The organism is Phaeovulum veldkampii DSM 11550, assembly GCF_003034995.1.
Classification (GTDB): Bacteria; Pseudomonadota; Alphaproteobacteria; order Rhodobacterales; family Rhodobacteraceae; genus Phaeovulum; species Phaeovulum veldkampii.
The window spans coordinates 54,809-110,787 of the sequence record NZ_PZKF01000005.1 but is presented as its reverse complement, the minus strand read 5'-3'; the positions used below and the strand labels follow the sequence as shown (position 1 = coordinate 110,787).

At 64.8% G+C, this 55,979-nt stretch carries 52 protein-coding genes and 2 tRNA genes (2 of these 54 running past the window's edge); 29 read left to right on the top strand and 25 right to left on the bottom strand.

Annotation, left to right across the window (positions count from 1 at the left end):
• On the bottom strand, positions 1-266 hold the 5' portion of the coding sequence (locus C5F46_RS03605) for an ROK family transcriptional regulator (protein ID WP_235820072.1). 1,012 nt of this gene lie to the left of the window's left edge; 266 of the gene's 1,278 nt are visible here — the first part of the coding sequence; its start codon is at positions 264-266; the stop codon falls past the left edge of the window.
• Positions 267-475: 209 nt separating this feature from the next.
• On the opposite strand from C5F46_RS03605, the gene xylF reads away from it, so the two are divergent.
• From xylF to xylA, 5 genes are read left to right on the top strand one after another with little or no spacing between them, the layout of a single operon-like run.
• Positions 476-1,498, top strand: a complete 1,023-nt coding sequence (gene xylF / locus C5F46_RS03600) for a D-xylose ABC transporter substrate-binding protein (RefSeq protein WP_107323989.1) — start codon at positions 476-478, stop codon at positions 1,496-1,498.
• Positions 1,499-1,558: 60 nt separating this feature from the next.
• On the top strand, positions 1,559-2,857 hold the full coding sequence (locus tag C5F46_RS03595; RefSeq protein WP_107323988.1) for a sugar ABC transporter permease: 1,299 nt from the start codon (positions 1,559-1,561) through the stop codon (positions 2,855-2,857).
• A complete protein-coding gene (locus tag C5F46_RS03590; protein WP_107323987.1) occupies positions 2,854-3,603 on the top strand; it encodes an ATP-binding cassette domain-containing protein in 750 nt (249 codons plus the stop codon). The genes C5F46_RS03595 and C5F46_RS03590 overlap by 4 nt, the downstream gene beginning before the upstream one ends.
• Complete coding sequence (gene xylB, locus C5F46_RS03585) at positions 3,603-5,039, top strand: xylulokinase (RefSeq protein WP_107323986.1); 1,437 nt, start codon at positions 3,603-3,605, stop codon at positions 5,037-5,039. Before C5F46_RS03590 ends, xylB begins: the two co-directional genes overlap by 1 nt.
• Positions 5,036-6,337 carry a xylose isomerase gene (gene xylA, locus C5F46_RS03580; protein ID WP_107323985.1) on the top strand — a complete coding sequence of 434 codons (1,302 nt, stop codon included), beginning with the start codon at positions 5,036-5,038 and terminating at the stop codon, positions 6,335-6,337. The genes xylB and xylA overlap by 4 nt, the downstream gene beginning before the upstream one ends.
• A gap of 3 nt (positions 6,338-6,340) precedes the next feature.
• On the opposite strand, the gene mtgA is transcribed toward xylA, so the two are convergent.
• The 6 genes from mtgA to C5F46_RS03550 form a co-directional block, all read right to left on the bottom strand.
• Positions 6,341-7,087 (bottom strand): monofunctional biosynthetic peptidoglycan transglycosylase, encoded by a 747-nt coding sequence (mtgA, locus tag C5F46_RS03575; protein ID WP_107324020.1) that lies wholly within the window; start codon positions 7,085-7,087, stop codon positions 6,341-6,343.
• Between the two features lie 81 nt (positions 7,088-7,168).
• Entirely contained in the window at positions 7,169-11,707 is a 4,539-nt protein-coding gene (gltB, locus tag C5F46_RS03570) for a glutamate synthase large subunit (RefSeq protein ID WP_107323984.1), read from the bottom strand.
• A gap of 12 nt (positions 11,708-11,719) precedes the next feature.
• Positions 11,720-12,436: a hypothetical protein gene (locus tag C5F46_RS03565; RefSeq protein ID WP_107323983.1), complete on the bottom strand. Its 717-nt coding sequence runs from the start codon at positions 12,434-12,436 to the stop codon at positions 11,720-11,722.
• On the bottom strand, positions 12,436-13,869 hold the full coding sequence (locus C5F46_RS03560) for an NAD(P)-dependent oxidoreductase (RefSeq protein ID WP_107323982.1): 1,434 nt from the start codon (positions 13,867-13,869) through the stop codon (positions 12,436-12,438). Before C5F46_RS03560 ends, C5F46_RS03565 begins: the two co-directional genes overlap by 1 nt.
• 157 nt (positions 13,870-14,026) lie before the next feature.
• Positions 14,027-14,830, bottom strand: a complete 804-nt coding sequence (locus C5F46_RS03555; protein WP_107323981.1) for an undecaprenyl-diphosphate phosphatase — start codon at positions 14,828-14,830, stop codon at positions 14,027-14,029.
• Positions 14,830-15,816: a complex I NDUFA9 subunit family protein gene (locus C5F46_RS03550; RefSeq protein ID WP_107323980.1), complete on the bottom strand. Its 987-nt coding sequence runs from the start codon at positions 15,814-15,816 to the stop codon at positions 14,830-14,832. The genes C5F46_RS03555 and C5F46_RS03550 overlap by 1 nt, the downstream gene beginning before the upstream one ends.
• A gap of 172 nt (positions 15,817-15,988) precedes the next feature.
• On the opposite strand from C5F46_RS03550, the gene C5F46_RS03545 reads away from it, so the two are divergent.
• Positions 15,989-16,073: transfer RNA gene (locus tag C5F46_RS03545), tRNA-Leu, on the top strand.
• 347 nt (positions 16,074-16,420) lie between these two features.
• Here C5F46_RS03545 and C5F46_RS03540 read toward each other — a convergent pair.
• Positions 16,421-17,449: a polysaccharide biosynthesis/export family protein gene (locus tag C5F46_RS03540; RefSeq protein WP_235820071.1), complete on the bottom strand. Its 1,029-nt coding sequence runs from the start codon at positions 17,447-17,449 to the stop codon at positions 16,421-16,423.
• A 292-nt stretch (positions 17,450-17,741) separates the two neighbouring features.
• Between C5F46_RS03540 and C5F46_RS03535 the strand changes: the two genes are divergently transcribed.
• Complete coding sequence (locus C5F46_RS03535; protein WP_107323978.1) at positions 17,742-18,725, top strand: glycosyltransferase; 984 nt, start codon at positions 17,742-17,744, stop codon at positions 18,723-18,725.
• Here the strand turns inward: C5F46_RS03535 and C5F46_RS03530 are convergent.
• On the bottom strand, positions 18,722-19,543 hold the full coding sequence (locus C5F46_RS03530) for an ABC transporter permease (protein WP_168796850.1): 822 nt from the start codon (positions 19,541-19,543) through the stop codon (positions 18,722-18,724). The two genes, C5F46_RS03535 and C5F46_RS03530, sit on opposite strands and share 4 nt — an antisense overlap.
• Positions 19,544-19,666: 123 nt before the next feature.
• On the opposite strand from C5F46_RS03530, the gene C5F46_RS03525 reads away from it, so the two are divergent.
• From C5F46_RS03525 to C5F46_RS03510, 4 genes are read left to right on the top strand one after another with little or no spacing between them, the layout of a single operon-like run.
• A complete protein-coding gene (locus C5F46_RS03525) occupies positions 19,667-20,905 on the top strand; it encodes a sugar transporter (RefSeq protein WP_146160212.1) in 1,239 nt (412 codons plus the stop codon).
• A 16-nt stretch (positions 20,906-20,921) separates the two neighbouring features.
• Complete coding sequence (locus tag C5F46_RS03520) at positions 20,922-21,575, top strand: ABC transporter ATP-binding protein (protein WP_107323975.1); 654 nt, start codon at positions 20,922-20,924, stop codon at positions 21,573-21,575.
• Between the two features lie 54 nt (positions 21,576-21,629).
• On the top strand, positions 21,630-22,673 hold the full coding sequence (locus C5F46_RS03515) for a lactonase family protein (RefSeq protein WP_107323974.1): 1,044 nt from the start codon (positions 21,630-21,632) through the stop codon (positions 22,671-22,673).
• A gap of 17 nt (positions 22,674-22,690) precedes the next feature.
• Positions 22,691-24,199, top strand: a complete 1,509-nt coding sequence (locus tag C5F46_RS03510; protein ID WP_133618435.1) for a calcium-binding protein — start codon at positions 22,691-22,693, stop codon at positions 24,197-24,199.
• A gap of 12 nt (positions 24,200-24,211) precedes the next feature.
• Here C5F46_RS03510 and C5F46_RS03505 read toward each other — a convergent pair whose 3' ends face one another.
• Entirely contained in the window at positions 24,212-25,651 is a 1,440-nt protein-coding gene (locus C5F46_RS03505) for an aldehyde dehydrogenase family protein (RefSeq protein ID WP_107323972.1), read from the bottom strand.
• 182 nt (positions 25,652-25,833) lie between these two features.
• Between C5F46_RS03505 and C5F46_RS03500 the strand changes: the two genes are divergently transcribed.
• From C5F46_RS03500 to C5F46_RS03475, 6 genes are all read left to right on the top strand, one after another.
• Positions 25,834-26,856 (top strand): hypothetical protein, encoded by a 1,023-nt coding sequence (locus tag C5F46_RS03500; RefSeq protein ID WP_107323971.1) that lies wholly within the window; start codon positions 25,834-25,836, stop codon positions 26,854-26,856.
• Positions 26,853-28,685, top strand: a complete 1,833-nt coding sequence (locus C5F46_RS03495) for a glycosyltransferase family 2 protein (RefSeq protein WP_107323970.1) — start codon at positions 26,853-26,855, stop codon at positions 28,683-28,685. The genes C5F46_RS03500 and C5F46_RS03495 overlap by 4 nt, the downstream gene beginning before the upstream one ends.
• Positions 28,686-28,764: 79 nt before the next feature.
• The gene (gene fzlA, locus C5F46_RS03490) at positions 28,765-29,430 is read left to right on the top strand and encodes an FtsZ-binding protein FzlA (RefSeq protein WP_107323969.1); all 666 of its coding nucleotides are present in this window, start codon (positions 28,765-28,767) and stop codon (positions 29,428-29,430) included.
• An 87-nt stretch (positions 29,431-29,517) separates the two neighbouring features.
• A complete protein-coding gene (queG, locus tag C5F46_RS03485; protein ID WP_181317730.1) occupies positions 29,518-30,552 on the top strand; it encodes a tRNA epoxyqueuosine(34) reductase QueG in 1,035 nt (344 codons plus the stop codon).
• 9 nt (positions 30,553-30,561) lie between these two features.
• Positions 30,562-31,479: a DMT family transporter gene (locus tag C5F46_RS03480; RefSeq protein ID WP_107323967.1), complete on the top strand. Its 918-nt coding sequence runs from the start codon at positions 30,562-30,564 to the stop codon at positions 31,477-31,479.
• A 57-nt stretch (positions 31,480-31,536) separates the two neighbouring features.
• Positions 31,537-31,728 (top strand): hypothetical protein, encoded by a 192-nt coding sequence (locus C5F46_RS03475; protein ID WP_133618434.1) that lies wholly within the window; start codon positions 31,537-31,539, stop codon positions 31,726-31,728.
• A gap of 33 nt (positions 31,729-31,761) precedes the next feature.
• Here C5F46_RS03475 and C5F46_RS03470 read toward each other — a convergent pair whose 3' ends face one another.
• Positions 31,762-32,631: a branched-chain amino acid aminotransferase gene (locus C5F46_RS03470; RefSeq protein WP_107324019.1), complete on the bottom strand. Its 870-nt coding sequence runs from the start codon at positions 32,629-32,631 to the stop codon at positions 31,762-31,764.
• Positions 32,632-32,783: 152 nt separating this feature from the next.
• Here C5F46_RS03470 and C5F46_RS03465 point away from each other — a divergent pair, with 152 nt between their 5' ends.
• From C5F46_RS03465 to C5F46_RS03445, 5 genes are all read left to right on the top strand, one after another.
• Positions 32,784-33,284, top strand: a complete 501-nt coding sequence (locus C5F46_RS03465) for a MarR family winged helix-turn-helix transcriptional regulator (RefSeq protein WP_107323965.1) — start codon at positions 32,784-32,786, stop codon at positions 33,282-33,284.
• Entirely contained in the window at positions 33,284-33,994 is a 711-nt protein-coding gene (locus tag C5F46_RS03460) for a response regulator (protein WP_181317729.1), read from the top strand. The genes C5F46_RS03465 and C5F46_RS03460 overlap by 1 nt, the downstream gene beginning before the upstream one ends.
• A gap of 141 nt (positions 33,995-34,135) precedes the next feature.
• Positions 34,136-34,699: a ubiquinol-cytochrome c reductase iron-sulfur subunit gene (gene petA / locus C5F46_RS03455; protein WP_107323963.1), complete on the top strand. Its 564-nt coding sequence runs from the start codon at positions 34,136-34,138 to the stop codon at positions 34,697-34,699.
• A gap of 12 nt (positions 34,700-34,711) precedes the next feature.
• The gene (gene petB / locus C5F46_RS03450) at positions 34,712-36,034 is read left to right on the top strand and encodes a cytochrome b (protein WP_107323962.1); all 1,323 of its coding nucleotides are present in this window, start codon (positions 34,712-34,714) and stop codon (positions 36,032-36,034) included.
• Between the two features lie 17 nt (positions 36,035-36,051).
• Positions 36,052-36,843 carry a cytochrome c1 gene (locus C5F46_RS03445; RefSeq protein ID WP_107323961.1) on the top strand — a complete coding sequence of 264 codons (792 nt, stop codon included), beginning with the start codon at positions 36,052-36,054 and terminating at the stop codon, positions 36,841-36,843.
• A gap of 64 nt (positions 36,844-36,907) precedes the next feature.
• Here the strand turns inward: C5F46_RS03445 and C5F46_RS03440 are convergent, their stop codons facing one another.
• Both C5F46_RS03440 and C5F46_RS03435 read right to left on the bottom strand, forming a co-directional pair.
• Positions 36,908-39,082: a thiamine pyrophosphate-dependent enzyme gene (locus C5F46_RS03440; protein WP_107323960.1), complete on the bottom strand. Its 2,175-nt coding sequence runs from the start codon at positions 39,080-39,082 to the stop codon at positions 36,908-36,910.
• Entirely contained in the window at positions 39,082-40,302 is a 1,221-nt protein-coding gene (locus tag C5F46_RS03435) for an acyl-CoA dehydrogenase (RefSeq protein WP_107324018.1), read from the bottom strand. The genes C5F46_RS03440 and C5F46_RS03435 overlap by 1 nt, the downstream gene beginning before the upstream one ends.
• 82 nt (positions 40,303-40,384) lie before the next feature.
• On the opposite strand from C5F46_RS03435, the gene C5F46_RS03430 reads away from it, so the two are divergent.
• Complete coding sequence (locus tag C5F46_RS03430) at positions 40,385-41,293, top strand: LysR family transcriptional regulator (protein ID WP_168796849.1); 909 nt, start codon at positions 40,385-40,387, stop codon at positions 41,291-41,293.
• Here C5F46_RS03430 and glf read toward each other — a convergent pair.
• Positions 41,290-42,435 carry a UDP-galactopyranose mutase gene (gene glf / locus C5F46_RS03425; RefSeq protein WP_107323958.1) on the bottom strand — a complete coding sequence of 382 codons (1,146 nt, stop codon included), beginning with the start codon at positions 42,433-42,435 and terminating at the stop codon, positions 41,290-41,292. The two genes, C5F46_RS03430 and glf, sit on opposite strands and share 4 nt — an antisense overlap.
• Positions 42,436-42,582: 147 nt before the next feature.
• On the opposite strand from glf, the gene C5F46_RS03420 reads away from it, so the two are divergent.
• Positions 42,583-43,317, top strand: coding sequence for an NYN domain-containing protein (locus C5F46_RS03420; protein WP_107324017.1), 735 nt, complete (start codon positions 42,583-42,585; stop codon positions 43,315-43,317).
• A gap of 51 nt (positions 43,318-43,368) precedes the next feature.
• Complete coding sequence (locus C5F46_RS03415; protein ID WP_107323957.1) at positions 43,369-44,040, top strand: NYN domain-containing protein; 672 nt, start codon at positions 43,369-43,371, stop codon at positions 44,038-44,040.
• On the opposite strand, the gene C5F46_RS03410 is transcribed toward C5F46_RS03415, so the two are convergent.
• Positions 44,022-44,636 carry a TetR/AcrR family transcriptional regulator gene (locus C5F46_RS03410; RefSeq protein ID WP_107323956.1) on the bottom strand — a complete coding sequence of 205 codons (615 nt, stop codon included), beginning with the start codon at positions 44,634-44,636 and terminating at the stop codon, positions 44,022-44,024. The two genes, C5F46_RS03415 and C5F46_RS03410, sit on opposite strands and share 19 nt — an antisense overlap.
• 135 nt (positions 44,637-44,771) lie before the next feature.
• Here C5F46_RS03410 and C5F46_RS03405 point away from each other — a divergent pair, with 135 nt between their 5' ends.
• Positions 44,772-45,299 (top strand): flavin reductase family protein, encoded by a 528-nt coding sequence (locus C5F46_RS03405; RefSeq protein ID WP_107323955.1) that lies wholly within the window; start codon positions 44,772-44,774, stop codon positions 45,297-45,299.
• A 7-nt stretch (positions 45,300-45,306) separates the two neighbouring features.
• On the opposite strand, the gene dxs is transcribed toward C5F46_RS03405, so the two are convergent.
• From dxs to dapF, 7 genes are all read right to left on the bottom strand, one after another.
• A complete protein-coding gene (gene dxs, locus C5F46_RS03400) occupies positions 45,307-47,217 on the bottom strand; it encodes a 1-deoxy-D-xylulose-5-phosphate synthase (protein WP_107324016.1) in 1,911 nt (636 codons plus the stop codon).
• 23 nt (positions 47,218-47,240) lie between these two features.
• Positions 47,241-48,107: a polyprenyl synthetase family protein gene (locus C5F46_RS03395; protein ID WP_107323954.1), complete on the bottom strand. Its 867-nt coding sequence runs from the start codon at positions 48,105-48,107 to the stop codon at positions 47,241-47,243.
• Positions 48,107-48,343, bottom strand: a complete 237-nt coding sequence (locus C5F46_RS03390; protein WP_107323953.1) for an exodeoxyribonuclease VII small subunit — start codon at positions 48,341-48,343, stop codon at positions 48,107-48,109. The genes C5F46_RS03395 and C5F46_RS03390 overlap by 1 nt, the downstream gene beginning before the upstream one ends.
• Positions 48,340-49,272, bottom strand: coding sequence for a histone deacetylase family protein (locus tag C5F46_RS03385; RefSeq protein ID WP_107323952.1), 933 nt, complete (start codon positions 49,270-49,272; stop codon positions 48,340-48,342). Before C5F46_RS03385 ends, C5F46_RS03390 begins: the two co-directional genes overlap by 4 nt.
• A gap of 41 nt (positions 49,273-49,313) precedes the next feature.
• Positions 49,314-49,709, bottom strand: a complete 396-nt coding sequence (locus C5F46_RS03380) for a c-type cytochrome (protein WP_107323951.1) — start codon at positions 49,707-49,709, stop codon at positions 49,314-49,316.
• 87 nt (positions 49,710-49,796) lie between these two features.
• Positions 49,797-51,050: a tRNA (N(6)-L-threonylcarbamoyladenosine(37)-C(2))-methylthiotransferase MtaB gene (gene mtaB / locus C5F46_RS03375; RefSeq protein ID WP_107323950.1), complete on the bottom strand. Its 1,254-nt coding sequence runs from the start codon at positions 51,048-51,050 to the stop codon at positions 49,797-49,799.
• Entirely contained in the window at positions 51,047-51,847 is an 801-nt protein-coding gene (dapF, locus tag C5F46_RS03370; RefSeq protein ID WP_168796848.1) for a diaminopimelate epimerase, read from the bottom strand. Before dapF ends, mtaB begins: the two co-directional genes overlap by 4 nt.
• Positions 51,848-51,985: 138 nt before the next feature.
• Here dapF and C5F46_RS03365 point away from each other — a divergent pair.
• The 3 genes from C5F46_RS03365 to C5F46_RS03355 all read left to right on the top strand — a co-directional run bounded on the left by C5F46_RS03365 (position 51,986) and on the right by C5F46_RS03355 (position 54,456).
• Positions 51,986-52,061 (top strand) — tRNA-Lys (locus C5F46_RS03365).
• 425 nt (positions 52,062-52,486) lie between these two features.
• A complete protein-coding gene (locus tag C5F46_RS03360; RefSeq protein WP_107323948.1) occupies positions 52,487-52,795 on the top strand; it encodes a DUF485 domain-containing protein in 309 nt (102 codons plus the stop codon).
• Positions 52,792-54,456: a cation acetate symporter gene (locus C5F46_RS03355; RefSeq protein WP_107323947.1), complete on the top strand. Its 1,665-nt coding sequence runs from the start codon at positions 52,792-52,794 to the stop codon at positions 54,454-54,456. Before C5F46_RS03360 ends, C5F46_RS03355 begins: the two co-directional genes overlap by 4 nt.
• A 72-nt stretch (positions 54,457-54,528) precedes the next feature.
• On the opposite strand, the gene C5F46_RS03350 is transcribed toward C5F46_RS03355, so the two are convergent.
• The 3 genes in view from C5F46_RS03350 to C5F46_RS03340 are tightly spaced (each overlapping or abutting the next) and all read right to left on the bottom strand, a layout consistent with a single transcriptional unit that may run on beyond the window.
• A complete protein-coding gene (locus tag C5F46_RS03350; RefSeq protein WP_107323946.1) occupies positions 54,529-55,215 on the bottom strand; it encodes an ABC transporter ATP-binding protein in 687 nt (228 codons plus the stop codon).
• The gene (locus C5F46_RS03345) at positions 55,212-55,961 is read right to left on the bottom strand and encodes an ABC transporter ATP-binding protein (RefSeq protein WP_107323945.1); all 750 of its coding nucleotides are present in this window, start codon (positions 55,959-55,961) and stop codon (positions 55,212-55,214) included. Before C5F46_RS03345 ends, C5F46_RS03350 begins: the two co-directional genes overlap by 4 nt.
• Positions 55,954-55,979: the end of a branched-chain amino acid ABC transporter permease gene (locus C5F46_RS03340; RefSeq protein WP_107323944.1), read on the bottom strand. The gene runs 952 nt beyond the window's last position; 26 of the gene's 978 nt are visible here — the last part of the coding sequence; its start codon lies beyond the right edge, outside the window; it ends in the stop codon at positions 55,954-55,956. Before C5F46_RS03340 ends, C5F46_RS03345 begins: the two co-directional genes overlap by 8 nt.

Sequence of the window (55,979 nt, the reverse complement as noted above, 5' to 3'; positions counted from 1 at the left end):
CGGCCTCCCTCGGCGCCGCGCGGCGCCTGCACCTCCTCCAGAAAGCCGGCCTCGATCAGTTCCGAGGTCAGCGTGGTCACCGATGCCGGGCTGACCGACAACTCGCGCGCAAGCTGGACCCGCGGGATCAGTCCGGCGGCGCGAACGCGTTCAAAGATTTGCTGGCGCAAGGGGCGCGCGGTTTCCGACAGTGGCGGGATCAGCGGGCCGCAGCCCGGCGTGCCCTCGCCCATTCGGTGGCGTCGTCCCGCTGCTGCCGCTGTCATTTATTTGGCCCTCAAAATTAAAAATTCTGTTGCAGCACGATTTTGCCCGAAATAACGCCGCAATGCAGCATTCTCGACCGGATCGGCGGCGACAACGTAGTTTGCGCACGGTTTTTTATTTTGACAACCGAATTTAATGGGCGCAATTTTGCCGCATCCTGGCGAGTCTGCCGGGCATGGCCCGTTGGGCCTGATCACGGGAGGATGACATGCACAAGACCCTTCTTGCCGCCGTTGTGCTGGCAGCAGGCGTTTCGACCTCGGCCTATGCCGAAATGACCGTGGGCGTTTCCTGGTCGAATTTCCAGGAAGAACGCTGGAAAACCGACGAAGCGGCGATCAAGGCGGCGCTGGAGGCGGCGGGGGCGAAATATGTCTCTGCCGATGCGCAATCGTCCTCGGCCAAGCAGTTGTCGGATATCGAAAGCCTGATGGCGCAGGGCGTGAACGCGCTGATCATTCTGGCGCAGGATACGCAGGCCATCGTGCCTGCCGTCTCGGCGGCTGCCGACGAGGGTATTCCGGTGATCGCCTATGACCGGCTGATCGAAGACCCGCGCGCGTTTTATCTGACCTTCGACAACGTCGAAGTGGGCCGGATGCAGGCGCGCGCCGTGTTCGAACAGGTGCCCGAGGGCAATTATGTGATGATCAAAGGCTCGCCCACCGACCCCAACGCCGATTTCCTGCGCGGCGGCCAGCAAGAAGTGCTGCAAGCCGCGATTGACGCCGGCAAGGTCAAGATCGTGGGCGAGGCCTATACCGACGGCTGGTTGCCCGCCAATGCGCAGCGCAACATGGAACAGATCCTGACCGCGAACGATAACAAGGTCGATGCGGTGGTGGCCTCGAATGATGGCACCGCGGGCGGTGCCGTTGCGGCGCTGAGTGCGCAGGGCATGGCCGGCATTCCGGTTTCGGGGCAGGACGGCGACCACGCCGCGCTGAACCGCATTGCACTGGGCACGCAGACCGTGTCGGTCTGGAAAGATTCGCGCGATCTGGGCCGGTCGGCGGCGGAAATCGCGGTGGCGCTGGCAGGTGGCGCCGCGATGGAGGCGGTGGATGGCGCGGTGACCTGGACCTCGCCCGCAGGCACCGCGATGACGGCCAAGTTCCTCGCGCCGATGCCGATCACCAAAGACAACCTGAGCGCGGTGGTGGATGCGGGCTGGATCACCAAGGAAACGCTTTGCCAAGGCGTGACCGCCGGCCCCGCCCCCTGCAACTGACCCTGACCCGGCCGCCCCGGCCCAGAGCCGGGGTGGCCCCTTGCGGGACATCTTTTCATCATGACCGACGCGGCTTCTGCCAGCCCAAAGGCACCCCGACGCAGCCTTCTGCAATCGCTTGAAATCGACACCCGCCTTTTGGGCATGATCGGTGCCTTTGTCGCGCTGTGTCTGGTGTTCAACATGTTCACCGACGGCCGGTTTCTGACGCCGCGCAACATCTTCAACCTGTCGATCCAGACGGTTTCGGTGGCGATCATGGCCACTGGCATGGTGTTCGTGATCGTCACCCGCCACATCGACCTGTCGGTGGGGGCGCTTTTGGCGACCTGCTCGGCGGTGATGGGGGTGATGCAGGTCTGGATCTTGCCGCAGACCCTAGGCCTTGGCATCGGTCACCCGCTGATCGCGCCGGCCACCATGATTGCGGGCATGGCCACCGGTGCGCTGATCGGCGCCTTCAACGGCTGGCTGATCGGCTATCAACGCATTCCAGCCTTTATCGTCACCCTGGGCGGGCTGCTGGTCTGGCGCAACGTCGGCTGGTATCTGACAGACGGGCAGACGGTGGGGCCGCTTGACTCCACCTTCATGCTGTTCGGCGGGATCGAGGGCACATTGGGCGAGCCGTTGTCCTGGGCGTTGGGCGCGGCGGCCTCGATCGCGGCGATCTGGGCGCTTTGGCGCGCGCGAGCCGACAAGGTGCGCCACGGCTTTCCGGTCAAGCCGGTCTGGGCCGAGGCGGTGATGGCCAGCCTTGCCGCAGCGGCCATCCTGGGCTTTGTGGCGGTGCTGAACGCCTATCAGGTGCCCGCCGCCCGCCTGCGGCGCGATTTCGCCGCCCGCGGCGAGGTGATGCCCGAAGGTTATACCGAGGCATTCGGGCTGCCGATCTCGGTGTTGATCCTTGTCGTTGTGGCGGTGGCGATGACGGTGTTGGCCCGCCGCACCCGGCTGGGCCGCTACATCTTTGCCGCGGGGGGCAACCCCGACGCTGCCGAACTGTCGGGCATCAACACCCGGATGCTGACGGTCAAGGTCTTTGCGCTGATGGGCTTTCTGTGTGGGCTTTCCGCGATCATCGCGCAGGCGCGGCTGCAAAACCACACCAACGACATCGGCACGCTGGACGAATTGCGCGTGATCGCCGCGGCGGTGATCGGCGGCACCGCGCTGTCGGGTGGGGTCGGCACGATCTATGGCGCCATTCTGGGTGCGATCATCATGCAAAGCCTGCAATCGGGCATGGCGATGGTGGGGGTGGATGCGCCCTTCCAGAACATCGTCGTGGGCCTTGTTCTTGTTCTCGCGGTCTGGATCGACATTCAGTATCGCAAGCGGACCGGAGAAAAATCATGACGCCGCTGGTTGAGTTGCGCAACATTTCCATCGCCTTCGGCGGCATCAAGGCGGTGGATCGTGTTACCGTCGATCTCTTTCCCGGCGAGGTGGTGGGCCTGCTGGGCCATAACGGCGCAGGCAAATCGACGCTGATCAAATGCCTGTCGGGCGCCTATCAAAAGGATACGGGCGATATTTTCATCGATGGTGAAAGGGTCGAAATCCGTAACCCGCGTGATGCCCGCGCGCTGAATATCGAGACGATCTATCAGACGCTGGCGCTGGCCGACAATCTGGATGCCGCCTCGAACCTGTTTCTGGGGCGCGAGTTGACCACGCGCTTTGGCTTTGTCGATGACGCCGCGATGGAGGCCGAAACCCGCCGCATCATGGGCCGGCTGAATCCGAACTTTGCCAAGTTCAAGACGCCGGTCAAGGCCCTGTCGGGTGGGCAGCGGCAGTCGGTGGCCATCGCCCGCGCGGTCTATTTCAACGCGCGCATCCTGATCATGGATGAACCCACCGCGGCACTTGGCCCGCAGGAAACGCAGATGGTGGCGGAACTGATTCAGGAACTGAAGGCGCAGGGTCTGGGCATCTTTCTGATCGAGCATGACATCCACAACGTGATGAAGCTGTGCGACCGCGCCAGCGTGATGAAGAACGGCCAGCTTGTGGGAACTGTGAACGTGGCCGAGGTCACCGACGAGGACATTCTGGGCATGATCATTCTGGGCAAGATGCCCGAGCGGCGGGGCGCGTGATGTATCTGGGGCTCGATCTGGGCACCTCGGGGCTGAAGGCGGTGCTGATCGACGAGGCGCAACATGTGATCGCCGAGGCGTCGGCGCCGCTGGCGGTGTCGCGCCCCGCCGAGGGTTGGGCCGAACAATCGCCCGCCGACTGGATCGGCGCGGCCGAGTCGGTGCTGGGCCAGCTTGCCGCGCGCGGCCTGGGGGCGGTCAAGGGGATCGGGCTGTCGGGGCAGATGCATGGTGCGGTGCTGCTGTCGGCGTCGGATGATGTGCTGCGGCCCTGCATCTTGTGGAACGATACCCGCGCCCACCGCGAGGCGGCCGAACTGGACGCCGACCCCCGCTTTCGTGCGATCAGCGGAAACATCGTGTTTCCGGGCTTTACCGCGCCCAAGCTGGTCTGGGTGGCGCGGCATGAACCGGCGGTCTTTGCCCGCGTGGCGCGGGTGCTGTTGCCCAAGGATTACCTGCGCCTGTGGCTGACCGGCGAGGCGGTGGCCGACATGTCGGATGCGGCGGGCACAAGCTGGCTGGATACCGGGGCGCGCGACTGGTCGGATGATCTGCTGGCCGCCACCGGCATGACCCGTGCCCAGATGCCCCGGCTGGTCGAAGGCGCCGCTGTGTCGGGCCATCTGCGCCCGGAACTGGCCGACCGCTTTGGCCTGCCGCGGGGGGTGCCGGTGGCGGGCGGTGGCGGCGACAATGCGGCCTCTGGCGTGGGGGTGGGCGTGGTCCATGCCGGGCAGGCCTTTGTCAGCCTCGGCACCTCGGGCGTGTTGTTCGCCGCCAATGACGGCTACCGCCCCGATGCTGCCAGCGCGGTGCATACCTTTTGCCATGCGCTGCCGGGGCGTTGGCATCAGATGGGGGTGATCCTTGCCGCCACCGATGCGCTGAACTGGTTTGCCCGGCTGGCCAGAGCCGATGCCGCCGCGCTGACCGGGGCGCTGGGCCCGTTGCTGCCGCCGGGCAAGACCCGCTTTCTGCCCTATCTGGGTGGCGAGCGCACGCCGCTGAACGATGCCGCCATCCGCGGTGCCTTCATCGGGCTGGACCATGCCACCGATCGCGCCGCTGCCACCCGCGCCGTGCTGGAGGGTGTGGCCTTTGCGCTGCGCGATTGCCGCGATGCGCTGGCCGCCACCGGCACAAGGATCGACAGCCTGCTGGCCGTGGGCGGTGGCGCGCGGTCGGACTATTGGCTTGGGGCTATAGCCACCGCGCTGGGCACGCCGGTTGTGGTGCCCGTCGCGGGCGATTTCGGCGCGGCGTTCGGCGCGGCCCGGTTGGGGCTGATGGCCGCCACCGGCGCCGGGGTCGAGGTCGTTACCCCCCCCGCCACCGCCCGCATGATCGAACCCGACCGCGCGCTGAGCGCGGCCTTCGACGCGGGCCATGCCCGCCATCGCGCCGCACAGGCGGCCATCAGAGGACTGACATGACCGACTTTTTCAAGGGCATCGCACCCATCCGCTATGAAGGGCCAGACAGCCAAAACGACTTCGCCTTTCGCCACTACAACCCCGATGAGGTGGTGCAGGGCAAGCGGATGGAGGACCATCTGCGCTTTGCCGTGGCCTGGTGGCACAGCTTTGCCTGGCCCGGCGGCGACCCGTTCGGGGGGCAGACATTTCAGCGCCCGTGGTTTGGCGACACGATGGCACTGGCCCGGATGAAGGCTGATGTGGCGTTTGAAATGTTTGCCATTCTGGGCCAGCCCTTCTTCTGTTTCCATGATGCCGATGTGCGCCCCGAAGGCGCAAGCTTTGCTGAAAGCGCCCGCAATCTGGAAGAGATCGTCGATTATATCGGCACCCGGATGCAGGGCGCCCGGACCCGGCTGTTGTGGGGCACGGCCAACCTGTTCTCGCACCGCCGGTTCATGGCGGGGGCGGCCACCAACCCCGACCCCGAGGTGTTCGCCTATGCCGGGGCCACGGTGAAAACCTGCATGGATGCGACCCACCGTCTGGGCGGGGAAAACTATGTTCTGTGGGGCGGGCGCGAGGGCTACGAGACGCTGTTGAACACCGATCTGGCCCGCGAGGCAGAGCAGATGGGGCGGTTCTTGTCGATGGTCGTCGAGTACAAGCACAAGATCGGCTTCAAGGGCGCGATCCTGATCGAGCCGAAGCCGCAGGAACCGTCAAAACATCAGTATGACTATGACGTGGCCACCGTTTACGGCTTTCTGCGCCGGTTCGGGCTGGAGGCCGAGGTCAAGGTCAACATCGAGCAGGGTCATGCCATTCTGGCCGGGCACAGCTTTGAACACGAGATCGCAACGGCGGCGAGCCTGGGCATCTTTGGTTCGATCGACATGAACCGGAACGATTATCAATCCGGCTGGGATACCGATCAGTTCCCCGACAGCGTGCCGGAAATGGCGCGCGCCTATTACGAAATCCTGCGTGCGGGCGGTTTTGCCACTGGCGGCACCAATTTCGACGCCAAGCTGCGCCGCCAAAGCCTTGACCCCGAAGACCTGATCCTGGCCCATGTGGGCGCGATGGATGTGTGTGCGCGGGCGCTGAAGGCGGCGGCGGCCTTGCTGGCCGATGGCGGGCTGGAGGCGGCGCGGGCGGCGCGCTATGCGGGCTGGGACAAGCCCGGGAATGCCGCGATGCTGCACACAGATCTGGACAGCCTTCACGCCCGCGTTCTGTCAGAGGGGCTGAACCCCGAGCCGCGATCAGGGCGGCAGGAACGGCTGGAAAACCTCTGGAACCGCTATGTCTGATGCCTAGGGCGCAAAGCAGCGCGCGCGGCCGTCACGGCGGATGGTTTCGGCGCCATCCTGAATCGCATTGGCGCGTTTGTCGGTGAATTTCGAGGGGCGCACCGCGTTGCGGCCCTTGGGATCGGGCAGGACGGCGGCCAGAAGGGCGGCCTGCCGAGGTGTCAGCTTGTCGGGCGTCACGCCGAAATGATGCTCGGCCGCGGCATGGATGCCGAACACCCCGGTATCGAATTCAGCGATGTTGAGATAGACCTCAAGAATGCGCCGCTTGGTCCAGACCGTCTCGACAAGGGGGGTGATCGTGGCCTCTAGCGCCTTGCGGGCCCAACTGCGGCCCTGCCAGAGAAACACGTTTTTCACCACCTGCTGCGACAGGGTCGAGGCGCCGCGGTTTGATCCAGTGTCAATCGCCCTGCGGATTTCGGCCATGTCAAAGCCCCAGTGCAGGCAGAAGTTCGCGTCTTCGGCAGCCACCACCGACCGGGCCATGACCGGCGCAATCTTTTCGATCGGCACCCATTTACGCTGCACCCCGCCCAACCGCTGAGATTCCGACAGGATCGTCAGCGTGGTCGGCGGGTTGATTACGCTGAACAGCAGCACCAGCGCCAGCAGCGCCCCCAGCACGCCCAGAACCCCGCGCAGCACCCACCGACGGGCACGCGCGACAATCGCGCGGGGCGGGGTTGGCGCGGGCGGGCTGGGCACCTTTTTGCGGGCGCCTGCGGGGGTGGATTTCTTGCGGGCCATGATCGCCATAAGTCATGCCGCCCCCGCCCCGGTCAAGGGCGGAGGCGGCAGGTTGCCTGCCACATGGCGGGGATGCGCGCCTTATTCGGCGGGCACCTGCAGCGCGGCTTCGGTCAGCGGATGGGGCAGATGCACCAGCATCTCCTTGGGGCAGACCTGCAGGAAACGGGCGCGCTCCACCTCCCAGTTTTGGAGGATCGCAGCGGCCTTGCGGCTGCCGGTTTCCTTCACATGCCGCTCGATCAGGCCTTTCAACTGGGCCTCCCAATGCGGATGCGACACGGCGCAGGTCACAAGGCTTTCGGGGTTGATATAGGCGGTTGCCGCCCCTTCGGGGTCATACAGGTAGGCCATGCCCCCGGTCATGCCCGCGCCAAAGTTGGCGCCGATCCGGCCAAGGATCACCGCGACGCCGCCGGTCATGTATTCGCAGCCGTTGGTGCCGCAGCCTTCCACCACCACCGACGCACCCGAGTTGCGCACGGCAAAGCGTTCGCCCGCGCGGCCCGCGGCGAACAGGTAGCCCGCCGTGGCGCCGTACAGCACCGTGTTGCCGATGATCGTGTTTTCCGACGCCTCCAACGGGCTGACCATCGGCGGGCGCACGGTGATGGTGCCGCCCGACAGGCCCTTGCCGACATAGTCGTTGGCATCGCCCATCACCTCGAGCTTCAGGCCCGGCGCGGCAAAGGCGCCCAGCGACTGCCCGCAAGAGCCGGTCAGCTTGACCGTCAGATGGTCGGGTTGCAGCGCGTTCTTCATGCCGAAGTTCCGCACGATCAGGCTGGAGGCGCGGGTGCCGATGGTGCGGTGGGTGTTGCGCACCGCATAAGACAACTGCATCTTCTCGCCGTCTTCAAAGAAGCGCGCGCCGTCGCGGATGATTTCGGCATCCAGCGTGTCGGGCACATGGTTGCGGGGCTTGGACCGGTCGTAGACGATCTTGTCCCAGCCATCGACGGTAATCAGCAGCGGGTTCAGGTCGAGGTCGTCAAGATGCGCCGAGCCGCGCGAAACCTGCGTCAGCAGGTCGGCCCGGCCGATCACCTCATCCATCGAGCGCGCGCCGATGCTGGCAAGGATTTCCCGCACCTCTTGCGCATAGAAGGTGATCAGGTTGACCACCTTGTCGGCGGTGCCGTTGAACTTGGCGCGCAGGGCGGGGTCTTGCGTGCACACGCCCACCGGGCAGGTGTTCGACTGGCACTGGCGCACCATGATGCAGCCCATGGAAATCAGCGCGGCGGTGCCGATGCCATATTCCTCGGCGCCCATCATGGCGGCCATCACGATGTCGCGCCCGGTGCGCAGGCCGCCATCGGTGCGCAGCGTGACCCGTTCGCGCAGCTTGTTCATCGCCAGAACCTGATGCGCCTCGGTCAGGCCCATTTCCCACGGCAGGCCCGCATATTTGATCGACGTGGCGGGGCTGGCCCCGGTGCCGCCGTTGTGGCCCGATATCAGGATCACGTCGGCCTTGGCTTTGGCCACGCCCGCCGCAATGGTGCCCACGCCCGACGAGGCCACCAGCTTGACCGTCACCTTGGCGCGCGGGTTGATCTGCTTGAGGTCATAGATCAGCTGCGCAAGGTCTTCGATGCTGTAGATGTCGTGGTGCGGTGGCGGTGAAATCAGCGTGACGCCCGGCGTCGAATGGCGCAGCCGCGCGATCAGCGCCGTGACCTTCATGCCCGGCAACTGGCCGCCCTCGCCGGGTTTGGCCCCCTGCGCCACCTTGATTTCCAACTCCTCGCAGGCGTTCAGATATTCGGCGGTGACGCCGAACCGGCCCGAGGCCACCTGCTTGATCTTGGCACTGGGGTTGTCGCCGTTGGGTTCGGGCACGAAATGCGCTGGGTCTTCGCCACCCTCGCCGCTGTCGGATTTTGCACCGATGCGGTTCATGGCGACGTTCAGCAACTTGTGCGCCTCGGGCGACAGCGCGCCAAGGCTCATGCCCGGCGTCACGAAGCGCTTGCGGATCGAGGTGATCGATTCCACCTCTTCGATCGGCACGGGCTTGCCCAGTTGTTTGATGTCCAGCAGGTCGCGGATGTGAATCGGCGGGTTCGCCCGCATCATTGCGGAATACTGTTTCCACAGGTCGAACGAGGCCTTTTCGCAGGCCGATTGCAGCACATGCATCGTCTGCGCTTCCCAAGCGTGTTTCTCGCCTGATTTGCGCGCCTTGTAAAAGCCGCCAATCGGCAGAATGTCTTGCCCCGCGGTCCAGCCCTTGGCATGCACCTCTTCCAGCTTGCGCTGGATGCCATGCAGGCCAATGCCCGAAATGCGCGACTGCATTCCGGGGAAGTATTCGGCCACCATGGCGCGCGACAGCCCCACCGCCTCAAAGTTCAGCCCGCCGCGATAGGATGAGATGACGGAGATCCCCATCTTCGACATGATCTTCAGCAGGCCCGCGTCGATCGCGTCGCGGTAGCGGCGCATCGCGTCTTCAAGGCTGCCTTCCAGCAGGCCGCGGGCGATCCGGTCGGCGATGCTGTCTTGCGCCAGATAGGCGTTGACCGTGGTCGCGCCGCAGCCGATCAGCACCGCGAAATAATGCGGGTCGATGCATTCGGCCGACCGCACGTTGAGCGAGGTGAAGGTGCGCAGGCCCTTGCGGGTCAGCCACGAATGCACCGCCGAAGTGGCCAGAATCATCGGCATGGCCACGCGGCCCACGCCCTGATGTTCGTCAGTCAGCACCAGATGGTTGGCGCCCGAACGCACGGCATCTTCGGCCTCGGCGCGGATGCGCGCCAGCCCTTCGCGCAGCGCCTCCTGACCGGCGCCTGCCGGGAAGGTGCAGTCGATGACCGCCACATGGCTGCCGAACTGCGTCATCATCACTTCGAATTCGGCGTTGCAGACGAACGGGCTTTCAAGGATCAGGATTTCGGTCTGGCTGCCGTCTTCGTCCAGCACGTTCTTGAGGTTGCCAAAGCGCGTCTTGAGGCTCATCACCCGGCTTTCGCGCAGGCTGTCGATGGGTGGGTTGGTGACCTGGCTGAAGTTCTGCCGGAAGAAATGGCTTAGCGGGCGATAGATCGACGACAGCACCGCGGGCGGCGTGTCATCCCCCATCGAGGCGATCATTTCCTTGCCGTCTTCGGCCATCGGCGCCAGAACCTGCTCCAGTTCTTCGACGGTGTAGCCCGCGGCGACCTGGCGGCGGCGCAGATCGGCGCCCGCGAACAGCGCCTTTTCCGGCACGTCGCGCAGCATCGCGTTCAGGTCGACCACCTTCTCGATCCAGTCGCCAAAGGGCTGGCTGCCCGCCAGACGGTCCTTGATCGCGCGGTCGCGGTAAAGTTTGCCGTCTTTCATGTCGACCGCAATCATCTGCCCCGGACCCAGCGCGCCCTTTTCGACAACGCTCGCCTCGTCCACCGGCACCATGCCCACCTCGGAGCCCGCGATCAGCAGGCCGTCGCCGGTCACGACATAGCGCATCGGACGCAGGCCGTTGCGGTCCAGCCCGCCACAGACCCAACGGCCATCGGTCATCGCCAGCGCGGCGGGGCCGTCCCACGGCTCCATCACGGCGTTGCAATAGGCATACATGTCTTGCCACGCCTTAGGCATGTCGGTGGTGGCCTTCGACCACGCTTCGGGCACCAGCATCGTCTTGGTCATCGGCGCCGAGCGGCCCGAACGCACCATCACCTCGAACACCGCATCCAGTGCGCCCGAGTCTGACGTGCCTGCCGGAATGATCGGCTTGATGTCTTCGGCGGCATCGCCGAACGCGGTCGAGGCCATGCGGATCTCATGGCTGCGCATCCAGTTGACGTTGCCCTTCAGCGTGTTGATCTCGCCGTTATGGGCCAGCATGCGGAACGGCTGCGCCAGCCACCATTGCGGGAATGTGTTGGTGGAATAGCGCTGGTGATAGATCGCAAAGGCCGATTCAAAGCGTTCGTCCATCAGGTCGGGGTAGAACACCGCCACCTGTTCGGCCAGCATCATGCCCTTGTAGATGATCGACCGGCACGACAGGCTGCACAGGTAAAGCCCGGCGATCTGCGCGGCGGCGGCGGCCTTCTCGATCCGGCGGCGGATGATGTACAGTTCGCGCTCAAAGGTTTCCTGGTCGACGTCCTTTTCGCAGCGGATCAGGATCTGTTCGATCTCGGGGCGGGTGGCATTGGCCTTTTCGCCCAGAACCTCGGTGTTCACCGGAACGTGGCGCCAGCCATAGATATAATGGCCCATCCGCAGCACTTCGGTTTCCACGATCGTGCGGCAGCGTTCCTGCGCGCCGAAATCGGTGCGCGGCAGAAAGACCTGACCGACGGCGACCAGCTTGTCCATGTCGGGTTCATGGCCGGTGCGGCGGATCACGTCGTAGAAGAAGCGCACCGGGATCTGAACGTGAATCCCCGCCCCGTCGCCTGTCTTGCCGTCGGCATCCACCGCGCCACGGTGCCACACGGCCTTGAGCGCGTCGATGCCGTTTTCCACCACCTGACGCGAAGGCTTGCCGTCGATCGACACCACCAGCCCGACCCCGCAGGAGGAATGTTCATCCTCAGCCTTGTAAAGGCTGTTTTCATCCATCCACGCGCGCTTGGCTTCCTCGGCGGCAACCCAATTGGTATCAAACTCGGTCATGTCAGTGCCTCCTCAGAGAGTGGGTCGGATGGTGGGGGTGGGCGTGCCGGTCATCAGCACGTCGCAATCAAAGATCGGTTCTGCGGCGCCAAAGCCATCTTCGCCGGGCAGGGCAAAGCTGGCGGGCGGCTGGGCCGTGGCCACACGCTCGCCCACGGCGTTTTCAAAGGTCTCGGTATCGGCAAAGAACAGGCGCCAGTCGCGGTGGATCAACTGCATTCCCTCACGCCGGGAAATGACCGCGCCGGTTTCGTCGAAGGCGGCGATTTCAAAGGCCACGCGCTCCAGCCGGACCCCGTCGATCACCACGGTTTCGCCAGTCATCGCATCAAAGCCGCGATAGCGGCGCAACTCACCGGTGCCAGAGCGGGTGACAAAATCATAATCGTCCCGACCGGTTGCAATCAGCGCACTGAACGAGGCGTGATCTGCCGCGCGCGGTTCCAGCCGGTCGGTTTCGCCGGTTTCCAGATCAATGCTTTCCATCCAGCGCGTTTCAGCGTCGATCCGGCTGAGGTAGAACGGGCCCTTGCCGTCGGAAAATGCCGTCCAGCGGTCGCCCGGTGCATCGCCCGTGCAGGTATAGACGTTGGCCACCTGACACTGACGCAGTTGCGAAGTCAGTTGCAGGGTGCAGCCCGGCGGCGGGGCAAAGCTGGCGGCATGGCCGGGCAGGGGGGCCAAGGCCCCCGCCAGCAGCGCCAAGGCAAGGCCCGCCCGCGCCACCATTATTCGGCCGCAGCCTGCGCGGGTTGGGTCAGCCAGGTCAGGATCGAGGTGCCCGCCTCGCGGCCGTCGCGGATCGCCCAGACCACAAGGCTTGCGCCCCGCACGATGTCGCCCACCGCAAAGACGCCCGGCAGGCTGGTGGCATGGGTGCCGAAATCGGCCTTGACCGTGCCCCAGCGGGTGGTTTCCAGCGCTGGGGTGGCCCATTGGCCGGGCAGATCCTCGGGCTCGAAGCCCAGCGCCTTGATCACCAGATCTGCGGGCTCGTCGTAATCGGCGCCTTCGATCAGCTCGGGGCTTTGGCGGCCCGTCTTGTCGGGGGCGCCCAGACGCATCTTCTGCACGCGGACAGATTGCACCGGCTCGCCCGCAAAGCCGCAGGGCGCTGCCAGCCAAACGAATTCCACACCCTCTTCCTCGGCATTCTGCACTTCGCGCTGGCTGCCGGGCATGTTGGCCCGGTCGCGCCGATAGAGGCATTTCACGCTGGTTGCGCCTTGCCGGATCGCGGTGCGCACGCAGTCCATCGCGGTATCGCCGCCGCCGATTACCACCACGCGCTTGCCCGCGGCGTTCAGCGCACCGCTGTCGAATTCGGGCACCTCGTCGCCAAAGCTTTTGCGGTTCGAGGCGGTCAGATAATCCAGCGCGGCGACGATGCCGGAGGCATTCGCGCCGGGGCCGTCAAGATCGCGGGTTTTGTAGACGCCGGTAGCGATCAGCACCGCGTCATGCTTGCCGCGGATCGCGTCAAACGAGATGTCGGTGCCCACGTTGCAGTTCAGCACGAATTGCACGCCGCCCTGTTCCAGTTGGGCGATGCGGCTCATCACCACGTCTTTTTCCAGCTTGAAGCCGGGGATGCCATAGGTCAGCAGGCCGCCCGCGCGGTCGTTGCGGTCATAGACCGTGACCTGCACGCCCGCCCGGCGCAGCACATCGGCCGCAGCCAGACCGCCGGGGCCTGCGCCGATGATGCCCACCGTCTCGACACGTTCGACCGCCGGCTGGATCGGCTTGACCCAGCCCATGTCCCACGCCGTGTCGGTGATGTATTTTTCCACCGCGCCGATCGTCACCGTGCCGTGCCCCGATTGTTCGATCACGCAATTGCCTTCGCACAGCCGATCCTGCGGGCAGATGCGGCCGCAGATTTCGGGGAAGGTGTTGGTGGCTTGGCTGATCTCATAGGCTTCTTGCAACCGGCCCTCGGCGGTCAGGCGCAGCCAGTCGGGGATGTTGTTGCCCAGCGGGCAGTGTGCCTGGCAATAGGGCACACCGCACTGGCTGCACCGGCTGGCCTGTTCGGCAGCCTTGCTGGCGGCAAACTCGCGGTAGATTTCGTTGAAATCATGGGCGCGCGCAGTCGCGTCACGCTTTTCGGGCGTTTCCTTGCCCACAGTGACGAACTTGAGCATGCGTTGCAAAGCCATGGCTGCGCCTCCCACCGGGTTTCAGGTGCGCATTGCTACATCGGCGCCGATTCAAATAAAAGTCAGCATTGATTACCTAAAGGGGGGATTTTTGCGACCAATTGGCACCGCAAGGCCGGTTTTTGTTAAAAAATAGGTCGCAAATCGGACCTAATGCTTAAATGCCTGCCAAAAGTGCCGCCAAAGCAACGCTGCCAACGATGATTCGCCACCAGCCGAACAGCGCGTAACCATGTTTGCTGACATAGGCCAACAGTCCCCGCACCACCACGATGGCCGCCACGAACGCACAGGCAAAGCCCACCGCGATCTCGCTCATCGCGCTGGCATCCAGCAGGGCGCGGTTCTTCCACAGGTCATAGGCAAAGGCCCCGGCCATCGTCGGCATCGACAGGAAGAACGAAAATTCGGCGGCGGCGCGTTTGCTGACGCCCATGGTCAGTGCACCCACGATGGTGGCGCCCGACCTTGATACGCCAGGGATCATGGCGAGGCATTGAAACAGCCCGATCTTCAGCGCCACGCCCAGTGGCAGCGCCATCGCTTCGTCATGGCGCGGGCGCAGTGCCATCCTGTCCACCGCCAGAAGGATCACGCCGCCAATGATCAGCATCACCGCGATCAGTATCGGAGTTTCAAAAAGCACGGTCTTGATGATGTCATGCGCCAGAACGCCCACCACAACCGCAGGCAGAAACGCAATCAGCACCGAGACGATGAAACGCCGCGCCGACGGGTCGTGCGGGGCCGCGGCGAACACAGCCAGCAGACGCGCGGCATAAACCCCCACGATCGCCAGAATGGCACCCAGTTGGATGACCACCTCAAAGGTGCGCCCGGCGCTGTCAAAGCCCAGAAAATGGCCCGCCAGCAAAATATGCCCGGTAGAAGATACGGGGATGAACTCGGTCAGCCCCTCCAGCACGCCCAGGGCCGCGGCAACCAGCGTGGTGTCGGGCATTACGGCTCCTTGCGCATGTTTCGGGCCGAGGCCTTGATCGCCTCATACTGGCCGCCGGGGCGGAAGCGCCACAGATATTCGGGCAGCACCACCTCCATTGCGGTGGGGGTCAGCCCCAGGTCGGCAAAGCCGCGGGCGCCTGCCGCCACCACATTGTCACGCCGCAGGTTCTTGATCTGATCCAGCGTCACCACGCGGTTCACGAAAAAGCCCCCGGTCAGATCTTGCAACAGATCAAAAGCGCCCCCCATTACTTGCGCCACCGGAAACGGGATGCTGACCACCGGCTTGGGCCGGCTGATGACGCGCAGCATCAGCCGCATCAGATCGGCAAAGCTCATCACCTCGGGGCCGCCAAGGTCAAAAGTGCCACTCTGGCCCTTCAGGATACAGGCCGCCGCCGCCGCGGCCACATCATCCACATAAACCGGCTGGAATTTCGTGCGGCCACCGACCACGCCCAGAACCGGCGCAAACCGCGCCATGCTGGCGAAGCGGTTGAAGAACTGATCCTCGGGCCCGAAGATCACCGACGGTCGCAGGATCGCCGCCGTGGGAAATGCGGCGCGCACGGCATCTTCGCCCACGCCCTTGGTGCGGGAATAAAGGCTGTTTGAGGCCGGATCGGCCCCGATAGCCGAGATGTGCACCATCTGGCCCACCCCGGTTTCCGCCGCGATCCGCGCGATCCGCGCGGCGCCTTCGGCCTGCACGCTGTCAAAGCGGTTCTTCCCCTCGGGCACCAGAATGCCCACGCAGTTCACTACCGCATCGGCCCCCGCCATCGCCGCGCGGACCGAGGCTTCGTCGCGGATGTTGCACAAGACCGGCTCGACCTGTCCGGGGGTGCCGTAGGGGCGCACAAAAATCGCGTCATTCGGGCGGCGCACGGCAACGCGCACCCGCCAGCCCTCGCGCGCCATGCGCTGAGCGATATAGCGCCCCACAAAGCCCGAACCGCCATAGATGGTGACTAGTTTCGACATCGGCCTCTCCCTGCCTTGATCTGTCTCGCCCCCCGGAAAACAAGGAAAAGGCTTAGCGCCCTGCCCCCCGTCGGACAAGCTTAATCCGGTTGATGACGGGGATATGAAAATTCTCTCGAAACCCCGTTGACACTCCCTGCCGCCGCCTTTAATCAACCGCCTCACGACACCGGCCCAGGTGGCGGAATTGGTAGACGCGCACGGTTCAGGTCCGTGTGCCGCAAGGCGTGGAGGTTCGAGTCCTCTCCTGGGCACCAAATCATAAAAGCCGCCTAAGTCAAAGACTTAGGCGGCTTTTGATTTTAAATTTTCAGCCTTAGATTTTCAGCCAGAAATCGACCCTTTGTTGCACGCCACGCAGCGAATTTCTGCGCACGCGGCGGGCCTTTCGGGGCAAGGCGGGTCGGGCCTGCCGTGCCGCCCGATATCTCCGAAGTCCGGGCTATAGCCCTGGCGGCAAGGAGTGCGCCGTGGCCAAGGGGCCCCGGCAGGACTGGAACCCACTATCCGCCGGGTAGAGCCGGTTGCGTGCTCCGGTCGAGCGTCGGATCCACAGCGCCAGCGTGAAAGCACGCGGCTGGGCAACGCTGAAACGATCAGCGTTTCAGCCCTCCAGCCGGTCGGCCAGCCCCGCAGCCGAGCCCAAAAGCCCTAGCAGCGTGCGCACCGATGTCACCTCGCTTTCGGTGGCCAGAACCGTGTCCTTCGGGTTGATACGGAATTTCCGTGCGGCAAAAAGCCCCTCGGCGGTGGTCAGGTCGAAGGTGAAGACGACCTGCTGCATCGTGGGGCCCGACCCGTCGGTGCGCACCGTCTTGGCGGGATATTCGCGCAGCACGACAACGCCTTTGGGGTTGGCGCGCGTATCCGACAGCCCGCCGATGATCGACAGCGATTCCAGCGCGGTGATGTCGTCTTTCTGGAAATAGATCAGATCCTCGGCGCCGGTGGCGCCCAGCGCGGTGAAATAGCGCCGGTCCTCCTCGACTAGAACCTTGTCGCCGCCGTGCAGGGTGGTGTTCGTTGACGCGTCGGCAAACAGCCGGTCGGCACGAATTTCATAGGTATGACCGTCGCGGATCAGGCGCACCAGCGGGTTGCGCAGGCTTGCGGCAATGCCGCCACCTTCGGCGATCAGGCTGAGGATCGAGTGGTTGCGATCAGGCAGCGGATAGCGACCGGGGCGGGCCACACCGCTGACCAGATCGACCGAGTTCTGCTTGCCCGGCGCCAGCGTCAGTTGCACCTGCGCCGAAGGCATCACCGGCGCCAGCGCCGATTGCACCGCCACCCGCGCGTCTGCCGGGGTCTTGCCGCGCACGGCCACCTCGTTCAGATATGGCACAAAGATCGTGCCCTGGGGCGTTACCTCCAGCCCGGCCATCTGTGTTGCCCGCGCCTCGTTCGGGACCAGAAGCGCATTGTCCTGACTGTCCCAGATCGTCAGATCCAGCCGGTCGCCGGTGCGGATCACCGGGCTGTCAGGCCCCGCCGCGGCCCCGATCCAGCGATAGCCCCCCGACCAGCCGGTGGCGGGCCAGCGCTCAATCTGCGCCGCGTTGGCGCGGGTGACGGGCACCAGCGCAAAGCCGGGGTTTCTGGCGTCCATCGAGGCCAGAAGCTCTGACGACAACGCGCCTCCGCGCGGTAAGGTGCAGCCCCCCAGCAGCGCTATGCCAATCAGGACTACAGTCGGTCGGATGATATGCCGCAAATTGACGCCCTCACAGGTCTGCGCGCTTGGGTTGTAAATTCTTTATCGGCGGTTGCAGCGGCATTCCAATCGTCAGCAGAGGGTGTGGCGATGTTGCGCAGGCTGTGTGGCGAGAAGGGCGCACCTTTATCGCCTGATTGCACGGGCGGGGATTGATCTTGGATTACAGCTTTGCAATCTTTGGTTGTATTTTCGGGGTGAGGATGCCAGTATGAACAACACCGGGCACCCGCAAGAGCGGGGCAGACGACTGGTGGCTGTGGTTGTTACACACAACCGGCTTTGCCAGCTTCGGCTGACCCTCGCGCGGTTGCTGGAGACGCCTCATGATCTTTTGTCCTCTGTCGTGGTGATCGACTCCGCCTCATCCGACGGCACGGCGCCGTGGCTTGGAACGCTGCGCGACCCCCGCCTGATCATCGAGCGGAGCGAGACCAATCTGGGTGGTGCGGGCGGGTTCGAACGCGGGATGCGGCTTGCGGTTGCGCAGTGCGATCCGGATTGGATCGTTGTGATGGATGACGATGCCCGGCCCGCACCCGGCGCGCTGGCGGCGTTTCATGCGCAGGAACCCTCGGGCTGGGATGCTATCGCCGCAGCGGTGCATTATCCCGCTGGCGGCATCTGCGAGATGAACCGCCCCTCGCGCAACCCGTTCTGGCACAGCGCGGTGTTCTTGCGCACGCTTGCCGCGGGGCGCGGCGGCTTTCATCTGCCGCCCGCGGCCTACCAAGGGCCGCCGCAACAGGTTGATATCGCGTCATTCGTGGGCCTTTTCGTCTCGCGCGGCGCGATTTCCCGGGTGGGCTATCCTGACGGGCGGCTGTTTGTCTATGGCGACGACGGGCTGTACACGCTGGGTCTCAGCCAGGCCGGAGGCCGCATCGGGTTCGTGCCCGCAGTCAGGTTCGAGCACGATTGCTCCACCCTGTCCGGCGGCGCCTCGGGGCGATTCCGGCCATTGTGGAAGGTCTATTATTATCACCGTAATCTGCTGCTCCTCTACCGGATGGCTGCGGGTTGGATGTTCTGGCCGTCGCTGATCATCGTCTTGCCGAAATGGTTGGCAAAGGTGCGCCATCATGATGGCCAGCGGCGCGCTTTCCTGGGGCTGATGGTTAGCGCAATCCGCGACGGACTGGCGGGCCAATTTGACCGCGACCACGAGACAATTCTGGCTGCAGCGCGGCGTTAGATGGTGAGAATATCCTTGTGGTATCGGTGCAGCAGCACAAGCCCCAGCGCAAGCGTGGAAAGTGCAAAAACAACCACATAGATGACCGAGACATAGCCGGGGTGATACATCGGATAGAATCCGGCGCGCATGATTCCCGCGATATGGAGCAGCGGGTTGAACCATAACACCGCCTGCACCGCGCGCGGCACGCTCTCGAATAAAAACAGGGCGCCCGAGGCCAGAAACAGTGGCCGTGTCAGGATCGACCAGATCACCTCCCACGCGGGGAAAAGGCCGGTCAGCAGGCAGTTCAGGGTGCCCATTCCAAGCCCGACGCCGGCCGCCAGCGCAAAGGCGGTCAGTATCGGGCCGATCTCAAGCACGCTACGCGTGTCTGACAGGGCCAGGATCGCAGCCAGAATCAGGCAGGCCACCATCACCCCCGTCAACGCGTTCAACACGAAGCGGGCGATCAACGCATCGGCCCAGGTGACCGCGGGGTAGAGCAGCAGCGGACGCGAGAATGTCAACGCGCGCGCCACCGTCAATGCGACCCCCTGATAGAGGGCAAAGGGCAGGTATCCGGTGGCGTAGAACAGCAGGAAACTGTGTCCCAGTGCCGGAGCGCGGACCAGCATCGAAAAGCCTGCGGCCAGAATCAGGATCGTGCCCATCGGTTCCAGGATGGCCCAGATATAGCCGCCGGGCGTGCGGCCATAGCGCGTCGACATTTCGCGCAGAATCAACGCGATGATCGTTCGCGCTGCGGCCAGCCCCCACCCCGTGGCGGGTGGGGGGCATGGTCGGGCCGAAGCGGCAAGGTCGGTGCAAGTCATCGGAACCCTTCCTGTCAGTTCCTTGGTCATACAAGCGATTCCTTAACGAATGCCCCCATAGGTTCGGGACATCAGGGGTAAAAACCCCGGCTATCCGACTCGGCTCATGCTTTGGACCCTGACATGACACATTCCGCCCCACCCGGCCCGAAATCAGGGGGCAGATCTGGCCCCGTGCCGGTCGGCCCGGTGCGACCCGCTCAGCCCGCGCCTGTCGTCGCGATCAGGCCGATGGCGGGGCTGGCGCAGGTGAAGCGGCGGCACCGCGGTTTGTTGGTCAGTTTTCTGGTGCTGGTGGCACTGCCGCTGGCCGCGATGATCCTGTATCTTTGGCTGGTCGCCACCGACCAATACGCCTCGACCGTTGGTTTTACCGTCCGCAAGCAGGAGGGTGTCGGTGCGACCGATCTGATGGGGGGGCTGGCGCAATTCACCGGCGCCTCTGCCTCGTCCGAGGCGGATATTCTTTATGAGTTCATCCAGAGCCAGGAGATCGTGCAGGCGATCGACGCGCGTGTTGATCTTGCGCGGCTTTACGCCGGCCCTTGGCCGAAAGACCCGGTGTTTTCCTTTCGGTCCGGCGCCAGCATCGAGGATCTTGTGCGGCACTGGCAGCGCATGGTCAAGATTTCCTATGATCAGGCGACCGGCCTGATCGAGGTGCAGGCCTTGGCCTTTTCCGCCCCGGCGGCACAGTTGGTTGCCACCGAAATAATCCGAGAAAGTCAAAATAAAATCAATGATATGAACGCCAGTGCCCGCGCGGATGTGATGCGCCATGCGGAGGCTGATCTGGTGGCCTCGGTCGCCCGTTTGAAAGCCGCGCGCGAGGCGTTGACCCGGTTTCGCACCCGCACGCAGATCGTTGATCCGGCAGCCGATATTCAAGGCCGGATGGGGGTGCTGAACAATCTGCAGCAACAGTTGGCGCAGGCGCTGATCGAATATGACATCTTGCAGGAAAGCGCGGCGCCCGGCGATCCGCGACTGGCGCAGGGGCAGCGACGGATTGAGGTGATCCGGGCGCGCATCATGGATGAACGGCAGACCTTCACCGGCCCGTCGGACGCGCCGGGCAGCCTCGCGGGTGACTATCCCACGCTGATCGCGGATTACGAGGGGCTGACGGTAGATCGGGAATTTGCCGAGGAGACCTATCGCGCGGCACTGGCGGCGGTCGAACTGGCCCGGTCAGATGCTGCGCGCCAAAGCCTGTATCTGGCGGCCTACATCCGCCCGACCCTGCCGGAAACGTCGGAATTTCCGCGCCGCTTCGTGCTGACCGGGGTCGCGGCGCTGATCCTGTCGATGATCTGGGCGATCGGGGCGCTGGTCTACTACAGTCTGCGCGACCGGCAGTAAGGCGGGGGCTGCGGCAATGATCCGCTTTGAGAACCTTAGTAAAAGCTTCCGGGTTGGCGATGGCCGCAAGATTGTGCTCGACAATGTCAGCATGAGCCTGCCGGGCGGGGTGGCGCTGGCGCTTCTGGGGCGGAACGGCGCGGGCAAATCGACATTGTTGCAGATGATCGCAGGCACGATGCGCGCCGATGCCGGGCAGATCGTCAGCGATGGCAGAATCTCGTGGCCGGTGGGGTTTGGCGGCAGCTTCCACCCCGATCTGAGCGGAGCGCAAAACACCCGCTTTATCGCGCGGATCTATGGCGTGGACACCGACGATCTCTTGGCTTTCGTTGAGGATTTTGCCGAACTTGGCAAGCATTTCCGGATGCCGTTGCGCAGCTATTCTGCAGGGATGCGGGCACGGCTGGCATTTGGCGCCTCGATGGGGATCGGCTTTGATACCTATCTGGTCGATGAGGTGACGGCGGTGGGCGACGCCACCTTCCGCCGCAAGAGTCAGGCCGTGTTCCGCGAGCGGATGACGCGGGCAGGGGCGATTCTGGTCAGCCACGAGATGGCACAGGTGCGGCAGTTCTGCACCGCAGGTCTGGTGCTGGAGGCAGGCCGATTGCGGTATTTCGACGATCTGGACGAGGCGATTGCCTGCCATCAGGCGCTGATGGCCTGAAATGCAGCGCCCGCTTGTGATTTGTTCCTTGCCGCCGAAGAAGGGGGGCATCGCATGGTCGCGTTGATCGTTCGCGCAGTGGTTGAGACCGGGCAGGATGGGCTTGATACGGGCATCAGTGACCTTGCCCTGCTGCATCTGCCGGGTGGGGTGTTCGCCTATGCGGTCACCCGACAGGGTCTTGCGGCCTACAGCCTTGATGCGGGTGCTCAGGCGAGGCTGGTTGATACGAGCTACTTTCTGGGGGCGGTTCCGGGGGCGGTCAGCGGCACCCTGATACCGCATCAGGTCAACGGACAGACGCGGCTCTGGCTCGGTGGCGACGGGCGTGACCTCGGCGCGGGCTATGCGCCCGCCGACGGCGGCGGGATCGGGCCGACGATCTGGTGGGGGTTGTCGCAGCCTGATGGCGTGGCCTCGGCCTATGCCGCGCTGAACGATGCCGCTGGCCAGAGGATGTTTGCGGCGGACGCTGACACCGGCGCGATCACGGCCTATCACTGGCAGGATGACGGCTTTGTGCCCGGCGCGACTGTTGCGGGGGTGGACGCCGGGGTGACGGCGATGGTGCCGCTGCTGCGCGATGGCCAGGGCTGGCTGTTCACCGCGGCGACCGGAACTGATGCCATCGCCTCATGGCAGATCGACCCACAGGGCGAGACGCTGCACCAAGCTGATACCTTGGGGGCGGCTGACGGATTGGGCATCCGGGCGCCCAGCGCGCTGAACGTGGTGGAGGCCTATGGTGAAACCCATTTGGTCGTGGCGGCCGCGGGCAGTTCCACGCTTAGCGTGATGCGGGTCGGGGCTGGGGGCGAGTTGACGCCCACCGATCATGTGCTGGATAGCTTGCACAGCCGGTTTGCCGACGTTCAGGCGCTGGAGACGGTTACAGTGGACGGGCGCGCCTATGTTCTGGCAGGGGGCAGTGATGACGGGGTCAGCCTGTTTGTGCTGCTGCCGGGCGGGCGGCTGTTGCACCTGACAAGCCTGGCCGACAGCCTGGAAACCGGTCTTGAGAACATCACCGCAATCGGCGCCTCACAGGTGGGTGCCGAGGTTCAGGTTCTGGTGGCGGCGAGGGCGCGGCGGGGCTGACACAACTGGTGTTTTCGGTGGCCGATCAAGGCGCCGTTCTGCTGGGGGGCGGCGGGGCCGATGCGCTGACTGGCACCGCCAAGGGTGATATTCTGATCGGTGGCGCGGCCGATGACGTCTTGGCGGGGGGCGCGGGCGCCGACATCCTGGAGGACGGCGCCGGGCAGGACAGGCTGACCGGCGGCACCGGGGCTGACATCTTTGCGCTGCGCGCCGATGCGATGCCAGACAAGATCACCGATTTTGTGCCAGGGGTCGATCAGATCGATCTGTCAGATTACCCGATGCTGTATGATGCGCGGGAATTGGGATATCTGGCCACAGCCCTTGGCGCCGTGGTGGCCTGGCGCGATGAGATTCTGGAAATCGAGCGTGCCGATGGCCAGACGCTGAGCTGGGCCGAACTGATGGCGGCGATCCGACTGGGGCCGGATCGGCCGCCGATGGGGCTGGGGTCGGAACTGACCGGGACCGAGGCCGCCGATGCGCTGACCGGAGGCTGGATGGCCGATCTGATCCGCGGGCTGGGAGGAGATGATACCCTGCGCGGCAATGCGGGCGATGACACGATTCTGGGCGGGGTGGGTAACGATCTGATCATCGGCGGCGCCGACAATGACCAGATGGAGGGCGGACTGGGCAATGACCGGCTTTATGGCGGCGACGGTCGCGATAGGCTGTTGGGGGGGGACGGCGACGATCAGATCTATGGCGAGGCGGGCGATGATCTGGCCTATGGCGGTCTTGGCACTGACCAGATGTTCGGCGGCCCCGGAAACGACGTTCTGTATGGCGAGGCGGGCGACGACCAGATTGAGGGCGGCACGGGCGATGACATGCTGTATGGCGGGCCGGGGGCCGATGTGTTGCAGGGGCTTGACGGCGCCGACACGCTTTATGGTGTGGATGGCAACGACCGGCTGCTGGGCGGCGCCGGACCAGACCGGCTGTATGGCGGTGTGGGGGACGATACGGTCTTTGGTGGGCCGGGCAACGACTATATCGAAGGCGGGCCGGGAAATGACGTGCTGCATGGCGAGGATGGGGAAGATACCATCTTTGGCGGATCTGGCACCGATATCATCTATGGCGGCGCCAATGCTGACCTGATTGATGGCGGTGACGACGACGATCAGGTTTGGGGCGGGCTGGGCCGCGATACTGTCTACCTGGGCGCCGGGAACGATGTGTTTTTTGACCACGCGCAAAATGATCTGAACGGCGGCGACCGGATCTATGGCGGCGCGGGGATGGACACGATCCATCTGTGGGGCGGCGACGATATCGCCACCGGCGGGCCGGATGCGGATCGTTTCGTCATCCTCGCCGATAGCGCTGCCGACCATATCACCGATTTCACACCGGGCGAGGATGTGCTTGCATTCGATCTGCCCGATTTCAGCTACCTCGATCTGGAGATTTCGGCGCTGGAGGGCGATACCCTGCTGCGCTGGGACAGCGGACAGTTGACGCTGGATGCGGTCGAGCCGGAACGGCTGTCACTGTCGGATTTCGTCTTTCTATAGGGTCGCTGCCGCTCAGACCCCGTCCCAGCCCGAGATTGACTTGGTATCAAGAAATTCCTCGATACCCCAATGCCCGCCCTCGCGCGCCCGGCCCGATGCCCTGACCCCGCCAAAGAACGCACCCGCCCCGCGAGGCTGGCCGTTCATCTCGACCATGCCTGATTTCAGCTGTCGCGCCAGCCGGTTGCGGCGCGCGCCGTCCTGGCTCTGGACATAGTTGGTCAGCCCATAGGGGGTGTCATTGGCAATCGCCAGCGCCTCGGCCTCGGTCTCGAAGGGGATGATCGACAGCACCGGGCCAAAGATTTCTTCGCGCGCGATGGTCATGTCGGGGGTGACATCGGCAAAGACCGTAGGGCGCACGAAATAGCCGCGGTTCAGCCCTTCGGGGCGGCCGGGGCCACCCGCCACCAGTCGCGCCCCCTCGCGCAGGCCGGTCTCGATCAGCGTCTGGATGCGATCATATTGCACCTGGCTGACGACCGGCCCGATGTGCTTGCCCGGCTCATGCGCCGAGGCAACGCGGGTCGCCTGGGCCAGATCGCGGGCGATTTCAACAGCCTGGTCATAGATCGGGCGCTGCACCAGCATCCGCGTGGGGGCGTTGCAGGACTGCCCCGAGTTGTTGAAGCAGTGCCGCACCCCACGCTTGACCGCATCGGCGTCGGCATCGGCAAAGATCAGGTTGGCGCCCTTGCCTCCCAGTTCGAGGCAGACCTTTTTCAGCGTATCCGCCGCGGCCTTGGTGATGGCGACGCCTGCGCGGGTCGATCCGGTGAACGAGATCATGTCCACATCGGGATGGGTGGACAATTGCGTGCCCACGCCCGCCCCGTCGCCGTTCACAAGGTTGAAGACCCCCGGCGGCACCCCTGCTGCATCGACGATCTCGGCCCACAGCAGCGAAGAGAGCGGCGCCACCTCGGAGGGTTTCAGCACCATGGTGCAGCCCGCCAGCAAGGCGGGCACCACCTTCAGCGTGACCTGATTCATCGGCCAGTTCCACGGCGTGATCAGGCCTGCCACCCCCACCGCTTCCTGCGCGATCATCGCGCCGGGGGCATGGGGGCCGAGCGGGCGCAGAAAGCTGAAATCGCGAAAGGCGGTGATGAAGTTGGTGATATGCCATGTGCCCGCAGCGACCTGATCGTTCAGTGCCATGTCGATCGGCGCACCCATCTCAAGGCTTATGGCGCGGGCCATTTCTGCTGCGCGGTCGGTATAGACGGCCAGGATACGTTCCACGCAGGCCAGCCGTTCGGCAGCGGGCGTGGCCACCCAGTGCGGCAGCGCGGCCTTGGCGGCGGCCACCGCGGCGTCGGTATCGGCCTTATCGCCGAGGCTGATCACCGCGCAGGGCTCTTCGCTCGAGGGGTCGATCACGGCCAGATCCCGCGGGTGCGCCGGGGCGACCCAGCGCCCATTGATGTAAAAGTCGCGCTTCTCGATCATGGCGTGGTCCTTTCGTGACATCGGGCTTGCCTGCCCCGTCCGCGCGGGGCCTGCGACAGACTGTATCACCGCTGTCGGTGCGGGCCAGAGGCTTCCCGCGCCGCCGTGCCGGGCAAACTCTTCGTTAACCCTGCGCGCTTAGGGTCACGGTAACGCCCGTCAGAATCGGCAGGAGCCTTGCCTTGAACCTTGTCTGTCACATCGGCACGCCGAAAACGGCCACCACCTACCTGCAGGAAACCTGCGCCGCCAACCCCGACTGGCTGCGCGAAAACGGCATGGTCTACCCCGATCTGCTCTCGCCCATCGCCAACCACATCACGTTGTTCTACGCGGCCGCGCAGTATGTTGACCCGTCCGCCCATGCCTATGGCCTGCGGTCGATGGCCGAGGTGGCGGTGTTCCGGGGCACACTGGCCGACCAGATCCGCCAGCAGATCGCCGCGGCCCCGCCCGGTGTCACGACCATGCTGATGTCATCTGAAAACCTGACCGGTAACCTGGGTGGGCCGGGGGTGCGCGAACTGGCGTGTCTGCTGCGCCCGCTGTTCGATCAGGTGCGGATCGTCGTCTATCTGCGGCGTCAGGATGATGCGGTGCTCAGCATGTATGGCGAATTCATGCGCCGCGGCTATCACGGCGCGCCCTTTGCCGAATTTGTCGAAAATGCCCTGCGTCCTGACCCGACGCCGCCCTATCTGAACTATCGCCGCCTGCTGGGCCACTGGATCGAGGCGTTCGGCGCGCAGGCGATCACCGTGCGTCTGTTCGACCGCGCCGAACTGGTCGATGGCGATGTGCTGACCGATTTCATGGCGCAGGTTCTGGGGCGGCGCCCTGACTTGGCGGGGCTTGTGCCCTCGGGCAACGGCAACGAAAGCCTGTCGGCGCCCGCGCTGGAATTTTTGCGACTGATCCAGCCGATGGTGCCGTTTCAAATGAATAATACCGTCAACCCCGCGCGCCAGCGGCTGGAACGGCGGATCAACCGGCTGCCGGGCACACCGCGGCCGCAGATGTCGGCGGCGCAATCGGCGCGGATCATGGCGCATTACCGCGCCGCCAACGACTGGCTGCGCCAGACCTTCTTCCCCGACCGCCCCGGCCCGCTGTTCGCGCCTCGCCCCGAATTGCCTGCCGACAGCAATCTGGGCCGAATCTCGCTGACCGAATTTGCCCGCTTCACCGGAGAGATGCTGCAATGAACATCCCCCTGACTGCGCCGTTTGCATCGATCGGCGCCACGCCCCTTGCCGACGCCACGCCCTCAAGGCTGCAAGGGCTGATCTGGCCCGAACCGGGCCTTTGCACTGAACGCGATTTGTATATGCGTCTGCACGGCCCGGCGGGTCTGTCGCAGACGGGGCGCGAGGTGCAGTTTGCCGCAGGCGGGATGGCGGGGTTCGACACATATTTCAACCTGTTCAACCTTGGCAAATGGTTGCGTCATTGCGGGCTGGTCGATCTGCATCTGGTGCTGTGGGGGGCGGGTCTGTTTGAGGTGACGGTGTTTCTGGCGCTGCCTGACCGGTCCTGGGAACGGTTGGTGACCGAAGTTGTCACCCTGACCGAGGATGCGCCCGCACAGTTCGACCTGTCGCAGGCCATGGCCTTTGGGCCGCAGGGCATCGTGTTCTTTGAACTGCGCGCGCTTGGCCCCGGCAGGCTGACCGATGCCGCCTGGCAGACCCGGCAACCTCCCCGCCGCACCCCCCGGCTGGCGGTTTCCATCACCACCTTCCGGCGCGAGGCTGCTGTGCGCCAAAGTGTTGACCGGTTTGAAGATTTCATCGAAAGTTCGCCCCTGCGGAACCAGATCCGGCTGATCGTTGTCGACAATGGCCAAAGCGCAGGGCTTGTGCCCGGCCCCTATGTCAGCCCGGTCTCAAACGACAATCTTGGCGGTTCGGGCGGATTTGCGCGGGGCCTGATCGAGGCCGAGGCCGCGGGCGCGACCCATTGCCTGTTCATGGATGACGATGCCGCCATCCACATGCAAAGCCTTGAGCGGACATGGCAGATGTTGGCCCATGCCACCGATCCCCATACCGCGATTGCGGGCGCGATGACGGTGGCGGCCCACCGCTGGGCCTTGTGGGAAAACGGGGCGATTTTTGATAGCCGCTGCCAGCCGCGGTTCAATGGCACCGACCTGCGCCACGCCGGACAGGTTTTTGCGATGGAATTCGCCACCACTGGCCCCGCCCCGCGCAACCTGTATGGCGGCTGGTGGTTCTTTGCCTTCCCGATCGACCGGCTGCGGCACCGGCCATTCCCGTTTTTCGTGCGCGGGGATGATGTCAGCTTCAGCCTTGCTAACGGGTTTGACATCGTCACGCTGCCCGGCGTGGTCTGCTTTCAGGACGCCGATTTTGCCGAGAAGGAAACGGCGCAGACGCTTTATCTCGATCTGCGCAGCCATCTGGCCCATCACCTCAGCCTGCCGCAGATGGACATCGGACGGCTGCGCACCCTGCGTATCGCGCTGTGGTTTTTCGCGCGCGCCTTGGTGCAATGCCATTATGACACGCTCGCCACGCTTAACCTTGCGCTGGAGGATGTGCTGGAGGGCCCCGGCTTCTTTGCCCGAAACGCCGACATGGCCCAGCGCCGCGCCGATATCCGGGCGCTGGCCGATGCAGAAATCTGGACCGAGGCGCCGCCCCGGCGCCCGAAAGATCGGCTGTGGTTTAACCCTCATCGCCGGTTCGACCGGGCGCTGATGAAGCTGACGCTGAATGGGCATCTGCTGCCCTTCTTCGCGCTCTACGGCAATCGTGTTACGCTGGAGCCGCGCGCGCGCGGGCATCTTCGCCCGGTCTGGGGGGCGGCGCGGATCACCTATCTGGACCCGGCGCAGGCACGAGCCTGCAGGTTGAACCATTCAAAACGGCTGGCCTGGCGGCAGGGCTGGCGCATGGCTCGTAATGCCGGGCGTTTCCTTTGGCGCTATCCGCGTCTGAAAGCAGACTGGCAGCGCGGCTATGCCGAACTGACAACCGATACGTTCTGGCGCAAGGCTCTGCGGATCTGACCCTCTGTGCCGGAAGCATTGATCGCCGCCGCCCCTGCCGCTATCACGAGGGCCAAGCCTTCCAGCGCAGGGTCCTGTCATGAACCGTCTTTACCATGTTGCCCTTTCGCCCTTTTGCCGCAAGGTGCGCCTGACGCTGGCCGAGAAGAAGATCGAGGTCGAACTGGTCGAGGAACGCTATTGGGAGCAGGGCCCCGACTTTCTGCGCCGAAACCCGGCGGGAAAGGTGCCGGTGATGAAGATGGAGGGGCGGACGCTGTCGGAAAGTCAGGCGATCTGCGAATATCTTGAGGAAACCGTGCCGACCCCGCCGCTGATGCCCCGCGACCCCGAGGGACGCTATGAGGTGCGGCGGCTGTGCGCGTGGTTCGACGACAAGTTCAACCAGGAAGTCACCACCAAGATCATGGGCGAGCGGGTCTGGAAGAAGGTGATGAAACAGGGCTACCCGGACAGCAAGAATGTGAAATCGGGGCTGAGCAAGATCAAGTTTCACCTGGACTACATGGGCTGGCTGCTGGATCAGCGGCGCTGGCTGGCGGGGGATATGATGACGCTGGCCGATTTTACCGCCGCTGCCCATCTGTCGTGTCTTGACTATATTTCGGACGTGGATTGGGATCGCTCATCCAACGTCAAGGACTGGTATGCCAAGATCAAGTCGCGCCCGGCGTTCCGTTCGCTGCTGGCGGATCAGATGTCGGGGCTGCCGCCCGCACCGCAATATGCCGAGCTGGATTTCTGAGCCCTGGCGGCCGAGCGGGGGGCTGTCGGCCCCCCGCGCCCCCCGAGGATATTTGCGCCAAGATGAAAGGGCGCGGTGATGGCAGAGATGAAGGACCGGCTGGTTCGACGCGCGCTGGAGGAGGGTTTTTACAAGGTGCGGGTCTGTCGGCCCGATGCAATTCCAGATGCGGCGGCGCGGCTGGCCGCCTTTGTGGCGGCGGGGCGTCACGGGCAGATGGGCTGGATGACCGAGCGGATGGGCTGGCGCGGCGACCCTGTGGCGCTGTGGCCCGAGGCGCGGTCGGTGATCATGCTGGCAGAGGTTTACTCGCCCGGTTTCGACCCTATGGCCGTCCTGACGCAACGCGACCGGGGGGCGGTGAGCGTTTATGCGCAGGGCAAAGATTACCACGATCTGGTCAAGCGGCGGCTGAAGCGGTTGGGGCGCTGGCTGATCGACGAGGCCGGGGGTGAGATCAAGGTGTTTGTCGATACCGCGCCGGTGATGGAAAAGCCGCTGGCGCAGGCGGCGGGGCTGGGCTGGCAGGGCAAGCACACCAACCTTCTGGCGCGTGATCTGGGCAGTTGGTTCTTTCTGGGGGCGATCTTTACCACGCTCGACCTGCCGCCCGACGCGCCCGAGGTCAGCCATTGCGGGGCCTGCACCGCCTGCCTTGAGGCCTGCCCGACGGGGGCTTTTCCGGCGCCCTATCAACTGGATGCGCGGCGCTGCATTTCCTATCTGACGATCGAGCATCGCGGCCCGGTCGATTCCGAGTTGCGCGGGCTGATGGGCAACCGCATCTATGGGTGTGATGATTGTCTGGCAGTCTGCCCGTGGAACAAGTTTGCGCAGGCCGCGCGCGAGATCGGCTATGCCCCGCGCGAGGCCGGCGCGCCCGCGCTGGCCGATCTGGCGGGGCTGGACGATGCGGGCTTTCGCGCGCGGTTTGCGGGCAGCCCGATCAAGCGGATCGGACGCGATCGGATGGTGCGCAACGTGCTTTATGCGATCGGCAATTCGGGCATCCCGGCGCTGCGTGCGGTGGCCGAAGGGCTGTGTACAGACCCTGACCCGGCGGTGGCAGATGCTGCCTGCTGGGCTGTGGCGCGGCTTTCCTCCGGGACGGGCGCGCGCTAGAGTCGGCGCATGTCTCCGCTGCGTGGTATCCTGTTCAAGCTGGCTTCGGTTCTGGTCTTCATCGCCATGGCGGCGGTGATCAAGGCCACCGCTGAGCATGTTCCGGCGGGCGAGGCGGTGTTTTTCCGGTCGTTCTTTGCGATCCCCGTGATTCTGGTCTGGCTGGGCTGGCAGCGGGAGCTGCGCAGCGGGCTGCGGGTGGCGCAGCCGATGGGCCATGTCTGGCGCGGGGTGGTGGGGACCGCGGCGATGGGGCTGGGCTTTGCCGGGCTGGGCCTGTTGCCTTTGCCCGAGGTGACCGCGATCGGCTATGCCGCGCCGCTGTTAACCGTGGTCTTTGCCGCGATGTTTCTGGGTGAAGAGGTGCGGCTGTTCCGGCTGTCGGCGGTGGCACTGGGGATGGTGGGGGTGATGATCGTGCTGTCGCCGCGGCTTGGGGCGGTTGATCAGACCACCAGCGGCGAGGCGCTGGGCGCGGTGGTCACGCTGATGGGGGCCACCTGTGCGGCGTTGGCGCAGGTGTTCGTGCGCAAGCTGGTGGCGACCGAACGCACAAGCGCCATCGTCTTCTGGTTTTCGGTCACGGCCAGTGTCCTGTCGCTGGCCACTTTGCCGTTTGGCTGGGTCTGGCCCAGCTCGACCGAGGCGGCATTTTTGGTCGCGGCGGGTGTGCTGGGGGGCTTTGGCCAGATCTTTCTGACCTCGGGCTATCGGTATGCCGATGCCTCGATCGTGGCGCCGTTCGAATACGCCTCGATGATCTTTGCCCTCGCCATCGGCTATGTCTTTTTCGACGAGGTGCCGACGCTGGTCATGCTGGGCGGTGCGGCTCTGGTCATCCTTGCCGGGGTGCTGATCATCTGGCGCGAGCGCCAGCTTGGGCTGGAACGCGCCCGTCAGCGCAAGGCGATGACGCCGCAGGGGTGAAAATGCGCTCTGCCTGTGTTATGTAAACGGTAGATGATCATTGAAGGAGGCACTGCCATGACCCGTCACGTCATCGACCGCACACGCGAAAGAACTGATGCCGCCCGTGTGAAGGCTTTTGTTGCCATTGATCGCAACGAGATGGTGCATCCGGCGACCAAGGAATTGATCCGTCGGCCCGACCGTGAGGACGACAACGGCCGCCGGACCGCCGAATATGCGCGAATCGCCCGCGGGCGCACCGCCTGAGGCGCGGGTGGGCCACAGGCCCACCCGATCCGGTCACGAGCGGACCAGCTTTTCGTAATCGGTGGCGATTTCGCGCGTCAGCGCGCCCACTTCGAACGTGTAATCCCCGATCTGGCCCACCGGCGTCACCTCGGCGGCGGTGCCGGTCAGGAAGCATTGCTCGAAACCTTCCAGATCGGCGGCCTCGATCCGGCATTCGTGCACGGTGATGCCCTTGGTGCGCAGCATCCCGATGACCGTCTGCCGGGTGATGCCGTTCAGGATCGCATCGGGGATCGGGGTGAACACCTCGCCGCCCTTGACAAAGAAAATGTTGGCGCCGGTCGCCTCGGCAACATAGCCGCGATAGTCGAACATCATCGCATCCGAGCAGCCCTTGGCCTCGGCGGCATGTTTGGACATGGTGCAGATCATGTAAAGCCCGGCGGCCTTGGCAGCATGGGGGATGGTTTCGGGCGAGGGGCGTTTCCACTTGGAAATATCAAGCTTGGCGCCCTTGAACTTGGCGTCGCCATAATAGGCGCCCCATTCCCAGACCGCGACGGCCAGATGCACCGGGTTGCGCTTGGCGGCAACGCCCATGTCTTCGCCTGACCCGCGCCACGCCAGAGGGCGCACATAGGCGTCACGCAGGCCGTTGGCCTCCAGCGTCAGACGCTTGGCCTCTTCGATCTGGTCCACCGTCCACGGGATCGTCATGTCCAGCAACTCGCCCGATTTCAGCAGGCGCTGCGAATGCTCGACCGATTTGAAGATTTTGCCGTTATAGCAGCGCTCACCCTCGAACACCGAGGATGCGTAATGCAGGGCATGGGTCAGGATGTGAACCTTTGCGTCGCGCCAGTCCACCAGCGTGCCATCCATCCAGATCTTGCCGTCGCGGTCGTCATAGGCACCGGCCATCATACCCTCCTTGGTGCTGCCTGTTTTGCAAAAGTTGCGCCAGATATGTCCGCTGCGGACATAATGTTGCGCGAAATCTGCCGCTCGGTAACAATTGATTCTTGGAAAGTCAACAAGGCTGACTTAAAATCGCACAGAGCAAGGGGACGGGCATGGCAGATACCGGCGCACCGGGGGGGGAGACTCTCCTGTTTCTGACAGATGAGCAGTTGCGCAAGGGCATCGAGGCGATGTTCTTTGCCTATCGTGGCTTTACCGCAGACCCGGACCGGATTCTGGACGGTCTGGATTATGGCCGCGCGCATCATCGTGCGATCCACTTCATCAACCGGCAGCCGGGGCTGACGGTCAACGCGTTGCTGAACGTGCTGGGGGTGACAAAGCAGTCGCTGAACCGGGTGCTGCGCACGCTGATCGAGGATGGGCTGGTGGAAAGCCGCGTCGGCCGCAAGGACAAGCGCGAGCGGCATCTGCATCTGACCGAGCGCGGCACCGCGCTGGAGCGCGAGTTGTCCGAGGCGCAGCGGGTACGGATGCGCGCGGCCTATCGCGCCGCCGGGCCGCAGGCGGTGGCCGGGTTCCGCCAGGTGCTTGAGGCGATGATGGACCCCGACCTGCGGCGGCAGTATCAGATGATGGGGGCCGGGTCGTGATGCAGGGCCCCGCCCATATCCTGATCGTGGATGATGACGAACGTATCCGCGGGCTTTTGCAGAAGTTCCTGATCCGAAATGGTTTCATGGTGACGACGGCGCGTGATGCGGCCCATGCGCGGCGGCTTTTGGCGGGGCTGGAATTCAACCTGATCGTGATGGATGTGATGATGCCGGGCGAGGACGGGCTGAGCCTGACCCGCGATCTGCGCCGCCGTCTGGCAACCCCGATCCTGCTGCTGACGGCGCGCGGTGAAACCCGCGACCGGATCGAAGGGCTTGAGGCGGGTGCCGATGATTACCTGCCCAAACCGTTCGAGCCAAAGGAGTTGTTGTTGCGGATCAATGCGATCCTGCGGCGTGTGCCCGCTGTGGCCGAGCGCGGGCCTATGCCGCTGCATCTGGGCCCGCTACGTTATGACCCGGACCGGAGCGAGTTGTGGCAGGGTGATACGCTGGTGCGGCTGACCGGAACCGAAGCCGCGCTGATGCGGATATTTGCCGCCCGTGTGGGGAAGGTCGTGACGCGCGCCGAACTGGTCGAGGAACTGGGCCGCGACCGCGGCGGCGCCCCCGATCCGGGAGACACGCAAGACCGGGCGGTGGATGTTCAGATCACCCGGCTGCGCCGCAAGATCGAACCCGATCCGCGAGAGCCACGCTACCTGCAAACTGTGCGCGGCGCCGGTTACGTGCTCTCCCCCGAATAACCTTATAGTTACGGCTCTGCGCGTTATTGTCCGCTGGACTGACTGGGGCACGGTTGCTAAAACGCGCCGGGCAGGGCTGGGTAATTCCGCGGCCTGAATATGTTGTGGCCTGTCGTTCAGGCCGGGGAAGGGAGAGAATTGATGTCCCACGCAGATGATCACGCCGGCACCCGACGGGATTTCCTCTACTATACCACCGCGGGTGCGGGTGCCGTTGTCACCGGCGCAGCCGTCTGGCCGCTCGTTGACCAGATGAACCCGTCCGCCGACGTGCAGGCGCTTGCCTCGATCTTCATCGACGTCAGCGCCATCGAAGTCGGCACCCAGTTGACCGTGAAATGGCGCGGCAAGCCGGTCTTTGTGCGTCGCCGCAGCCAGGAAGAGATCGACATGGCCCGCGCCGTGCCGCTGAACGCGCTGGTGGATGACAAGGCCGAAAACGCCAACCTTCCGGCCAGTGCCCCGGCGACGGATGAAAACCGCACGCTGGACGAAGCCGGCGAATGGCTGCTGATGATCGGTGTCTGCACTCACCTGGGCTGTGTGCCGATCGGCAACATGTCGGGCGACTTCGGTGGCTGGTTCTGCCCCTGCCACGGTTCGCACTACGACTCGGCCGGCCGCATCCGCAAGGGCCCCGCGCCGCGTAACCTTGATATTCCGGTCGCGAAATTCGTCGACGAAACCACGATTCTCGTGGGCTGAGGGAGAGCAGGAATGGCTGGTATTCCACACGACCATTACGAACCGAAGCCGGGTGCCGAAACCTGGCTGCACAAACGCCTTCCGATCGTGTCGCTCGTCTATGACACCATCATGATTCCCACCCCCAAGAACCTGAACTGGTGGTGGATCTGGGGCATCGTGCTTGCCTTCACGCTGGTGCTGCAGATCGTGACCGGCATCATTCTGGCGATGCACTACACGCCGCATGTCGATCTGGCCTTCGCCTCGGTCGAACACATCATGCGCGACGTGAACGGCGGCCACATGTTGCGCTACCTGCACGCCAACGGCGCATCGCTGTTCTTTGTGGCGGTCTATATCCACATCTTCCGCGGCCTCTACTACGGCAGCTACAAATCCCCGCGTGAAATCACCTGGATCGTCGGGATGCTGATCTACCTTGTGATGATGGGCACGGCCTTTATGGGCTACGTTCTGCCTTGGGGTCAGATGTCGTTCTGGGGTGCTACCGTGATCACCGGCCTGTTCGGCGCCATCCCCGGCATCGGCGAACCGATTCAGACCTGGCTTCTGGGCGGGCCGGCGGTGGACAATGCCACGCTGAACCGCTTCTTCTCGCTGCACTACCTGCTGCCGTTCGTGCTGGTTGCGCTGGTTGCCGTCCATATCTGGGCCTTCCACACCACCGGCAACAACAACCCCACCGGGGTTGAGGTGCGCCGTGCGTCGAAAGCCGAAGCTCAAAAAGACACGCTGCCGTTCTGGCCGTATTTCGTGATCAAGGACCTGTTCGCGCTGGCGATCATTCTGGCGGTGTTCTTTGCCATCGTCGGCTTCATGCCGAACTATCTGGGCCACCCGGACAACTACGTTCAGGCTGACCCGCTGGTGACGCCGGTCCACATCGTGCCGGAATGGTATTTCCTGCCGTTCTACGCGATCCTTCGTGCCTTCACCGCCGACGTCTGGGTGGTGATGCTGACCGAGTTCGTGACCTTCGGCATCGTTGACGCCAAATTCTTCGGCGTGGTGGCGATGTTCGGTGCGATCATCGTGATGGCTCTGGCCCCGTGGCTTGATACGTCGGCGACCCGTTCGGGTCGCTACCGTCCGAAGTTCAAGATCTGGTTCTGGCTGTTTGTGGTCAACTTTGTGGTTTTGACCTGGGTTGGCGCGATGCCGACCGAGGAGCCCTATGCCACGATCTCGCTGATCGGCTCCACTTACTGGTTCGCCTACTTCCTGGTGATCCTGCCCGTCCTCGGCATCTTCGAGACGCCGCTGCCGGAGCCGGCCACGATCGAGGAAGACTTCAACGAACACTATGGCGCCAACGCGCATCCGGCCGAGTAAGGGAAAGGACCAAAAAGATGAGGAAACTCGCAATCTCCGCCGTCTCTGCCCTTGCTCTTGGCGCGGGCGCGGCGATGGCCTCGGAAGGGGGGGCCGTCCACGACGTGAACTTCTCCTTCGAAGGCCCCTACGGCACCTATGACCAGGCGCAACTGCGCCGCGGTCTGCAAGTGTTCACCGAGATCTGCTCCGCCTGCCACGGGATGAAGTTTGTTCCGATCCGCTCGCTGGGTGACGAGGGCGGCCCGAACCTGTCCTCTGACGAGGTGCGCGCCTATGCCGAAAACCTGTCGATCTTCGACCCAGAACTGGACGAGGATCGCCCGCGCAAACCCACCGACATGTTCCCAACCGTGACCGGCGACGGCATGGGGCCGGACCTGTCGGTGATGGCCAAGGCGCGCGCTGGCTTCCACGGGCCTTATGGCACCGGGATCAGCCAGTTCTTCAACGGCATCGGTGGCCCGGAATACATCTACTCGATCCTGACCGGCTATAACGGCGAGGAAAAGGAAGAGGCCGGCACGCTTTATTACGGCAACCCGACCTTTACCGCCGGCAACGGCTGGATCGCGATGCCGCAGATGTTGACGGATGAGGCGGTCGAGTTCGAAGACGGCTCGCCCAATGATGCCAAATCGCTGGCCAAGGATGTGGCGGCCTTTCTGATGTGGGCGGCCGAGCCCAAGCTGAACGCCCGCAAGGAAGCAGGCTATATTTCGGTCGGCATGCTGATCATCCTGTCGGTGCTGCTCTACTTTACCAACAAGGCGCTTTGGGCTCCGCACAAGGGCAAGAAAGCGGTCTGATCTGTCGGCTATGATCTGTTAACGCGCCCCTTTCGGGGCGCGTTTTCTTTTGGTCGGGGCTGGCTTATCGCAGCAGCGCCAGGGCGGCAGTCACGATCCCCTGGGCCGAGGGCAGAGTTGCCGCATAGGCGGGACCGGTGGCAATAAAGCTGTCCTCGGCTGTCAGCCGCGCCTTGCAGGGGTGATCTGCCAGCAGCGTCATCAGCGCCTCGGACAGGTTGCCCGAGCGGCGGCATTCGTCCACCACCAGCACCGCCGCGCAATCCTGCGCTGCCGCGCGGATCGCGGCCTCGGGCAGTGGCGCCAGCCAGCGCAAATCAACGATCCGCAGGTCGATCCCGGCAGCGCGCAGCGCGGGTTCAGCCTGATGCGACAGGTAGACACCGTTGCCATAGGTGATGATGGCCAGATCGCGCCCCGTGCCCTGCGTGCCGACCGTGCCGAACCCGATCCTCTGGTCGGGCGCGGGGTAGTGGTCCATCCAGAGGCCATCCTTGTCGCGGTGCAGATCGCGCATCGGATAAAGTGCGATGGGCTCCAGAAACACCACGACGCGCTGGTCTTCGCGCGCAAGGCGCACGCATTCGCGCAGCATCATGGCGGCCTCGGCCCCGCGCGAGGGGCAGGCCAGAATCAGCCCCGGAATGTCGCGCAGCACGGCCAGACTGTTGTCGTTGTGGAAATGCCCGCCAAAGCCCTTTTGGTAGCCCAGTCCCGCGATCCGCACCACCATCGGGTTGCTGAACTGCCCGCGCGAGAAAAAGGGCAGCGTCGCTGCCTCGCCGCGCAACTGGTCTTCGGCGTTGTGCAGATAGGCAAGAAACTGAATTTCAGGCACCGGCAGAAAGCCGTTATGCGCCATACCGATGCCAAGGCCCAGAATCGACTGTTCATCGAGGAGCGTGTCCATCACCCGGCCCGCACCGAACCGCGTGAAAAGCTTTTGCGTCACGCCATAGACGCCGCCCTTGCGGCCGACATCTTCGCCCATCAGAACGATCTCGGGATGGGTCACCATCAGATCGGTCAGCGCCCAGTTCAGCAGGCGGCTCATCGGCTGTGGCTCGTCCATCGCCTTCAGATCGGCGCCGAACGCCTCGGCCCGCGCCTCGGGTCCGGGGCCATTGCGCGCGGCGCAGGGCCGGGCGGGGGGGATCAGGCTTTCCATCACCTCGGCCGCCGTGCGCAGCCTAGGGCGCGTGACCACCTCGGCCGCCACTTGCGCGACGCGGTCCAGCGTTTCGGTATAGATCGCCAGCGCCTGATCGGGCGCCAGCGCCCCGGCCAGATCCAGCAGCCGTACGCTGTGCAGCAGCGGGTCGTTTGCCTCCTCGGCCTCCACCTCCTCGCGCGCCATGTAGGTGGTAGGCAGATCGGCCCCGGCATGGCCATAAAGCCGCACCATCCGCAGATGCAGAAAAGCCGGCTTGCGGCAGCGGCGGACGTAATCGGCGGCTTCGGCAGCAACTGCGAAGGTCTGATACAGGTCAAGCCCGTCGGCTGCAAAATACCGCACACCGGGCCGAGCCGCCTGGCTGGCTTTTATCCAGCCATTGGGGGTTCGGGTCGAAATACCGATACCGTTGTCTTCGCAAACGAACAGCAGCGGCAGCGGCAGGCCCTGATAGGCTGTCCAGGAGGCGGTGTTCAGCGCGCCCTGCGCGGTCGAATGGTTGGCCGAGGCATCGCCGAAGGAACACAGGATGATCGCATCCTCGGCCAGCGCGCGATGCTCGGGCGGGTGGCGACGGGCGAGGCCCAGACTGAAAGCCGCGCCCACCGCTTTGGGCAGGTGGCTCGCAATGGTCGAGGTCTGGGGCGGAATCGTCAGCGCCTTTGACCCCAGCACTTTGTGCCGCCCGCCCGAGATCGGGTCTTCGGCGGCACAGGCAAAGGACAGCAGCATGTCACGGCACATGTCCTGCCCCGGCACCTGATCTGCCCGTGCGATCTGAAAGGCCGCGTCGCGGTAATGCAGAAAGGCCATGTCGGTCGGTCGCGCCGCATGGGCCACCGCCGCCATCCCCTCATGGCCACTGGACCCGATGGTGTAATAGCCCTGACCGGCCTTTTGCATCGCGCGCGACTGACGATCCAATGCGCGGCTGAGGCATTGGGCACGATACAGTCGCACCGCATCCGCCGCCGACAGCCCCGGCTCGGGCGCCTTGCCAGAGGGAAAATCCCGCGCCGTGACCCGGCGCAGGAAACTTTCGTGCACAATTTCCGAGCGCGGCATCAGAAGAACGCCTGCAACCCGGTAATCGCGCGGCCTAGAATCAGGGCATGCACGTCATGCGTGCCCTCATAGGTGTTCACGGTTTCCAGATTGACCATGTGGCGCATCACCGGGAAGGCATCAGAAATGCCGTTGCCGCCGTGCATGTCGCGCGCCATCCGCGCGATATCCAGCGCCTTGCCGCAGTTGTTGCGCTTGATCAGGCTGATCATTTCGGGCGCGGCGTTGGCGCTATCCATCAGTCGCCCAACGGTCAGGCAACCCTGAAGGCCAAGGCTGATTTCGGTCAACATATTGGCCAGTTTCAATTGGTAAAGCTGGGTCTGGGCCAGCGGTTTGTTGAACTGCTTGCGGTCCAGCCCGTATTGCCGCGCGGCATGGAAACAGGTCTCGGCCGAGCCCATCACACCCCAGGCGATGCCATAGCGCGCGCGGTTGAGGCAACCGAACGGGCCCTTCAGCCCCTCGACGCCGGGCAGTAGCGCATCTTCGCCCACCTCGACGCCGTCCATCACGATTTCGCCGGTGATCGAGGCGCGCAAGGACAGTTTGCCCCCGATCTTGGGTGCCGACAGGCCCCTCAGGCCCTTGTCGAGCACAAAGCCGCGGATCTTGCCGCCATGCGCCTCGGATTTGGCCCAGATCACGAACACATCGGCGATCGGCGCGTTCGAGATCCACATTTTCGACCCGTTCAGCACATAGCCCCCGGCGGTCTTCTTCGCCGTGGCTTTCATCCCGGCCGGGTCGCTGCCGGCATCGGGTTCGGTCAGGCCAAAACAACCGATCAGCGTGCCCGCGGCCAGTCCCGGCAGGTATTTCTGCCGCTGCGCCTCGGACCCGTAGGCGTAGATCGGATACATCACGAGGCTGGATTGCACCGACATCATCGACCGATAGCCCGAATCGACCCGCTCGATCTCGCGCGCGACCAGACCATAGGCGACATAGGACGCGCCCAGCCCGCCATAGCTTTCCGGGATCGTCACGCCGAGAAGGCCCATCTCGCCCAGCTCGCGAAAAATCGCGGGGTCGGTCGTCTCGTCTCGGTAGGCGGCGGTGACGCGGGGGGCAAGTTTGCCCTGGGCATAAGCGCGGGCTGCATCGCGCAGCATCCGCTCTTCTTCGGTCAACTGGCTGTCCAGCCGCAGGGCATCGTCCCAGTCGAACCGCGACAGGTCGGGGGCGTCCTTGGGCTTCAGGGGGCTTTTGTCGGTCATGGTCATCCTCGGTCGGGTTCGGGCTTGCCATGCATATTGCACAGGTTTACCCCGGAAAATAACCCGTTTTGGGCAGTATGATATGCGTAATGAACATATGGCGCCACCGCGTCGTTTTGTGCCTTCGACCAGCCTGCTGCGCGCGTTCGAGGCGGTCTGCCGCACCGGATCGACGGCGGCGGCGGCGCGGGAACTGGCGCTGACCCAGGGTGCGGTCAGCCGTTTGGTGCAGACGCTGGAAGGGCAGTTGGGCGTTGCCCTGTTCCGGCGCGAGCGGCGGCGGCTGGTGCCGACCGATGCGGCGCTGGCCTATTCACGCGACATCCGCAAGGCGCTTGACCTGATCGGGCGCGCTTCGGTGCAGTTACGGGCCAATCCGGGCGGGGGCACGCTGTCGCTGGCGATCCTGCCCACCTTCGGCACGCGCTGGCTGGCGCCACGGCTACCGCGGTTTCTGGCGATGCATCCGGGGGTGACGATCAACATCGGCACCCGGCTGCGCCCCTTCGACTTTGCCAAGGAGGGGTTTGACGCCGCGATCCATTTTGGCACGGACGATTGGCCCGAAGCCGGGCATATGAAACTGTTTGACGAGGTGCTGGTGGCCTGTGCCGCCCCCGATCTGTGCCGCGGTGTGACAGCCCCGGCCGAACTGGCGCGGCTGCCGCTTTTGCAGCTTGAATCGCGTCCGACCGCCTGGGATCTGTGGTTCCGCCAGCACGGCCTGGCGGCGCCTGCTGCGCGGGGGATGCTGTTCGATCAGTTTGCCACGCTGATTCAGGCCGCGATCCACGGCGCCGGGGTGGCGCTGCTGCCTGCCTTTCTGGCCGAGGCCGAGATCGCCGAGGGACGGCTGGCCCGTATCGCGGGCGAAGATGTGCGCGGCCTTGGCAGTTATTACCTCGTCTGGCCCGAGGCCGAGGCGCAGCACCCGCCGCTGGTGGCGCTACGCGGCTGGCTGGCGCAGGACTGCGCCGACCTGAACCACTAAAGCGGGCGCCTGGCAAAGGCGGGCATCGCCTGGCCGGTGGCGGCGCAGTCCAGAAACTGCCGCGCGGTATCCAGAGCCTCGCGGATCGTCACATCCATATCAAGGTAACGATAGGTGCCCAGCCGCCCAACGAAGGTGACGCCTTCGGTCGCCTCTGCCAGTGCCACATAATCGGCCAGCAGCGCGGTTTCGGCGACCAGCCGGATCGGGTAATAGGGGCTGTCGTCTGCGTCTGCGGCGCGGCTGTATTCGCGGTAGCAGACGGTGCCCTCATGCGCTTCCCACGGCGCGAAATGCTTGTGTTCGGTGATCCGGGTCCAGGGCACGTCGGGGTCGCCATAGTTCATCACGGCGCAGCCCTGATAGTCGCCGGTATCGGTGAAGCGTTCAAAATCCAGCGTGCGATAGCCCAGCCGCCCCAGCCGGAAGCCGAACCATCCATCCAGCGCACCGGAATGGAACACGCGATCATAGGCCCCGGCACGGTCGGGGTCGAACCGGCTGTGCAGATGCACGTCGATGCCCGGATGATCCAGCATGCGCGCGATCATTGCAGTATAGCCGCCCTCGGGCATCCCCTGAAAGCGGTGGGCGAAGTAGGTGTCATCATAGTTGAACCGCAGGGGCAGCCGTTTCAGGATCGAGGCGGGCAGATCGCGCGGTGCACAGCCCCATTGCTTTTCGGTGTATCCCTTGAAGAACGCCTCATACAGATCGCGCCCGACGAAACGCAGCGCCTGATCCTCAAAGCTTTGCGGGTCGGTGATCGAGTGGTCGGCCAGCGCCTCGATAAAGGTGCGCGCCTCTGCCGGGTGCAGGGTCTTGCCAAAGAACTGGTTGATCGTGTGCAGGTTCACCGGCAGCGAATAGACCGCGCCGCGGGCGGTGGTCTTCACCCGGTTCGCATAGGGCCGGAACTGTTCGAACCGATTGACATAGCCCCAGACCTCGGCATCGTCGGTGTGAAAGATGTGGGGGCCGTAGACATGGACCATCACCCCGGTGTCGCCATCGCGTTCGGTGTGGCAGTTGCCGCCCACATGCCCCCGCGCATCGACCACCGTCACCCGGTGCCCCGCCTCGGCCAGTTCGCGCCCGATCACCGCACCCGAAAGCCCCGCCCCGACCAGAAGAATGTTCATTGCCCGCCCCGTGCCGAATCTGTTGCTCCTTCGTTCTGGCAGCGGCGGTCTAAAATTTGCTTAATGCCCGCCGATCCCGCCCCCGGTGCGATGGACAAAGCCGCCGCAAAGCCCGAAACAGGAGTGGTCCCGCGAAAGGAATGCCCGATGACCCAGACCCGCGCCCCGCGCTTGTGTGTGCTGATTGACGCCGACAACGTGCCTGCCAGCTATGCCGAGGCGATCTTTGAAGAGGTCGCAAGCCTCGGTGAGGCCAGCGTGCGCCGCATCTATGGTGACTGGTCGGCGGTGCGGCTGAACAAATGGGCAGAAAAGGTGGCCGCCCTCGGGCTGGTGGCCGATCAGCAGTTTTCCAACACCAAGGGCAAGAACGCCTCGGATATCGGTCTGGTGATCGCGGCGATGGATTTCCTGCATTCGCGGCTGTTCGACGGTTTTGTTCTGGTGTCTTCGGACAGCGATTTCACGCGCCTTGCGGCGCGCATCCGCGAACAGGGCCTCGATGTTTACGGCATCGGCGAGAAAAAGACGCCCGAGGCGTTCCGCATGGCATGCAAGCGCTTCATATATGTTGAAAATCTCGGCTCCGAAGAGGTGACCGAAAGCCGGGGCGACACTGCGCGCGCCGACGACGGCGCCCGCCGCGGCAAGGAGCCGGCGAAAAACGTGATCCCGCTGGTGGTGGCCGCGATGCGCGCCATCGGCGGCGATGAGGATTGGTATTCGATGGGCCAGATCGGCCAGTTCATCACCCAGGCCAACCCCGATTTCGACGCCCGCAGCTATGGGGCGGCGAAACTGTCTGACCTGATCCGCAAGACAGGCCGGTTCGAGGTGAAAACCGGCGCCGGAAGCCAGCTTCTGATCCGCGATCTGGCGTGACAAACTCGGCCTTCTGCGTCAATCTTTGGTCAGTTACGCACGAGGCATTTTATGTCAGAACTCCCCTTCGCCTTGTTGATTGACGGTGAAAACATCTCCAGCGACCTTGCCCCTGCAATCTTTTCCGCGGCACGCAAGCACGGCCCCCTGCCGATCCGGCGCGTCTACGGAGATGCGGCGCGACTGAATGGATGGTCAGGGGTGCCGGGGCTGAAGGTGGTGCATTCCGGTTCAGGCAAGAATGCGACCGACCTTCTATTGTGCATCGAAGCCATGGAACTGTTCCACAGTCGGCATGTGGCAGGGGTCGTGCTGGCGGCGTCGGATCGGGATTATACCCACCTGGCGCTGCACCTGCGCGAACGGGGCTTTCCTGTCGTGGGGCTGGGCGAGGCCAAGACGCCGAATTGCTTTCGCCTGTCGTGCTCCCGGTTCGAGACCCTGGCAGCGATGCCTGCGAAGTTGGAGCCCACGGCCCCCGCTGCGGTCAGATTACCGCAATTGGATCAGGCGATCCATGAGATGATCCGAGCCGAGGGGGGCAGCATGGCGATCGCCATTCTGGGCTCACGGATGCATAGTCAGCATAAGGTTTTGATCAGCACCTTTCCCGACAAGACATGGCGTGCCTATTTGACCGCACGTCCCGGTCTTTACCAATGTGACCCGAAGGGAAGTGCTGCAAAGGTCCGGCTGGCGCCCGCTCAACGCCCAGTCCCGTAGCGGGCCAGAAACATCTCCACCGCGCCCTTGATGATGCGCGCGCGGTCGGCGGCGTCGCAGGGGCCAATGCCGAACAAAAGCCGCGCCTGAATATCGACCCGGCACAGTTCGGCGAACTGGTCGGCAGCAAGGCTCATGTCGTCGATGGCCAGTTCGCCCCGCGCCACCGCGCCCGCCAGATAGCCCGCCAGCCGTTCACGCACCAGAAGCGGGCCCGAGATGTAGAACTCGCGCCCCAATGCGGGGAAGCGGTCGCTTTCGGCCACGCAGATGCGGTAGATGCGCTGGCCAAAGTCCGAGGTCAGGAAGGCAATGATCCGCTCTGCGGCGGCGGGTAGAACGGTTTCGGGCGGGGCGGTCTGGTCGATGACCTGCACCGCCTCGTCGGCCTGACGGCGGCATTCGGCCTTGACCACCTCCAGAAACAACAGCCGCTTGTCGGAAAAATAGCTGTAAAGCGTGGCCTTGGACACCCCGGCGGCGCGGGCAATATCATCCACGCTGGCGCCTTCGAACCCGTCGCGCAAAAAGATTTCGCGCGCCCCTGCAAGCACCTGATCGAACTTGCGGCCCTTCTTGATTGTTTCGGTTGCCATCTGTCCCGCCTTTGCCCTGCTACAGCTTAGCCCGGCCCGATCGGCCAAAACAAGCCGGGGCTGTGGGCAAGGCCGCCCCTTGCCAGCCCCGCCGCAGAGGTTATGTGTTGCGGGACCATCAAGGGCGGAGGCTTCATGCCGGAACACGACAAGATCAAGGCGGTAGCCGACAGTTTTGTGCCGGGGCCTGAAAACCCGCGCGCCCTGCGTGATGCGCTGGGCCGCTTTGCGACCGGCGTCACCATCGTTACCGCGCGTGATGCCGACGGGGCGGGGGTGGGGATTACCGTCAACAGCTTTGCCTCGGTCTCGCTCGATCCGCCGCTGGTGCTGTGGTCGGTGGCAAAATCCTCGAACCGGCACGATCTGTTTGCAGCAGCAGACGCCTTTGCGATCCATGTTCTGGGGGCCGATCAGGCGGGCCTGTGCGCGCGCTTTGCCCGGCAGGGGGCTGGGTTTGACGGGCTGGCGCATGGAATTGGCGCGGCGGGCGTGCCGCTGATCGCCGAGGCGCTGGTGGTGTTCGAATGCGAAACAGAGGCGCACCACCCCGGCGGCGATCATACCATTCTGATCGGCCGGGTGACGCGGGTCATACTGGGGGCAGACCGCGCGCCGCTGGTGTTTTCGCAAGGGGCGTTCGGGCGGTTCGTGGCGGGGTAGCGGGCGCTTACGCCCGCTTGGCCACCGCCACGCCCAGCACTTCCAGCACCTTCGCCTCGATCTGCGGCGCGTTCATCGCGGCGGCGGCATACATGTCTTCGGGGTTGGCGTGGTCGATGAAGCTATCGGGCAGCACCATCGAGCGGAACTTGAAGCCCCGGTCCATCACGCCCTCGTCGAACAGAAGCTGCGCCACATGGCTGCCAAAGCCGCCGATCGCGCCCTCTTCGACGGTGATGATCGCCTCATGCTCGCGCGCCAGCCGCAGGATCAGCTCGCGGTCCAGCGGCTTGGCAAAGCGGGCGTCGGCCACGGTCGGTGCAAGGCCGCGCTGGGCCAGCGACTCGCGCGCTTTCAGCACTTCGGCCAGCCGGGTGCCAAACGACAGGATCGCCACGCGCCCACCCTCGGCCACGATGCGGCCACGGCCGATTTCCAGCGGCACGCCGCAGTCGGGCATGTCAACGCCCATGCCCTCGCCGCGCGGATAGCGGAAGGCGCAGGGCCGGTCATCCAGCGCCACCGCTGTGGCGACCATATGGACCAGTTCGGCCTCATCGGCGGCGGCCATCACCACCATGCCCGGCAGGCTGGACATGAAGCCCACGTCGAACGACCCCGCATGGGTGGCGCCATCGGCGCCCACCAGTCCCGCGCGGTCGATTGCAAAGCGCACCGGCAGGCGCTGGATCGCCACGTCATGCACGATCTGGTCATAGCCGCGCTGCAGGAAGGTGGAATAGATCGTGCAGAAGGGCTTGAGACCGCCCGCCGCAAGCCCCGCCGAAAAGGTCACGGCGTGCTGTTCGGCAATGCCCACGTCAAAGCAGCGCCGCGGAAAGCGCTCTGCGAACAGGTTGAGCCCGGTGCCTTCGGGCATCGCGGCGGTGACGGCCACGATCTTGTCGTCCCGCTCGGCCTCGGCGATCAGCGACTGGGCAAAGATCTTGGTATAGCTGGGCGCGTTCGAGGGGGCCTTGACCTGCTTGCCCGTCACCAGATCGAATTTTGCGGTGGCGTGGCCGCGGTCAGGCGCGCCTTCGGCGGGAGCATAGCCCTTGCCCTTCTTGGTGACGATATGGATCAGCGTGGGGGCTGTGGCCCGCGTCTTGAGCATCCGGAACAGCGGCAAAAGCTGGTCCAGGTCGTGGCCATCGACGGGGCCGACATAGTTCCAGTTCAGTTCCTCGAACAAGGTGCCGCCAACAGCCATGCCCTTGAGCATTTCCTTGGCCCGCCGCGCGCCTTCCTGGAACGGTTCGGGCAGCAGGCCCACGGCGCCCTTGGCCACCGCGCGCAGATCCTGGAAGGGCGCGCCGGTGTAAAGCCGGGTCAGATAGGACGACAGCGCGCCGACGGGGGGCGAGATCGACATTTCATTGTCGTTCAGCACCACGAACACGCGTTTGCCCATATGGCCGCCGTGGTTCAGCGCCTCAAAGGCCATGCCGCCGGTCAGCGCGCCATCGCCGATCACCGCGATCGCATCGCCCGGATCGCCGCCCAGTTCACGCGCCATGGCAAAACCCACAGCCGCCGAAATCGAGGTGGACGAATGGCCCGCGCCGAAGGCGTCGTAGGGGCTTTCGCTGCGTTTGGTAAAACCCGACAGCCCGCCCTTGGTGCGCAGGGTGCGGATACGGTCGCGCCGCCCGGTCAGGATTTTGTGCGGATAGCACTGATGGCCCACATCCCAGATGATCTTGTCGCGCGGCGTGTCAAAGACTGCGTGCAGCGCCACGGTCAGTTCGACAACACCCAGCCCCGCGCCCAGATGCCCGCCGGTTTCCGATACCGCCGAGATCGTCTCGGCCCGCAATTCCCCGGCAAGCTGGTGCAACTCGCGGTCGCTCAGGGCTTTGAGGTCGGTGGGCGTGTTCACGCGGTCGAGGGTAGGGGTCAGCGGTGGGTTCGTCATGGGGCCCTCCGGGGGCTGGTCTATCACGTTTGTCTAGCGATAACGAAGCGGGCCGCAGCCCGCAAGTTATCCGCTGTCGCACCAAAGGGTTCCAGCGCTGCCTCGGCCTCGGCCACCAGTTCGGCGGCTCGGGTGCACGCGCCATCAAGCCCCAGCAGCGACACGAAGGTGGCCTTGCCCGCCTCGGCATCCTTGCCGACGCGCTTGCCGGTTGCAGCCTCGTTGCCGGTCACGTCCAGAATGTCGTCGGCGATCTGGAAGGCCAGCCCCAACGCATCGGCATAGGCGCGCAGCGGCGCGCGATCCGCGCCTGCCAAAATCGCCCCGGCCTCGGCGGCAAAGCCGATCAGCGCACCGGTCTTGCCCGCCTGCAACGCGGTGATTTCGTCAATCGTCAGCGGGCGCCCGGCCGTTTCGGCGGCGATATCCAGCGCCTGCCCATGCACCATCCCTTCGCCCCCCGAGGCCTTGGCCAGCGCCGCAACCAGGTTGATGCGGCGGTCGGCGGCGCCCAGAACCGGCGCGCAGCACAGCTCGAACGCCAGCGTCTGCAACGCGTCGCCCGCCAGAACGGCGGTGGCCTCGTCCCATTTCACATGCACGGTGGGCAGGCCGCGGCGCAGGTCGTCATTGTCCATGCAGGGCATGTCGTCATGCACAAGGCTGTAGGCATGCAGCGCCTCGACAGCGGCAGCAGCAGGCAGCGCCGCCGTGGCCGGAATGCCGTAAAGCGCGGCCCCCTCCAGCACCAGAAACGCGCGCAGGCGCTTGCCGCCCTGGCAGGCATAGCGCATCGCGGCGGTCAGCGGCGTGTCGGGGCGGGTGGCAAGGGTGGCATCCAGGGCAGATTGCACAAGACCCTGCACCTCGGTCAGGCGGGCTTCGAACATCACAGACCTTCCAGCGGAGTAGTTCCGGCGGGTTGGCCCGCCTCGTTCAGGGTGATCTTTTCAACGCGCTCTTCGGCGGCGCGCAGCAGTGTTTCACACTGCGCCTTCAGTGCGGCGCCCTGCTCATACAGCGCAATCGACTGATCGAGCGAGACCTGCCCCGATTCCAGATCGCGGACGACCCTTTCCAGCGCCGCCATTGCCTCCTCGAAACTCATCGCCTTTATATCGTTCATTCGCCCCGTTCCATCAGCACCGCAACATGGGCCGCCGCGCAAGCGGCCAGGCTTTCTAAATCATATCCGCCTTCCAGCGTCGAGACTATGTGTCCGCGACAGCATGACCACGCCAGATCGCAGATCGCCTCGGTCAGCCATCGGTAATCGTCGGTCTGCCACATCAGCCCGGCCAGCGGGTCTGCGCAATGCGCGTCAAACCCCGCCGAGATCAGGATCAGATCGGGGGCAAAGGTGTGGGCGCGGGCAAGGATACGCGCCCATGCCGCGCGCATTTCGGCCCCGCCCGACCCGGCGGGCAGGGGGGCGTTCATGATCTGACCATGCGCGCCGGTTTCGCCTGCGGCCCCGGTTCCCGGATAAAGCGGCATCTGATGCGAAGAGCCAAAGAAGGCGCGCGGTTCATCCCACATGATCGCCTGCGTGCCGTTGCCGTGGTGCACGTCAAAATCCAGCACCGCCACGCGGGCCAAGCCGTGATGGTCCAGCGCGCGGCGTGCGCCGATGGCAACAGCGTTGAACAGGCAAAATCCCATCGCGCGTTCCGCTTCGGCATGGTGGCCGGGCGGGCGCATCGCGACAAAGGCATTGACTGCCTCGCCTGCCAGCACCGCATCGACGGCGGCGCAGACCCCACCCGCGGCGCGCAAGGCGGCCTCGACCGTGCCGGGCGACAGGAAGGTGTCACCATCCAGTTGCGCAAAGCCCGCGGCGGGCAGGGCGTGATCGATCGCTGTCAGATAACGCGGGGAATGGCCGCGCAGCACCTCAGACCGGGGGGCCCGCGGCGCCTCGTGTCGGATAAGCGCCGAAAAACGCCAATCTGCCAGCGCAGCGTGAACGGCGACCAGACGGGCGGGCCCTTCGGGGTGGCCGGGCGGAACCAGATGGGCCAGCCCGGCCGGATGGGTAAAGAACGCGGTCGCCATGGGCCGGCGTCAGCCCCGGCCCGTCATTGCCGCGCGTCTCATCAGCCCTGAATCGACTCGATGTATTGCGCCAGCGACAGGATGCGCCCGCGGGTGGCCAGCACCTCGGTATAGTCGATCGTGGCCGCGTGTTCGGTGCTGAACACAGCGCCAAACACCGGCATCGGCCCGCCATGGGCGCGCACACCGGTTCGGCCGTCGATGATGTGCAGCACATCCAGCATCGGGAACTTGCCCTCGTTGCGGGCTGAAAGCGTGGTCAGGTCGGGCGATTTGAGCGTGAGGTATTCAGCCATCGGGCCATCGCCCTTGCCCTCAGCGCCGTGGCAGCTGGAGCAGTATTGCGCATAAAGCCCCCTGCCCGCGTCATCGGCCTGCGCGGGACCAAAGGCGAGCGCCCCTGCCACGAGGATCAGGGAAACAAATTTTCCGGTCATAACATCCTCCTCTTGAGGTGAACCCCCGTTCAGGATGACGCTACGTCAGCATGAGTCAATCCAGAAAGCACTGCGGGCAGAGGAATGTTACGACAGCAGACGCGCGCCATCATGCCCGGTGATGCGCGTGGTCAGGATCGTGCCTTCGGGCTGGTCGGTTGCAAAGGCCACCTCGGTGAAATCCTCGCAGCGCCCGGCTCGGGCGCCTTCGGTCAGGATCAGCCGATCCTGGCCCACCTGCGCCGCCAGATGCGCGGCCAGCCGTGCCGCGCCTGCCATGCGCAGGCGTGCCGCGCGCTCCTTGATCGCGGGGCCGGGCACGCGCGGCATCCGGGCCGCGGGCGTGCCCTTGCGGGCGCTGAACGGGAACACATGCAGGAAGGTCAGCCCGCAATCTTCGACCAGCCGCAGCGAGTTTTCAAACATCGCCTCGGTCTCGGTCGGAAAGCCCGCGATGATGTCGGCGCCAAACACGATGCCGGGGCGCAGGCGCCGTGCATCTTCGCAAAAGCGGATCGCGTCATCGCGGCTGTGGCGCCGCTTCATCCGCTTCAGGATCAGGTCATCGCCTGCCTGAAGGCTCAGGTGCAGATGCGGCATCAGGCGCGGTTCGGTGGCGATGGCCAGCATCAGGTTGTCATCCGCCTCGATCGAGTCGATCGAGGAAATCCGCAGCCGGGGCAGATCGGGCACCAGCCGCAGGATGCGCATCACCAGATCGCCCAGCCGCGGCTGACCCGGCAGATCGGCACCCCAGCTTGTCAGATCGACGCCGGTCAACACCACCTCGTTGAAGCCGCGGTCGCGCAGGCGCCTGATCTGATCGACCACCACGCCCGCAGGCACAGACCGCGAATTGCCCCGCCCGAAGGGGATGATGCAGAAGGTGCAGCGATGGTCGCACCCGTTTTGAACCTGCACATAGGCCCGGTGCCGGCCGAAACCGTCGATCAGGTGGCCGGCGGTTTCGCGCACAGACATGATGTCATCGACCATGACCTTTTCGGTCTGCCCGATCAGATCGGGCGCGCGCAGCCCGGCCCAGGTTGCGGCCTGCATCTTTTCGGTGTTGCCGATCACCCGCGTCACCTCGGGCATGGCGGCAAAGGTTTCGGGTTCGGTCTGCGCGGCGCAGCCGGTCACGATGATTGCCGCGCCTGGGTTTTCGCGGGCCAGCCGCCGGATATCCTGCTTGGCCTTGCGCACCGCCTCGGCGGTTACGGCGCAGGTGTTGACCACCACGGCATTGTCCAGCCCCGCCGCGGCGGCCAGTTCCTTCATCGCCTCGGTTTCATAGGCGTTCAGCCGGCATCCCAGCGTTTCAAAGATCGGCGCGGTCATGGCCCCGCCAGAAACGCGGGCGTCAGCACCCCGTCGAACACATGCGCGGTGGGGCCGGTCATCCAGACGCCATCCTCGCGCCAGTCGATTTCCAGCACGCCGCCATCGACATGCACGGTAACGCGCCGGTCGGTCAGCCCGCGCCGGGCTGCCGCCACCGCCGCCGCGCAGGAACACGAGCCTGATGCCAGCGTGACCCCGGTGCCGCGTTCCCAGATCCGCAGCCTGATCGAATCACGGCCCAGCACCTGCACGAATTCCACATTGGTGCGTGCGGGGAACAGTGGGTGATGTTCGATCTCGGGACCGCGGGCGGCAAGGTCCACCGCCTCCGCATCGGCGACAAAAAAGGTGCAATGCGGGTTGCCCATGCCGGTGGCCACCGGGTCGCCCGCAATCGGCAGATGCAGGGTTTCCATCACGGCTGACAGCGGAATCTCATCCCAGCGCAGCATCGGCGCACCCATGTTCACGCGGGTCAGCCCGCCGCCTGCCTCCTCGGCCAGCAGGATGCCGCGTTCGGTGCGCAGCCGCAGATGGGTCTTGCCGGTGGTGTCGATCAGATGCCGGGCGATGCAGCGCGTGGCATTGCCGCAGGCCGCTGACAGCGAGCCATCGGCGTTGTAGAACGTCAGCCGCGCATCTGCCTGGGGGTCAGTCTCGATCACCGCCAACTGGTCAAAGCCCACGCCACAGTGCCGGTCGCCCAGCGCACGCGCCAGCGCTGCCGTCACCGGGTTGCGGCCCGCGCGCGCGTCGATCACCACAAAATCGTTGCCCAGCCCGTGCATTTTCATGAACGGCAGGCCTAGGGGGGGTATCTGGTCCATGGCCGCGATATACGCGCGCCGCAAAGATTCTTCCAGTGGGCCGATTTTTCCTGCACTTGGCCCTTGACCCGCCCCGCCGTGGTTTATAGAGAAACGCCCTGTGATGGGCCGGTAGCTCAGTTGGTAGAGCAGCTGACTTTTAATCAGCGGGTCACAGGTTCGAATCCTGTCCGGCTCACCATCACACTCTAACTGGCGCTTTTTACCCAGGTTGAACGCCTCATCACGAGGTGCTTCACCTGCGTCAGACGGTTGCTTTGAAACCGCTGACTTGTGCGACCCAGGTTTACGCCCTGCGGTCTGGAATTGTCGCGCTGCACCTGTCGGTTGACCGGCTGTTTCCTTTCATCGCGCACGCAAACTGATCCGGCTTGGCCTGCCCTTGGTGCGCAAGTGCGGCCCTTGCGGCGATGTCTGGTGATGCGCAGGCCTCCCGGCGATCACAGGCTGCCCCGCCTTTGCAGCCCATCGCGGGCGGTGGCGGCAGCAATGCCCCGGCGAATGCCGCGCTGCGGAATAAAATTTCACCCAGACCAATAATTTCGCTTTCGCTTCGCTGCGCAGCAGAATATTGCGCGCGCCGAGGAGTTCCTTAGGAGGAGTCACATGGTTCCCGTTCACGAAAAAATTCTGGCGAATCAGCGCTTTCACGAGCTGGTAGCGCGCAGGAACCGCTTTTCTGTCACCCTGTCGCTGATCGTTCTGGCGGTCTACATCGGGTTCGTCTCGGTCGCCGTGTTCAACCCGGCGCTGTTTTCGGCCCCGTTTCTGGGCACCTCGGCGTGGTGCGTGGGGCTGATCGCGGGCTTTTGCATTCAGGCCTTCGCCTTTGTCATGACGGGTATCTATACCCTGCGCGCCAATGGCCAGTTCGACCGTCTTGCGCGCGAAGCGATCCGCGGGGGGCAGGCATGACGCGCATCTTCTTTATGGCCTCTGCGGCCATGGTGGTGCTGACCGGTTGGGCCATGGCCGCCGGCGGCGCGATCGAGGGCGAGGTTGCCAAGCGGTCGGTCAACTACATCGCTATCGGCATGTTCCTGTTCTTTGTGGCCGCGACGCTGGTGCTGACGGCATGGGCGGCGCGGCGCACGCGCTCGGCCTCGGATTTCTATACCGCCGGGGGCGGTATCACCGGCTTTCAGAACGGGCTGGCGATTGCGGGTGACTATATGTCGGCGGCGGCCTTTCTGGGCGTGTCAGGCATGGTGTTTGGCAAAGGGGTGGACGGGATTTTCTACACCGTCGGCTGGACCGTGGGCTGGCCGCTGATCCTGTTCATGATCGCCGAACGGCTGCGCAACCTTGGCAAGTTCACGTTCGCCGATGTGGCCTCGTTCCGGTTTGAACAGACGCGTATCCGCACCCTGTCGGCCTTTGGTGCGCTGACGGTGGTGGTGTTCTATCTGATCGCGCAGATGGTGGGGGCGGGCAAGCTGATCCAGCTTTTGTTCGGGCTGGAATACAGCTACGCCGTCATCCTTGTTGGCGTGCTGATGATGCTTTACGTCACCTTCGGCGGCATGCTGGCCACCACTTGGGTGCAGATCGTCAAGGCGGTGCTGCTGCTGGGCGGTTGCACCGTTCTCGTGATTCTGGGGCTGGCGCAGTTCGGCTTCAGCCCCGAGGCGATGATGCGCGCCGCATTGGACAATCACGCCGCGCATGAGGAAATCCTGAAACCCTCGTCCTCAATCTCGGACCCGATCGCGGCGGTGTCGCTGGCGCTGGCGCTGATGTGCGGGCCTGCGGGCCTGCCGCATATCCTGATGAGGTTCTTCACCGTGCCCGATGCCAAGGCTGCGCGGAAATCGGTGTTCTATGCCACCGGCTTCATCGGCTATTTCTTCATCCTTGCGGTGACGATCGGGTTTCTGGCCATCACGCTGGTCGGCACCAACCCGGCCTATCTGGACGGAGCGGGCAAGCTGATCGGCGGCGGCAACATGGCGGCCATCCATCTGTCGGGCGAAGTGGGGGGCGATGTGTTCCTGGGCTTCATCTCGGCGGTGGCATTTGCCACCATCCTCGCGGTGGTGTCGGGGCTGGCGCTGTCGGGGGCCTCGGCGGTGAGCCACGACCTTTATGCCCGGGTGATCCGCAACGGCAAAGCCTCGGACAAGCAAGAGATGCGGGTGTCGCGCATCGCCACGCTGATGCTGGGCGTCATTGCCATTGTGCTGGGGCTGGCGTTTGAAAACCAGAACATCGCCTTCATGGTGGGGCTGGCGTTCGGGCTTGCGGCTTCGGTCAACTTCCCGGTGCTCTTCCTGTCGCTGTTCTGGAAGGGCATGACCACCCGCGGCGCCTTCATCGGCGGGCTGATCGGGCTGGTATCGGCAGTAGCCTGCGTGGTGCTGGGGCCGACGGTCTGGGTCAGCGTCCTGGGCTTTGCAGCGCCGATCTTCCCGTGGGATCAGTATGCGCTGTTCTCGATGTCTGCGGCGTTCTTTGGCATCTGGTTCTTCTCGGTCACTGACCGGTCGGCCCGCGCCGCGCTGGACAAGGCGGGGTATCCGGCGCAATTCGTGCGCTCGGAAACCGGGCTGGGGGCCGCGGGCGCGCTGGCGCACTAAGGCCCGCGCGACAGCAACCGAAAGGCCCGGGCGATTGTCCGGGCCTTTTGCCGTTCCATCCCGCTGCGCGGCCTATAGACCCAGATAGCGGTCTGTCACCTCGGGCGTCAGCGCGGCCATTGCCCCCGCCCAGACCGAGCGGCCGCGTTCCAGCACCACCGCCCGATCGGCCACGGCGGCCAGTTCGCGCAACGATTTGTCCACCAGCAGAATCGACATGCCCCCGGACTTGAGGCGGCGCACCGCGGCCCAGATTTCCTGCCGCACCAGCGGCGCCAGCCCCTCGGTCGCCTCATCAAGGATCAACAGGCGCGGGTTGGTCAGCAGCGCCCGCCCGATCGCCAGCATCTGCTGTTCGCCCCCCGAAAGGGTGCGCGCGTTCTGCCCCAGCCGCTCGCCCAGACGCGGGAACAGCTCGGTCACGCCCGACAGCGTCCAGGCGCCGGGGCGGGCGGCGACGGCCAGGTTTTCGGCCACGCTCAGCGGTGCAAAGCAGCGTCGCCCCTCGGGCACAAGCCCCAGACCCAGCTGCGCGGCGCGATGTGCGGGCAGGCCCGCCAGATCGCGGCCTGCAAAGCGGATCGTGCCGCCGCTGGCGGGCAACAGCCGGGTGAGGGTGCGGATCGTGGTGGTCTTTCCCATGCCGTTGCGGCCCATCAGCGCCACCACCTCGCCCTCGGCCAACGCCAGATCGACGCCGAACAGCGCCTGCACCGGGCCATAGGCAGCGGTGACGCCGGACATCTCCAGCAGGGTCATGCGGCATCCCCCAGATAGGCTGCGCGCACGGCCTCTGACGCGCGGATTTCGGCCACGGTGCCGGTGGCGATGATCCGGCCATAGACCAGAACCGAGATCCGGTCGGCCAGCGCAAAGACCGCGTCCATATCGTGTTCGACCAGCAGGATCGGCGCTTCGGTGCGCAACTCCGACAGGATCGCGGTCAGATCGCGGGCGCCTTCGGTGCCCATCCCGGCCATCGGCTCGTCCAGCAGAAAGGCGCGCGGGCGCAGGGCCAGTGCCATGGCGATTTCCAGCCGCCGCCGCTCGCCATGGCTCAGGTCGGCTGCGGGCATGTGCGCGCGTGTGCCCATCCCGACATGGGCGATGTGAAACTGCGCGGGTTCTGTCAGCGCCCGGTCGCGCAGGGCAGGGCGCAGAAAGCGGAAACTGGCCCCGCTGGCCCCCTGCACCGCCAGCATGACGTTTTCCAGCACCGTAAAGCCCGGAATGACCGCGGACACCTGAAAGCTGCGTGCCAGCCCCAGCCGCGCGCGCGCGGCTGGCCCCAGCCGGTCAATCGCCTGCCCTTCGAACCGGATGGTGCCGGAATCGGGGCGCAACTCGCCCGAGATCAGCTTGATCAGGGTTGATTTGCCCGCGCCATTGGGGCCGATCAGCGCGTGTATTTCGCCCGGATGCAGCGTCAGGCTGACGTCATCGGTGGCGGTCAGCGCGCCAAAGGTCTTGCGCAGGTTGTGAAGGTCCAGAATCGGCTCAGACATGGCGCCTCCCGGCGATCA

Coding starts and splice junctions, on each gene's coding strand:
- xylF (WP_107323989.1), top strand. CDS start 476: ATGCACAAGACCCTTCTTGCCGCCGTTGTGCTGGCAGCAGGCGTTTCG.
- C5F46_RS03595 (WP_107323988.1), top strand. CDS start 1,559: ATGACCGACGCGGCTTCTGCCAGCCCAAAGGCACCCCGACGCAGCCTT.
- C5F46_RS03590 (WP_107323987.1), top strand. CDS start 2,854: ATGACGCCGCTGGTTGAGTTGCGCAACATTTCCATCGCCTTCGGCGGC.
- xylB (WP_107323986.1), top strand. CDS start 3,603: ATGTATCTGGGGCTCGATCTGGGCACCTCGGGGCTGAAGGCGGTGCTG.
- xylA (WP_107323985.1), top strand. CDS start 5,036: ATGACCGACTTTTTCAAGGGCATCGCACCCATCCGCTATGAAGGGCCA.
- mtgA (WP_107324020.1), bottom strand. CDS start 7,087: ATGGCCCGCAAGAAATCCACCCCCGCAGGCGCCCGCAAAAAGGTGCCC.
- gltB (WP_107323984.1), bottom strand. CDS start 11,707: ATGACCGAGTTTGATACCAATTGGGTTGCCGCCGAGGAAGCCAAGCGC.
- C5F46_RS03565 (WP_107323983.1), bottom strand. CDS start 12,436: ATGGTGGCGCGGGCGGGCCTTGCCTTGGCGCTGCTGGCGGGGGCCTTG.
- C5F46_RS03560 (WP_107323982.1), bottom strand. CDS start 13,869: ATGGCTTTGCAACGCATGCTCAAGTTCGTCACTGTGGGCAAGGAAACG.
- C5F46_RS03555 (WP_107323981.1), bottom strand. CDS start 14,830: ATGCCCGACACCACGCTGGTTGCCGCGGCCCTGGGCGTGCTGGAGGGG.
- C5F46_RS03550 (WP_107323980.1), bottom strand. CDS start 15,816: ATGTCGAAACTAGTCACCATCTATGGCGGTTCGGGCTTTGTGGGGCGC.
- C5F46_RS03535 (WP_107323978.1), top strand. CDS start 17,742: ATGAACAACACCGGGCACCCGCAAGAGCGGGGCAGACGACTGGTGGCT.
- C5F46_RS03530 (WP_168796850.1), bottom strand. CDS start 19,543: ATGACTTGCACCGACCTTGCCGCTTCGGCCCGACCATGCCCCCCACCC.
- C5F46_RS03525 (WP_146160212.1), top strand. CDS start 19,667: ATGACACATTCCGCCCCACCCGGCCCGAAATCAGGGGGCAGATCTGGC.
- C5F46_RS03520 (WP_107323975.1), top strand. CDS start 20,922: ATGATCCGCTTTGAGAACCTTAGTAAAAGCTTCCGGGTTGGCGATGGC.
- C5F46_RS03515 (WP_107323974.1), top strand. CDS start 21,630: ATGGTCGCGTTGATCGTTCGCGCAGTGGTTGAGACCGGGCAGGATGGG.
- C5F46_RS03505 (WP_107323972.1), bottom strand. CDS start 25,651: ATGATCGAGAAGCGCGACTTTTACATCAATGGGCGCTGGGTCGCCCCG.
- C5F46_RS03495 (WP_107323970.1), top strand. CDS start 26,853: ATGAACATCCCCCTGACTGCGCCGTTTGCATCGATCGGCGCCACGCCC.
- fzlA (WP_107323969.1), top strand. CDS start 28,765: ATGAACCGTCTTTACCATGTTGCCCTTTCGCCCTTTTGCCGCAAGGTG.
- queG (WP_181317730.1), top strand. CDS start 29,518: ATGAAGGACCGGCTGGTTCGACGCGCGCTGGAGGAGGGTTTTTACAAG.
- C5F46_RS03480 (WP_107323967.1), top strand. CDS start 30,562: ATGTCTCCGCTGCGTGGTATCCTGTTCAAGCTGGCTTCGGTTCTGGTC.
- C5F46_RS03475 (WP_133618434.1), top strand. CDS start 31,537: ATGACCCGTCACGTCATCGACCGCACACGCGAAAGAACTGATGCCGCC.
- C5F46_RS03470 (WP_107324019.1), bottom strand. CDS start 32,631: ATGGCCGGTGCCTATGACGACCGCGACGGCAAGATCTGGATGGATGGC.
- C5F46_RS03465 (WP_107323965.1), top strand. CDS start 32,784: ATGGCAGATACCGGCGCACCGGGGGGGGAGACTCTCCTGTTTCTGACA.
- C5F46_RS03460 (WP_181317729.1), top strand. CDS start 33,284: ATGCAGGGCCCCGCCCATATCCTGATCGTGGATGATGACGAACGTATC.
- petA (WP_107323963.1), top strand. CDS start 34,136: ATGTCCCACGCAGATGATCACGCCGGCACCCGACGGGATTTCCTCTAC.
- petB (WP_107323962.1), top strand. CDS start 34,712: ATGGCTGGTATTCCACACGACCATTACGAACCGAAGCCGGGTGCCGAA.
- C5F46_RS03445 (WP_107323961.1), top strand. CDS start 36,052: ATGAGGAAACTCGCAATCTCCGCCGTCTCTGCCCTTGCTCTTGGCGCG.
- C5F46_RS03440 (WP_107323960.1), bottom strand. CDS start 39,082: ATGCCGCGCTCGGAAATTGTGCACGAAAGTTTCCTGCGCCGGGTCACG.
- C5F46_RS03435 (WP_107324018.1), bottom strand. CDS start 40,302: ATGACCGACAAAAGCCCCCTGAAGCCCAAGGACGCCCCCGACCTGTCG.
- C5F46_RS03430 (WP_168796849.1), top strand. CDS start 40,385: ATGCGTAATGAACATATGGCGCCACCGCGTCGTTTTGTGCCTTCGACC.
- glf (WP_107323958.1), bottom strand. CDS start 42,435: ATGAACATTCTTCTGGTCGGGGCGGGGCTTTCGGGTGCGGTGATCGGG.
- C5F46_RS03420 (WP_107324017.1), top strand. CDS start 42,583: ATGACCCAGACCCGCGCCCCGCGCTTGTGTGTGCTGATTGACGCCGAC.
- C5F46_RS03415 (WP_107323957.1), top strand. CDS start 43,369: ATGTCAGAACTCCCCTTCGCCTTGTTGATTGACGGTGAAAACATCTCC.
- C5F46_RS03410 (WP_107323956.1), bottom strand. CDS start 44,636: ATGGCAACCGAAACAATCAAGAAGGGCCGCAAGTTCGATCAGGTGCTT.
- C5F46_RS03405 (WP_107323955.1), top strand. CDS start 44,772: ATGCCGGAACACGACAAGATCAAGGCGGTAGCCGACAGTTTTGTGCCG.
- dxs (WP_107324016.1), bottom strand. CDS start 47,217: ATGACGAACCCACCGCTGACCCCTACCCTCGACCGCGTGAACACGCCC.
- C5F46_RS03395 (WP_107323954.1), bottom strand. CDS start 48,107: ATGTTCGAAGCCCGCCTGACCGAGGTGCAGGGTCTTGTGCAATCTGCC.
- C5F46_RS03390 (WP_107323953.1), bottom strand. CDS start 48,343: ATGAACGATATAAAGGCGATGAGTTTCGAGGAGGCAATGGCGGCGCTG.
- C5F46_RS03385 (WP_107323952.1), bottom strand. CDS start 49,272: ATGGCGACCGCGTTCTTTACCCATCCGGCCGGGCTGGCCCATCTGGTT.
- C5F46_RS03380 (WP_107323951.1), bottom strand. CDS start 49,709: ATGACCGGAAAATTTGTTTCCCTGATCCTCGTGGCAGGGGCGCTCGCC.
- mtaB (WP_107323950.1), bottom strand. CDS start 51,050: ATGACCGCGCCGATCTTTGAAACGCTGGGATGCCGGCTGAACGCCTAT.
- dapF (WP_168796848.1), bottom strand. CDS start 51,847: ATGAAAATGCACGGGCTGGGCAACGATTTTGTGGTGATCGACGCGCGC.
- C5F46_RS03360 (WP_107323948.1), top strand. CDS start 52,487: ATGGTTCCCGTTCACGAAAAAATTCTGGCGAATCAGCGCTTTCACGAG.
- C5F46_RS03355 (WP_107323947.1), top strand. CDS start 52,792: ATGACGCGCATCTTCTTTATGGCCTCTGCGGCCATGGTGGTGCTGACC.
- C5F46_RS03350 (WP_107323946.1), bottom strand. CDS start 55,215: ATGACCCTGCTGGAGATGTCCGGCGTCACCGCTGCCTATGGCCCGGTG.
- C5F46_RS03345 (WP_107323945.1), bottom strand. CDS start 55,961: ATGTCTGAGCCGATTCTGGACCTTCACAACCTGCGCAAGACCTTTGGC.